Annotated in this window: 45 protein-coding genes (1 of these 45 running past the window's edge); 15 read left to right on the plus strand and 30 right to left on the minus strand. The window is 73.8% G+C overall.

Annotated elements, in window-relative coordinates:
• Positions 1–193 precede the first annotated feature (193 nt).
• From ACFWZH_RS27175 to ACFWZH_RS27200, 6 genes are all read right to left on the minus strand, one after another.
• A complete protein-coding gene (locus ACFWZH_RS27175) occupies positions 194–895 on the minus strand; it encodes a TetR/AcrR family transcriptional regulator (protein ID WP_384436507.1) in 702 nt (233 codons plus the stop codon).
• A 57-nt stretch (positions 896–952) separates the two neighbouring features.
• Entirely contained in the window at positions 953–2,050 is a 1,098-nt protein-coding gene (locus tag ACFWZH_RS27180) for a PDR/VanB family oxidoreductase (RefSeq protein ID WP_384436510.1), read from the minus strand.
• Between the two features lies 1 nt (position 2,051).
• Positions 2,052–2,966: a metal-dependent hydrolase gene (locus ACFWZH_RS27185; RefSeq protein WP_384436513.1), complete on the minus strand. Its 915-nt coding sequence runs from the start codon at positions 2,964–2,966 to the stop codon at positions 2,052–2,054.
• 102 nt (positions 2,967–3,068) lie between these two features.
• Positions 3,069–5,039, minus strand: a complete 1,971-nt coding sequence (locus ACFWZH_RS27190) for a hypothetical protein (protein WP_384436516.1) — start codon at positions 5,037–5,039, stop codon at positions 3,069–3,071.
• Positions 5,040–5,179: 140 nt separating this feature from the next.
• Positions 5,180–5,410 carry a DUF397 domain-containing protein gene (locus tag ACFWZH_RS27195; RefSeq protein WP_384436519.1) on the minus strand — a complete coding sequence of 77 codons (231 nt, stop codon included), beginning with the start codon at positions 5,408–5,410 and terminating at the stop codon, positions 5,180–5,182.
• 48 nt (positions 5,411–5,458) lie between these two features.
• Positions 5,459–8,611 carry an alpha-N-acetylglucosaminidase TIM-barrel domain-containing protein gene (locus tag ACFWZH_RS27200; protein ID WP_384436522.1) on the minus strand — a complete coding sequence of 1,051 codons (3,153 nt, stop codon included), beginning with the start codon at positions 8,609–8,611 and terminating at the stop codon, positions 5,459–5,461.
• Positions 8,612–9,209: 598 nt separating this feature from the next.
• Between ACFWZH_RS27200 and ACFWZH_RS27205 the strand changes: the two genes are divergently transcribed.
• The 3 genes from ACFWZH_RS27205 to ACFWZH_RS27215 are packed head-to-tail and all read left to right on the plus strand — an operon-like array spanning position 9,210 to position 11,519.
• Positions 9,210–9,998, plus strand: coding sequence for a GNAT family N-acetyltransferase (locus tag ACFWZH_RS27205; RefSeq protein ID WP_384436527.1), 789 nt, complete (start codon positions 9,210–9,212; stop codon positions 9,996–9,998).
• Positions 9,995–10,885 carry a lysophospholipid acyltransferase family protein gene (locus ACFWZH_RS27210; protein WP_384436530.1) on the plus strand — a complete coding sequence of 297 codons (891 nt, stop codon included), beginning with the start codon at positions 9,995–9,997 and terminating at the stop codon, positions 10,883–10,885. Before ACFWZH_RS27205 ends, ACFWZH_RS27210 begins: the two co-directional genes overlap by 4 nt.
• The gene (locus tag ACFWZH_RS27215; RefSeq protein ID WP_384436533.1) at positions 10,878–11,519 is read left to right on the plus strand and encodes a DedA family protein; all 642 of its coding nucleotides are present in this window, start codon (positions 10,878–10,880) and stop codon (positions 11,517–11,519) included. Before ACFWZH_RS27210 ends, ACFWZH_RS27215 begins: the two co-directional genes overlap by 8 nt.
• On the opposite strand, the gene ACFWZH_RS27220 is transcribed toward ACFWZH_RS27215, so the two are convergent.
• From ACFWZH_RS27220 to ACFWZH_RS27245, 6 genes are all read right to left on the minus strand, one after another.
• Positions 11,516–12,121 carry a winged helix-turn-helix domain-containing protein gene (locus ACFWZH_RS27220; protein WP_384436535.1) on the minus strand — a complete coding sequence of 202 codons (606 nt, stop codon included), beginning with the start codon at positions 12,119–12,121 and terminating at the stop codon, positions 11,516–11,518. The genes ACFWZH_RS27215 and ACFWZH_RS27220 overlap by 4 nt on opposite strands.
• A gap of 468 nt (positions 12,122–12,589) precedes the next feature.
• The gene (locus tag ACFWZH_RS27225; RefSeq protein ID WP_384436538.1) at positions 12,590–13,189 is read right to left on the minus strand and encodes a rhomboid-like protein; all 600 of its coding nucleotides are present in this window, start codon (positions 13,187–13,189) and stop codon (positions 12,590–12,592) included.
• A 1-nt stretch (position 13,190) separates the two neighbouring features.
• Entirely contained in the window at positions 13,191–14,135 is a 945-nt protein-coding gene (locus ACFWZH_RS27230) for a DUF6891 domain-containing protein (protein WP_384436541.1), read from the minus strand.
• Between the two features lie 149 nt (positions 14,136–14,284).
• Complete coding sequence (gene glnII, locus ACFWZH_RS27235) at positions 14,285–15,334, minus strand: glutamine synthetase (protein ID WP_384436544.1); 1,050 nt, start codon at positions 15,332–15,334, stop codon at positions 14,285–14,287.
• 206 nt (positions 15,335–15,540) lie between these two features.
• Positions 15,541–16,683, minus strand: a complete 1,143-nt coding sequence (locus ACFWZH_RS27240) for a hypothetical protein (protein WP_384436547.1) — start codon at positions 16,681–16,683, stop codon at positions 15,541–15,543.
• Complete coding sequence (locus ACFWZH_RS27245; protein ID WP_384436549.1) at positions 16,680–18,137, minus strand: hypothetical protein; 1,458 nt, start codon at positions 18,135–18,137, stop codon at positions 16,680–16,682. The genes ACFWZH_RS27240 and ACFWZH_RS27245 overlap by 4 nt, the downstream gene beginning before the upstream one ends.
• Before the next feature lie 213 nt (positions 18,138–18,350).
• On the opposite strand from ACFWZH_RS27245, the gene ACFWZH_RS27250 reads away from it, so the two are divergent.
• From ACFWZH_RS27250 to ACFWZH_RS27260, 3 genes are all read left to right on the plus strand, one after another.
• Positions 18,351–19,259, plus strand: coding sequence for a Gfo/Idh/MocA family protein (locus ACFWZH_RS27250; protein ID WP_384436552.1), 909 nt, complete (start codon positions 18,351–18,353; stop codon positions 19,257–19,259).
• Between the two features lie 95 nt (positions 19,260–19,354).
• Entirely contained in the window at positions 19,355–20,944 is a 1,590-nt protein-coding gene (locus ACFWZH_RS27255; protein WP_384436555.1) for an AMP-binding protein, read from the plus strand.
• 138 nt (positions 20,945–21,082) lie between these two features.
• Positions 21,083–21,355 carry a hypothetical protein gene (locus tag ACFWZH_RS27260; RefSeq protein ID WP_384436558.1) on the plus strand — a complete coding sequence of 91 codons (273 nt, stop codon included), beginning with the start codon at positions 21,083–21,085 and terminating at the stop codon, positions 21,353–21,355.
• A 106-nt stretch (positions 21,356–21,461) separates the two neighbouring features.
• Here ACFWZH_RS27260 and ACFWZH_RS27265 read toward each other — a convergent pair whose 3' ends face one another.
• Positions 21,462–22,016, minus strand: coding sequence for a PadR family transcriptional regulator (locus ACFWZH_RS27265; protein WP_384436561.1), 555 nt, complete (start codon positions 22,014–22,016; stop codon positions 21,462–21,464).
• Positions 22,017–22,091: 75 nt separating this feature from the next.
• Positions 22,092–24,116 carry an FAD-dependent oxidoreductase gene (locus tag ACFWZH_RS27270; RefSeq protein WP_384436564.1) on the minus strand — a complete coding sequence of 675 codons (2,025 nt, stop codon included), beginning with the start codon at positions 24,114–24,116 and terminating at the stop codon, positions 22,092–22,094.
• A 238-nt stretch (positions 24,117–24,354) separates the two neighbouring features.
• Here ACFWZH_RS27270 and ACFWZH_RS27275 point away from each other — a divergent pair, with 238 nt between their 5' ends.
• Entirely contained in the window at positions 24,355–26,532 is a 2,178-nt protein-coding gene (locus ACFWZH_RS27275) for an ATP-binding protein (protein WP_384436567.1), read from the plus strand.
• On the opposite strand, the gene ACFWZH_RS27280 is transcribed toward ACFWZH_RS27275, so the two are convergent.
• Positions 26,451–27,095: a transcriptional regulator gene (locus ACFWZH_RS27280; protein ID WP_384436570.1), complete on the minus strand. Its 645-nt coding sequence runs from the start codon at positions 27,093–27,095 to the stop codon at positions 26,451–26,453. The genes ACFWZH_RS27275 and ACFWZH_RS27280 overlap by 82 nt on opposite strands.
• Positions 27,092–28,363 (minus strand): hypothetical protein, encoded by a 1,272-nt coding sequence (locus ACFWZH_RS27285; RefSeq protein ID WP_384436573.1) that lies wholly within the window; start codon positions 28,361–28,363, stop codon positions 27,092–27,094. Before ACFWZH_RS27285 ends, ACFWZH_RS27280 begins: the two co-directional genes overlap by 4 nt.
• A gap of 270 nt (positions 28,364–28,633) precedes the next feature.
• Between ACFWZH_RS27285 and ACFWZH_RS27290 the strand changes: the two genes are divergently transcribed.
• Positions 28,634–31,843 (plus strand): BTAD domain-containing putative transcriptional regulator, encoded by a 3,210-nt coding sequence (locus ACFWZH_RS27290; RefSeq protein ID WP_384436575.1) that lies wholly within the window; start codon positions 28,634–28,636, stop codon positions 31,841–31,843.
• Between the two features lie 22 nt (positions 31,844–31,865).
• On the opposite strand, the gene ACFWZH_RS27295 is transcribed toward ACFWZH_RS27290, so the two are convergent.
• Positions 31,866–32,015: a hypothetical protein gene (locus ACFWZH_RS27295; protein WP_384436578.1), complete on the minus strand. Its 150-nt coding sequence runs from the start codon at positions 32,013–32,015 to the stop codon at positions 31,866–31,868.
• Between the two features lie 423 nt (positions 32,016–32,438).
• Here ACFWZH_RS27295 and ACFWZH_RS27300 point away from each other — a divergent pair, with 423 nt between their 5' ends.
• Together ACFWZH_RS27300 and ACFWZH_RS27305 are read left to right on the plus strand one after the other, a co-directional pair.
• Entirely contained in the window at positions 32,439–33,314 is an 876-nt protein-coding gene (locus tag ACFWZH_RS27300; RefSeq protein ID WP_384436581.1) for an arpA protein, read from the plus strand.
• A gap of 225 nt (positions 33,315–33,539) precedes the next feature.
• Positions 33,540–35,342, plus strand: a complete 1,803-nt coding sequence (locus ACFWZH_RS27305; protein WP_384436708.1) for a choline/carnitine O-acyltransferase — start codon at positions 33,540–33,542, stop codon at positions 35,340–35,342.
• 95 nt (positions 35,343–35,437) lie between these two features.
• On the opposite strand, the gene ACFWZH_RS27310 is transcribed toward ACFWZH_RS27305, so the two are convergent.
• A complete protein-coding gene (locus ACFWZH_RS27310; RefSeq protein WP_384436584.1) occupies positions 35,438–36,304 on the minus strand; it encodes an Fpg/Nei family DNA glycosylase in 867 nt (288 codons plus the stop codon).
• A 236-nt stretch (positions 36,305–36,540) separates the two neighbouring features.
• On the opposite strand from ACFWZH_RS27310, the gene ACFWZH_RS27315 reads away from it, so the two are divergent.
• On the plus strand, positions 36,541–37,980 hold the full coding sequence (locus ACFWZH_RS27315; RefSeq protein ID WP_384436587.1) for an oxygenase MpaB family protein: 1,440 nt from the start codon (positions 36,541–36,543) through the stop codon (positions 37,978–37,980).
• 120 nt (positions 37,981–38,100) lie between these two features.
• On the opposite strand, the gene glnA is transcribed toward ACFWZH_RS27315, so the two are convergent.
• On the minus strand, positions 38,101–39,510 hold the full coding sequence (gene glnA / locus ACFWZH_RS27320) for a type I glutamate--ammonia ligase (RefSeq protein WP_384436590.1): 1,410 nt from the start codon (positions 39,508–39,510) through the stop codon (positions 38,101–38,103).
• Positions 39,511–39,803: 293 nt separating this feature from the next.
• On the opposite strand from glnA, the gene ACFWZH_RS27325 reads away from it, so the two are divergent.
• Positions 39,804–40,271: an RDD family protein gene (locus tag ACFWZH_RS27325; protein WP_384436593.1), complete on the plus strand. Its 468-nt coding sequence runs from the start codon at positions 39,804–39,806 to the stop codon at positions 40,269–40,271.
• A gap of 113 nt (positions 40,272–40,384) precedes the next feature.
• Here ACFWZH_RS27325 and ACFWZH_RS27330 read toward each other — a convergent pair whose 3' ends face one another.
• The 4 genes from ACFWZH_RS27330 to lipB form a co-directional block, all read right to left on the minus strand.
• Positions 40,385–41,104 carry a DUF4191 domain-containing protein gene (locus ACFWZH_RS27330; protein ID WP_384436596.1) on the minus strand — a complete coding sequence of 240 codons (720 nt, stop codon included), beginning with the start codon at positions 41,102–41,104 and terminating at the stop codon, positions 40,385–40,387.
• 10 nt (positions 41,105–41,114) lie between these two features.
• Positions 41,115–41,333, minus strand: a complete 219-nt coding sequence (locus ACFWZH_RS27335; RefSeq protein WP_384436599.1) for a hypothetical protein — start codon at positions 41,331–41,333, stop codon at positions 41,115–41,117.
• Between the two features lie 212 nt (positions 41,334–41,545).
• The gene (locus ACFWZH_RS27340; protein ID WP_384436602.1) at positions 41,546–42,511 is read right to left on the minus strand and encodes a lipoyl synthase; all 966 of its coding nucleotides are present in this window, start codon (positions 42,509–42,511) and stop codon (positions 41,546–41,548) included.
• Positions 42,512–42,653: 142 nt separating this feature from the next.
• Positions 42,654–43,469, minus strand: a complete 816-nt coding sequence (gene lipB / locus ACFWZH_RS27345) for a lipoyl(octanoyl) transferase LipB (RefSeq protein ID WP_384436605.1) — start codon at positions 43,467–43,469, stop codon at positions 42,654–42,656.
• A gap of 296 nt (positions 43,470–43,765) precedes the next feature.
• Here lipB and ACFWZH_RS27350 point away from each other — a divergent pair, with 296 nt between their 5' ends.
• On the plus strand, positions 43,766–45,223 hold the full coding sequence (locus tag ACFWZH_RS27350; RefSeq protein ID WP_384436608.1) for a regulator: 1,458 nt from the start codon (positions 43,766–43,768) through the stop codon (positions 45,221–45,223).
• Positions 45,224–45,256: 33 nt separating this feature from the next.
• Here the strand turns inward: ACFWZH_RS27350 and ACFWZH_RS27355 are convergent, their stop codons facing one another.
• From ACFWZH_RS27355 to ACFWZH_RS27365, 3 genes are all read right to left on the minus strand, one after another.
• Complete coding sequence (locus ACFWZH_RS27355; RefSeq protein WP_384436611.1) at positions 45,257–46,558, minus strand: NAD(P)/FAD-dependent oxidoreductase; 1,302 nt, start codon at positions 46,556–46,558, stop codon at positions 45,257–45,259.
• A 194-nt stretch (positions 46,559–46,752) separates the two neighbouring features.
• Positions 46,753–47,637: a TIGR01777 family oxidoreductase gene (locus tag ACFWZH_RS27360; RefSeq protein ID WP_384436614.1), complete on the minus strand. Its 885-nt coding sequence runs from the start codon at positions 47,635–47,637 to the stop codon at positions 46,753–46,755.
• Positions 47,638–47,721: 84 nt separating this feature from the next.
• Positions 47,722–48,240: a DUF4240 domain-containing protein gene (locus ACFWZH_RS27365; protein WP_384436617.1), complete on the minus strand. Its 519-nt coding sequence runs from the start codon at positions 48,238–48,240 to the stop codon at positions 47,722–47,724.
• Between the two features lie 262 nt (positions 48,241–48,502).
• On the opposite strand from ACFWZH_RS27365, the gene ACFWZH_RS27370 reads away from it, so the two are divergent.
• Entirely contained in the window at positions 48,503–50,413 is a 1,911-nt protein-coding gene (locus ACFWZH_RS27370) for a hypothetical protein (protein ID WP_384436619.1), read from the plus strand.
• Between the two features lie 133 nt (positions 50,414–50,546).
• Positions 50,547–51,503 (plus strand): SDR family oxidoreductase, encoded by a 957-nt coding sequence (locus tag ACFWZH_RS27375; protein ID WP_384436622.1) that lies wholly within the window; start codon positions 50,547–50,549, stop codon positions 51,501–51,503.
• Between the two features lie 218 nt (positions 51,504–51,721).
• On the opposite strand, the gene ACFWZH_RS27380 is transcribed toward ACFWZH_RS27375, so the two are convergent.
• From ACFWZH_RS27380 to ACFWZH_RS27395, 4 genes are all read right to left on the minus strand, one after another.
• On the minus strand, positions 51,722–52,780 hold the full coding sequence (locus ACFWZH_RS27380) for a helix-turn-helix transcriptional regulator (protein WP_384436625.1): 1,059 nt from the start codon (positions 52,778–52,780) through the stop codon (positions 51,722–51,724).
• A gap of 200 nt (positions 52,781–52,980) precedes the next feature.
• Entirely contained in the window at positions 52,981–55,668 is a 2,688-nt protein-coding gene (gene aceE / locus ACFWZH_RS27385) for a pyruvate dehydrogenase (acetyl-transferring), homodimeric type (protein WP_384436628.1), read from the minus strand.
• A gap of 274 nt (positions 55,669–55,942) precedes the next feature.
• Entirely contained in the window at positions 55,943–56,566 is a 624-nt protein-coding gene (locus ACFWZH_RS27390; protein ID WP_384436631.1) for a GntR family transcriptional regulator, read from the minus strand.
• An 11-nt stretch (positions 56,567–56,577) separates the two neighbouring features.
• Positions 56,578–57,671, minus strand: partial view of a tetratricopeptide repeat protein gene (locus ACFWZH_RS27395; protein WP_384436634.1) — the 3' end only. It continues 3,829 nt past the right edge of the window; only the last 1,094 of its 4,923 coding nucleotides appear in the window; its start codon lies beyond the right edge, outside the window; it ends in the stop codon at positions 56,578–56,580.

The raw sequence follows: 57,671 nt of genomic DNA on the forward strand, positions 1-57,671 counted from the left end.
GGGGCGGACCGCAGGACGGAGTCCGGAGGGGCGCACCCGCTGCCGAAAACGCCCCGCGCAGCGGCACCCAGCCCGCCGCAGGCGCAACGGCGAAAAACCACCACGGCGAGAAAGCCAGAAAAGTCGGCCGCAGCAAAGCGCAGCGAAAGGGCGACAAACCCCCACGGCGGGCCAGCCGACAACGTGGCGAGGTTCAACCAAGCGCAGGTGCAGGTAGTGCCATCAGCCGGCCCACCAGATCCGCGAACATCCCGTCCGCCGGTTCGTCGGCCAGCATGCGGCGCACCACCTGCGCCATCCGCTCGTCGTACGCCGCGCTCACCGCCGCCAGCGCCGCGAAATCGTGGACGAGCTGCCGCTCCAGCTCGGGCCGCGGGATGCTGCGCCGGTCCAGCCACAGCAGCGCGGTGGTCTCGGCCAGCGAGATCCACGAGCGCACCACCAACTCCAGCCGCGGGGTGGGGTCGGGGACCTCGAGATGGGCGACGATCTGCTCGTACGCGGCCTGCCGCACACCGTCCATCATCGCGCTCGCCCGTGTCGAGCCGACCGCCGGACCGCCGCGCATCAGCGCCGAGAAGCCGGGGCCGTGCACCTCGACGAAGTCGAAGAAACGCTCCATCACGCGCAACAGGCGAGCACCGAGCGGGCCTTCGTGCGCTTCGACGAACCGGGACGTCAGCTCCTCGGCGGCCCGTCGCAGCGCGGCCTCGTACAGCTGCCGCTTACCCGGGAAGTAGTGGTAGACCAGCGGCCGCGAGATGCCCGCGGCCTCGGCGATCTCGTCGATCGAGACGTCCTCGGGGGAGCGGTGGCTGAACAGATCGAGGGCGACCGCGATCAGCTGATCACGCCGCTCCTCGACGCCCATCCTGCGTCGCGCCCCGGTCGTCATGCGGACCAGCCTAACCATCCGGGGCGCGGCGCGGAATCGCGCGAGGACGCGAAGTCGTCACAGATCGAGGACCAGACGTCCGCCCCGCGCGCGAGAGACGCAGACGAGCAGCGAGTCCGCGCGCTCGGCGTCGGTCAGCAGCTCGTCGCGGTGGTCGACCTCACCGGACAGCACCCGCTGTTGGCAGGTGCCGCAGAAGCCCTGCTCGCAGGAGTACGGGAGGTCGGGCAGCGCCTGGTCGCGGATCGCCCGCAGCACGCTGGTGTCCGCGGCGACGGTGACCGTACGGCCGGTGCGGCGCAGTTCCACCTCGAACGGGGCGTTCTCGCCGGAGGGCGCGTCGGCGGCCGGGGCGAACCGCTCGGTGTGCAGGGAAAGTCCCTCGGACACGGTCGGCAGCAGCGCCTCGACCGCTGCCATCAGCGGCTCCGGCCCGCAGCAGTAGACGGCCGCGTGCGGCGGCGCACCGGCGAGCACCGCCGCCAGGTCCGGCCGCCCGTCCTCGTCCTCGGCGACCACCGTCACCCGGTCGGCGCCGGCCCCCGCCAGCTTCTCGATCTCCGCCAGGAACGGCATCGAGGCCCGCGACCGGCCGCCGTACACCAGCTGCCAGGGCACGCCCTCGCGCTCGGCCTGCCGGACCATCGGCAGGATCGGCGTGATGCCGATGCCGCCCGCGATGAAGACATAGGCGTGGCTGTCGTGGAGCGGGAAGCGGTTGTGCGGCCCGCGTGCCCGCACCACCGTCCCCTCGTGCAGCACCTCGTGCACCTCGCGCGAGCCGCCCCGGCCGTCCTCGATCAGCCGGGTGGCGATGGTGTACGCGTCGGGCGTCGCGGGGTCCCCGCACAGCGAGTACTGGCGTACCGGGCCCGACGGCAGCACCAGGTCCAGATGCGCCCCGGGCTCCCACGCCGGCAGGCCCGTGCCCGCCAGCCGCAGCCGTACGACCCCCTCGGCCTCCGCGGTCCGCTCCACCACGGTCAGTTGCCGTACGCCCGTGCCCTGCCCGGCGCCGTCGCGGCCCCGCCCCGAGACGGGCTCCTCCAGCGCGGGCATCGGCCACAGCGGCGACGCCTTGACCCGCCGGCGCAGCGCCCTCCGGGCGACCAGCAGTGCCGCGCCGGCCATCAGGAACGTCCGTATTCGGGGCATCTCAGGCACCTCCGGCGGTGCGGGCCTCGGCCGCGGTCGCGGCGGGGGACCCGGCGAGGTAGGCGACGGCCTGCGTGGTGCTGCCGTGCTGCGAGGGGTGGTAGGTGCGGCTGAGGTACTGCGGGATGGAGCGCGCCATGGCTCCCGTGGTCGGCAGTACGCCCTGCCGGCCGGCGCGGAAGAACTCCCGGAAGCTGGCCCTGCCGTCGACCAGCGAGGGGTCGTTCTCCATGAAGAAGCGGGTGCCGCGCTGCCACAGGAACACCAGCGCGGTGAACGCCGTGGCCCAGGTGCGCACCCGCCGCCGGTAGCCGCCGTCCAGGTGCATGAAGAGGTCGAACGCCACCGACCGGTGCTCGACCTCCTCCGCGCCGTGCCAGCGCAGCAGGTCGAGCATCATCGGATCGGCGCCCTTGGCGTCCAGTGCCTCGGCGTTGAGGACCCAGTCGCCCAGGAACGCGGTGTAGTGCTCGATGGCGGCGATCGTCGCGACCCGCTCCAGCAGCCACCACTTGCGGGCCCGGCCCGGCGGCAGGGTCCGGTCGCCGAGCAGCTTCTCGAAGAGCCAGTCCACCTGCGCCGTGTACGGGGTCGGGTCCAGCCCCCGCTCCTTCAGATGCGGCAGCACCTCGTCGTGGGCCTGTGCGTGCATGGCCTCCTGCCCGATGAAGCCGATGACGTCCGCGCGCAGTCGCTCGTCGCGGATGTAGGGCAGGACCTGCTTGTAGACCCGCACGAACCAGCGCTCGCCGGCCGGCAGCAGCAGATGCAGCACATTGATCGTGTGGGTGCTGGCCGGATCGCCGGGTATCCAGTGCAGCGGGGTGTCGGCCCAGTCGAAGGCGACGTTGCGGGGCTTCAGCGGGATGTGCTCGGACGCGACCGCCTGGGGCCGCAGCGAGGCCGTATTAGACATGGCGTCAATGTACTGACGGGTAAGGAATGCCGATACCCCTCGGACGGCGAAAGCTCGACCAATTTCCCGGCGGCGCCCCGCGTCGCGCCCCTCCCGGGACCGTCAGCCCAGCGCTCCGATCTTCCTGCCGCTCACCAACCGGCCCGAGAGCTCCGCCCGGTCGCCCTCCTTCGCGGGCAGCGACAGCAGCCGGCCGGACGCCTGGCCCCGCACCCCGCCGCTCACACTGACCGACGCGACCTGATCGCTGCCCGCCGCCAGCAGCCACCGTCGGCCGTCCGCGCCCTTCCACAGCACCCCGGCCAGGGCGCGGGGCGCCCGCGGACCGCAGGCCGTACCGCCCTCGACGCGGGCCGCCACCACGCCCGGTGCGTACGGTCGGCCGCCCGGCGCCGGAGTCTGGATCTGGGCCGTCGTCCGGCTGCCCGGGCCGCGCCAGGTCTCGGCGCGGGTGCACAGCCAGGCCGCCTCGCCCGCACCACCGGGGAGCGGCTGCCGGGCGAACTCCCAGGAGTTCACCGCACGCACGCCCTGGCCGCGGACCGCGGTCAGCTGGCAGGCCGTCCGCGCCCAGGCCGTCCTGGCCTGCGGGGCGGCCACCTCGCCCGGCTTGCGCGGAGTGCCGTACGTTAGCCGGGCCGGGGTCAGCTCGCCGAGATCGGTCAGAAGCCGGCCGCCCATGCGCAGCGCCGGCCAGGTCGTGCACGACTCGACGGGCCGCGGCGCGGGCACGGGGGCGGTCACCCCGTGTGCGTCGATGCGGGTGGCCTCGCCCGCCGCGTCCGGCTTCAGCAGATCGACCAGCCGGGCCCGCTTCACCCAAGGGGCCGTCAGATAGCGGACGTTGCCCTCGGTGCGGTTGACCACCAGGGCGCTCGCCGAGTCGGCCGCCGCGCCGTCCGTACGGGCGAAGTCCAGCGCCGCGCCCTCGCCCTCGGACTGCCCCTCGCCGTCCGCCGCCTCCGCGTAGCGCACCACGCGCAGCCCGTCGTGGAAGAGCACCACCACCGCGTGGTCCACCACTCCGGCGAACAGCAGCTGGGCGGGCCCCGCGGCCGGGCCGGCCGGGGTGCCGGGCGTCGCCGAGACCGGCACCCCGGCTCCCGGCCTGGCCCATACGGCCAGTGCGCGGCGCAGCAGCGCCTTGTCGTGCACGCGGTCCCCGCGGGCCGGCCAGGCGGCGAAGTCCTGGCGGGCTGCGGTCTGCCAGGCGGACGCCGAGGCCGCCGTCAACTTGCCCGGGTCCAGGGCCGCTTCGGACGCGGCATTGCGCGCGTACTCGGGGGCGGCGGCGCCGTCCGGGCCCCAGCCGTCGCCCGGCAGCCCCAGCAGCGCCCCGCACACCAGCACCGCCGCGCCCGCCGCCAGCACCGCGCGGCCGTGCTGCCGCCGCCGGATCAGATCCGTCGGCCGGGCCTGCAGCGCGCACGCGTCGAACTCCGGTGACTCCAGCAGCGACCGGTCCCGGCTGCCGGCCGGCGTCTCGGCCTCCTCCGCCTCGTCCAGCGCGTCCCGCGGGTCCGCGACCCCGGCGGCCTCCAGCACCCGGCGGGCCTCGGGCGCGCTCAGCCGCTCCAGGTCCCGCAGCACGAACGCCGCCCGGCCCGGCCCGGACAGCGCCGACAGGGCCTGGTCCAGGGCGAGTTCGTCCGCTCCGCCGGAACGGGGGAACAGGCTCAGGCCCCAGACCTGGGGGAGCAGGGGAGGCGGGGTGGGCAGGCGCCGGACGCGCCCGGCGGCGATCGCGGCGCGCAGGACCCGCAGCCGTACGAAGGCGTAGCCGGGATCGATCGCCGCCTCCGTGCCGGCCCGCTGGGTGGGCAGGCCGAGGCCGCGGATGGAGGAGCGCTGGCGCGGCAGGGCGCGCTGGACCACGCCGTGCGCGGCCAGCACCCGGCGGCTGCGGCTGCGACCGGGCGGCAGGACCAGGTAGGCCAGCCGGACCAGCCGGGGGTAGTGCTCGACCAGCGCCGCCTCGGCCTGCTCGACGTCGATGACATCACCGAGGTCGGCGAGGCCGCTGGGGTCGGAGCGGTCCGGACGGGGGGAGGGCGCCTGCAGCTGCTGCTTCACGTTCGGTGAAACGAGTGAATCCTGCGATGGTCACCGGTGTGACCGGGCGCCCGGACGGCCGCCGAGCGGGCGCCGGACACAGCCGCGGCCACCGCGGTGGACCGACCGCGGTGGCCGCATGACCGCCGTACCGGCCGCCGCTACTGCTGCAGGTCGAACTCGCCGTCCCGCGCGCCGAGTACGAAGGCCCGCCACTCCGCCTCGGTGTAGCGCAGTACCACATCGGGGTCCATGGAGTTGCGCATGGCCACCGCACCGCGCTCCAGGAAGGCGATCTCCACCGCCTCTTCGGCGCTGCCCGGGGGGCGCTGCCAGGTGGCGTCGGTGATGTCGAGGGCGTAGAGCCACTCCTTCTCAGCTGCGGCACTCATACCGTGTTCCCCTCGCTCGTGGACCGTTGCGGTCAGCGTACGCAATGGTCAGGTCAGCTTCCACCGGCGGAACTCGGCCGTACCGCGTTCTGCCGACGCGGAGTTGGCGGCGGACTGGTGCAGTCCGGTGTCCTGGTGCGCGGCCGCTCCGGGGACGGTGACGGTGGCGATCTCGCGCCAGGTCGCACCGTCGTCGGTGGAGCAGGACCCGGTGTACGTACCCGCGCGCGGGCCGCGGTCCGCGGCGCGCCGCAGCCGCAGCAGCACGGGCGCGGTGACGCCGGTCAGCCGCCGGTAGGTGTCCAGGGCGCCGTCGCCGTCGGCGTCGTAGGACAGCACCACGCCGTTGGAGGGGGTCACCGAGAGGTTGAGGAAGCCGAGCCCGTCCGTTGAGCCCGGGGCGGGCGTGGGGGCGAGGCGGTTGCGGACGATCAGGCCGGCGCGGGCCCAGGGGCCGGTCGCGTCCTGCCTCGTCACCTCGACCGTCACCGACCCGCCGGCGGCCAGCGCGCCCGGCCGGAAGACCGCGCCGAACTCGGCGGTGCCTCTCCACAGGTCCGCGCCCGCGCCGTCGATCGCGAAGCGGTCGGCCAGCTGGCCGAAGACCGCGGCGTTCGTCGTCACCGTCTCCAGGCCCGCATCGAGCGGTCCGGCGACGAAGAGCGTGCCGTGCCGCTCGGCCCGCACCCGCGGCTCGCCCCGGGGGCCGTACGCGACGCCCAGGCCGTACGGCAACGGCCGCAGCGGAGCGGTCGGCGGACCGGCCGGAGCCGTGACCCGCCAGCGGGCCCGACCGGTGCCGCCGGGCGGGATCGACGGCAGGGACACCGGGCCCGAGGCGGTGGCGTCGAGACCGTCCAGCGCGAAGTCGACCCGGCCGGTCGCCCGCAGCCCGTTGACGTTGCGCAGCGCCGCGGTGACCGTGGCGCGGCCGCCCGGCGGCAGCGCGGAGGGGACGGCGGTGAGCGTGACCGTGCCCTGGTACGGGGCCTTGGCCAGGACGTCGTGGACCCGGCGCGCGGTGCGGTGGGCATCGGCGGTGGGGCGCAGCGGATAGCTCTTGCGCTCGCGGGTCCAGGGCTCCTCGACGGCGTACCAGTCGAAGGTCCTGGGCGGCCGGTCCGCGGCCAGCGCGTCCGCCAACTCGTCCAAGTACGCCTGCCACTGCGGGAGATGGACGTCGGCGATCAGGCCGTGCCAGTCGCGGTTGGCGTAGTTGGCGAGCCTGCCGCCGTCGGCAGTGGGCCGGTCCGCCCAGGTGGTGATCAGCGCGCGGGCGCTGTGTACCAGCTGCGCCGCCTCCTCCTCGTCGGACGCCATCGCCTCGGCATCCGCCAGCCACGGCCCGAGCAGGAACCGCCGGTGCGCGCCGGTGACCTCCTCGCTCAGCCGCATCAGCCGCAGCCACAGCCCGGACAGCGCGCCGAAGGCCGCCCGGTCCTTGCGCCGGTAGGCGTCCTGGAGCTGCCCGATCAGCTGCCAGGACCGGTTGGCCAGGGCCTGGCGGGCGGCGTCGGTCAGGTCGTGGCGGTAGGCGTCGCTGCCGCGCAGCGCGGGGCGGACGCGCAGCAGCGCGGCGAACGCGGCGTCGAACGCGGCCGGATCGAAGGCGGGGGAGTGGGTGGCGTAGGTGGTGCCGGAGCGGGCGGCCAGGCTGGGGCGGGCGGCGAAGATCGAGTCGTGCGGACGGCCGTCCTGGCTGGCGATCTCGTACGCGCTGGTGCGCAGCGCGGCGAACGCGGCGCGGGCCCGGTCGTCGCGGGCGCCGTAGCGCAGGTCGGCATAGCCGTCGAACCAGGCCGCCCGGTCCACCGGGCGCTCCCGCCACGCCAGTTCGCTGAACAGCTCGAAGGCCGCCGGATCGCGTTCGGCGGCCTCCGGCATGTACGCGGTGCCGACGAGCCGGCTGCCCGGCTTGTCGCGCCAGGCGGTGAAGCGCTCGGCCCAGATGTGCGTCTTCGCGCCGAGGGTGGTGCGGCCCCCGAAGTTGGGGATGGAGCCGAAGGCGTATGGCACCCCGCCCCAGTCCCGCTCGCGGTCGGTGACGGTGTCCAGGTCGCTCAGGCCGTCCACGATCAGCATCCGGTCGTGGTCGACGGCGTCCAGCAGGTCCCGCCGCGGGTTGTCCTGCCAGCCCAGGATCACCCAGGTGGCGTCGGGGCGGGCCGTGCGCAGGGCCGTCTCGACGGCGCGCGCGGCGTCCGCCACCGGTACGTCCCCGGGGTCGCCGCCCTCGTGCAGCAGATCCATCTTGAAGTGGTCGGCCGGACCGAGGAGTTGCTCCTGGTGGCGGTAGAAGGCGGCGGCCACCGCGGCGAAGACCGGGCTGCGCGGATCGAGCCAGTCGGGTCGGGCCAGGCCCGACCAGGTGCCCTGCGGCACGGTGCGGGCGCCGGGATTCCGTTCGGCGAAACCGCCGGGGACGGTGCCGAAGTAGCCGGGCAGCACCGGACGCATGCCCAGCTCACGCAGCCGGTCGCAGATCCGTCTCCCCAGTTCGGCTCTCCTGCCCAGGAGCCGGTGGCTGATCGGTCCGCCGTAGCCGCTCATGTTCTGCAGCAGCCACCACGGCTGGTGGGAGGGCGCCGGCAGCCAGCCGCGGGCCTCGGCGTCGGAGTAGCCGAAGTCGGTCAGCAGCCGGTGGTAGACGGCCTCGGCACCAGGGGTGACCAGCACCTCGTTCACCCCGTGCAGCGCCAGCACGTCGATCAGCCGCTCCCAGCGCGGCCAGTCCGCGTACGGGGCGGTGTAGCCGTCGTGGGTGTCGTTGAGGGCGAAACGGTGCGGCAGCGAGGTGGCACGCTCGACGGGGGCGTCCGGGGCGGGCAGCACATCCGGCAGCTCCAGCTGGTCCCCGGCCCAGGACAGATGGGCCCGGCAGGTGTACTTGAGATACCAGTTGACGCCGGTCAGCAGCACCGCGGGCGTCGTCCCGGCGACGGTGATCCGACCGGCCCGTCCGGTCACCCGAAAGCGGTCGGTGCCGCCGTCGGTGCCGCCGTCGGCGACGAGCGGCACCGGCTCGAACTGGTCGGCGTGGCCGGGCAGCAGCCGCGCCAGTGCGGCCCGCACCGGCGCGACGTCGTAGGCGGCCGCCGGTACCCGCCTGGCGCCCCGCCCCGGCGCGGCCACTCCGAGCACCGCCCCCGCGCCGATCGCCCCGGCGGTCCCCAGCAGTGCGCGTCGTGAGGGTCGTTGCACTTTGGCCTGCTTCCCACGTTGTCGGCTGTCCCGCCGTGGGGATTGCGCCTGCGGCGGGCGTGGTGTGTACGGGTGCGGTGCCGCTCCTCCGGACTCCGTCCTGCGGCGCGGCCCCTCCCGTGAGGGGGTGGGAAGAGGCCGGTAGGGGCGAGCGTAGTCCGTTCACCTCGCGCGGATGAAGACGTACGTGCAGACCCACCGGTCTTCTCCCACCCCCAACGGGAGGGGGCGGGCCGGAGGGGCTGGGTGTCCGGACGTAAAGCGCAGCAGTCCGGACACCCAGCCCCGCAGGCCTGTCACCGGCAGCCGAACAGCCCCGCGCAGCGGCAACAGCCCGCCGCAGGCGAACCAACAACAACCCCCACGGTGGGACAGCCGAAAACGTGGGAAGCAGCCAAGCGCAGCGGAAGGGCGGGACAGCCGACAACGTGGGAAGCAGGCAGAACGCAGTGTTACGCGGAGGCTCACCCCCTAGCTCCCTGCGCTTCACGTGCCCGGCTGTCGGGCCGGGGAACAGTCTGGCGCGTAGAGAAGGGCCAGGTCATGACCGTGGCCCGCCGGTCTATCGCAGCCTCCCCACTCCCCATGGAGGGCTCCCATGAGCATGGCAACGACCGCGTCCAGCACCCCCGGCACCGCTCCCGGACCCGCGGCGGTACCCGCCGCATCCGTCCCCGACTACACCGCGCAGATCGCCGACACCACCGAACAGATCCGCGCCGCGCAGCGGCTGCGCCACCAGGTCTTCGCCGGTGAGATGGGCGCGACCCTGCACTCCCCGCTGGCCGGCCACGACATCGACGCCGTCGACGAGCTCGCCGACCACCTCATCGTCACCCGCACCGCCACCGGCGAGGTCGTCGGCACCTACCGCCTGCTGCCGCCCGGCCGCAGCCCGCGGCTGTACTCCGACGGCGAGTTCGACCTCGGGGCCCTGGAGGAGCTGCGTCCCTCCCTCATCGAGGCCGGCCGTTCCTGCGTCCACCCCGACCACCGCAGCGGTGCGGTGATGACCCAGATGTGGGCCGCCCTGGCCCGCTACACCCTGCTCTCCGGCCACCGCTACCTGGCCGGCTGCGCCTCCGTCCCGCTCGCCGACGGCGGCACCGCCGCCGCCCACGCCTGGGGGCTGGGCCGCACCCGCCATGCCGCGCCGCCCGAACTGCGGGTCACCCCGCACCACCCCTGGCACTCCACCGTCCCGGTGCCCGACCGCCCCAGCCTGGCCCAGCTGCCCCCGCTGCTGCGCGGCTACCTCCGCATCGGTGCCTTCATCTGCGGCGCGCCCGCCCACGACCCGGAGTTCGACGTCGCCGACTTCTTCGTCGTCCTGGACATGGAGCGGCTCGGCGAGCGCTACCGGCGCTACTTCCTGGGGGAGCGGTGAACGGTCCCTGGGACGTCTGGTCCGACTGCACACCGGACTGTGCGGCGCACACCCTGCCGCGGATATCGGCGACCGGCGTCGCCCGGCGCTCGGCGGTGTTCGCGCACCGGGTGCGCCGGGCGCTCACGGACGGCGAGCGGATGGCCGATCCGGTGCGGCTGCGGGCCCACGCCGGCGCGCTGCTCGACGCGCTGGGCATCCGCCTCGTCAGCCCGGGGGAGGGCCCCGGCACCCTCACCTCCGGGGGCGGTGGCCCCGGCACCCTCCTCGTCGTCAACCACATCTCCTGGCTCGACATCCCCGCCCTGCTCGCCGTCGAGCCGGTCACCCTGCTCGCCAAGCGCGAGGTCGGCGGCTGGCCGGTGGTCGGCGGGCTGGCCCGCAGAGCCGGTACGCACTTCATCGACCGTACGAGCCCCCGCGGGCTGCCCGGCGCGATAAGGGACCTGACCGAGATGCTCGCCGCAGGACGGTCGGTGGCGGTCTTCCCGCAGGCCACCACCTGGTGCACCGCCGATCAGGGCACCTTCCGCAGGGCCACCTTCCAGGCCGCGCTCGACGCGGGCGCCCCGGTCCGGCCGGTGACCGTCGAGTACACCCAGCGGGAACGGCCCAGCACGGTCGCCGCGTTCTGCGGCGAGGACACCTTTCTCGGCTCGCTGCGCCGGGTCCTCGGCGCCCGCGCGCTGACGATCCGTGTCACCGCGCATCCGGTGCTGACGACGGCGGGCCCGGATGCGGGCCTGGACCGGCGGGAGTTGGCGGCGCGCGCGGCACGGGCGGTGCTGGGCGGCCGGTCGCCGGTGGCCGCGCCGGTAGGAGGCGCGGTGGTGCGGCACACGCCGGTGGCGGCCGCGGACGTCCGGGACGCCCCGGCCCATGTTTGACCAGCTCGACCAGCTCACCGAGCCGCTCCAGGGCCTGTTGGACTCGCCCTGGCTGTGGCTGGTCGTGCTGCTGGTGTCCGCTCTCGACGCACTGCTGCCGTTCATGCCGAGCGAGACCACGGTCCTGCTGGTCGCCGTGCTCATCGGCCCCGATCTGCCGCTGCTCGCCCTGTTGGCGGGTGTCGCGGCGGCCGGGGCGCTGGCGGGCGACTGCCTGGGCTACGCGGTGGGGCGGTACGCCGGTCCACGTGCCACCGCCCGGCTGCTCCGTGGCGAACGCGGCCGCGCACGGCACGCCAGGGCCCGCGCGATGGTCGAGCGGCACGCGGCCCTGCTCGTCGTCGCCGGCCGCTTCGTGCCCGGTGGCCGTGTGGTCTCCGCGCTGTCCACCGGCAGCGTTCACTTCCCGCTGCGCCGCTTCGTGCTGCTGGACGCGGTGGGCGCGGGCGTCTGGGCGCTGTGCAGCGCGGCCCTCGGCGGTCTGGGCGGCGCGGCGGTCACCGACTCCCCGACCAAGGCGATGCTGCTGGCCTCCGGAATCGGACTGCTGGTGGCGGGCGGTGTGGGGTGTCTGCACCGGCGCGGCTCGGGCGCCCTCCCGCTCCCGAAAGAGCGGGCGGGCGCCGGCTGCTAGGCGCTCGGCACGTACTTGTAGCCGACCCGGCGCACCGTCACGATCGACGCCCGGTGCCGGGCGCCCAACTTGCGGCGCAGCCGGGCGACATGGACGTCGACGGTGCGGCCGTCGCCGACGTGGCCGTACCCCCACACCGTGGTCACCAGCTGGTCGCGGGTGTGCACCCGGTGCGGGTGGGCGACCAGATGCGCCAGCAGCTCGAATTCGAGGTACGTCAGATCCAGCGGCCGGCCCTGGACGTACGCGGTGCGCTGCTCGGGGTCGATCCGCACGATCTCGTCTCCGGTCGGCGCGGCCGGGGGTTCGACGGCCGGCTGCGCGGCGGCCTGTTCGGCGGGCACCAGGACCAGGTACCCGACCATCGGGGGCTGGCCGGGCAGCGCGGGCACGCTGTGCTGGGGCGCCGGGATCCAGGTCGCGCCGGAGTTCAGCAGCTCGGCGACCGACTGGACACCGTGGTGCGGGGCGGTGGCGGGCGAGGCGAGGGCCTCGTCGGGCGTCACCGCGCGCAGTCGGTGGCGGTGGGGGTGCGGGGCGGTGGTGCGGGGGGAATCGGGAGCCGTCGCGGGGTTGGCGGTCAGGGTACGGACGTTCGTCATCGGGAGTCAGCTCTTTCGCGCAGAGGGGCGTCGGGGACGTCGTGCGCGCGGGCAGGGCTGGGGACGCCGGTCAAGAGGCGTCGATGAGGCGTGTGCGGGCCCGCGCTCAGTGTGCGCGGCAACACAGACGGTCGAAGGCGTGCGCCTGCCGGGACGGCCAGAAGGGCTCGAGGTCGCTGCGACCCGTCGCGCTGTCTGTAAGGCTGGCCATGACCTCATTGAACCAGACAGTCGGTGATCTGTCCCTCGTCCGGGTGCCGCTGTGACGTAATTCCGCCGCGTCCGGCCCGCCCGGGTGGCGGGACCGGGGGCGATGCGGCGCCGACTCGGCTTCTTCGCCATGGAGTTGGGGAGGACGGGGGTGCGGGGCCGATGGCCGAAATCCGATGGGAGGGGGTTTGACGGACGGTCCCGTGTGCGCGGGCGACGCGTTGCGGCTCGGTGGGGTCGGCCGCCCCGCGTCCTGGCTCAGATGGTGACGGATCGTCCCGTACGTGCCCGTATGCCGTACCCCACCGCCACGCCGAGCGCTAGCGCCGCCAGATGCCCGGCGTCGGTGAACGTCCGGCCGCGTCGCAGTACGGGGCGGATGCCCAGGGCCAGCAGCCCGGCGGTCGCCGCGGTCCGGGCGCCGCGGTGCGGGACGCTCGCGGCCAGGGCGCCCAGCGTGGCGTTGAAGCCGTAGCTGGCCCCGACGTCGACGGCCTGCGCGGTGGCGTCCGGCGGGGTCGTGCGCACCCGGCCGCGCAGCCCCGCGTAGACCAGCAGGCTGGCGCCCGTGTGTCCGGCCGCGAACACGGCCGCCGCGCCCCCCGGGCCCCAGCGGGTCTCGGCGGTCCCCAGGGTGGCGAGCAGCGCGGCGGCGTACGGGACCGGAAGCGGTTCCTCGACGAGGCCCGCGCTGGTGGCCAGCGTCTCCCAGCGGCCGGCGCGCAGATTGGCCACATTGGTGGAGTGGCGGCGCAGCAACCGGGTGCGCCGCCCTTCGGGCAGCCGCGCGGTGGCGTGTGCGCCGAGCTGAACGGCGCCGACGTAGAGCGGCGCGAGCCAGGGCATGCGGAGGGCCATCTCAGGCCCCCACCGGCAGCCGCTTGCGCCAGACCAGCGGGGCGACCTCGATGACCCGGTCCGGATCGCCCTCCCAGCGCACCGGCAGACCCGCTTCGGCGAGCGCCGCGGCCACCGTCCGCCCGATCTCGGCGCGTTCGTCCGCCGGGGCCGTGTCCGCCGGGGCCTCGCCCGATGCCGTCCCGGAGTCCGCGTAGGCGCCGTACCGGACCGCCAGCCCATGGCCCGCCGCGGCCGCCTCGGTGTCCTGGTGGTGGAAGAAGACGAAGCCCCGGTCGCCCTCGGCGCGTTCGGCGGCTATCTCGCCGATACCGCAGCGGCTGCAGCAGGTGAAGTCCATCCGGGCCGTCAGTCCCTGGGCCCCCAGCGCGGCGAAGGCCTGCGCGATCCGGTCCGCGTCGGTGACCTCGGGCCATGCGGCCTGCTCGGCCAGCCGCTCCTCCCACAGGCCCGCGACGATCCGCCGTGCCTCCTCCAGCGAGACCGGGGTGTCCTCGGCGTCGAAGGCGTCGCAGACGCTCTGCGCGACCTCGTGGAAGGGCCGGAAGCCGGACCGGATGCCCTTGCGGGCCTGCTCCTCGGCGGCCGCTCGGGTCTTTGGGGCCAGTCCGGGGGTGGAGTACAGGTCCGCGGGCTGCCAGTCCAGCGCCGTACGCCACGACTCCCCGTCGCGCGCCCAGTCCACGAAGACCTCGGCGACCCGCCGGGCGTCGCCGGTCCGGGCGGTGAAGTGCCGCTCGGGCCCGCCGTCGCGGTGCTCCACCTGGAAGGGCCCGTCGCCGTCCCGCCAGGTCTGCACATACACCTGGTCCTCGGCCGGCAGCCGCTCGGCGACCACGAAGTGGTCGCCGTCGCCGCCGATCCGCCGCAGCAGCCCTGCCAGCTCGGCTGCCGTGGGGCGTGAACCGTCCGCCCCGGTCTCGGTCTTGACGCTGATCGCAAGCATGTCCCCAGCCTGCCAGCCGCCACTGACAACCGGCCCTGGCCCGGCGCGGGGAGCGGCGCCGGGCATGCGAAAGGGCCGGGCCCCTCGGCCCGGCCCCTTCCCGCGCGTGCGTTCCGCCTGCCTCGACTCTGCCCGCGCGGCCTGCTCGCTCAGATCTGCTCGCGTCGCGCCAGTTCCGTGCAGCAGGTGTCCACGATCAGCCGGGTGACCACGTACGGGTCGACGTTGGCGTTCGGCCGCCGGTCCTCGATGTAGCCCTTCTTCTCCACCTCGACCTGCCACGGGATGCGCACCGAGGCACCGCGGTCGGAGGCGCCGTAGCTGTACTGGTCCCACGGGGCGGTCTCGTGCGCGCCGGTCAGCCGGTCCTCGATGCCGGTGCCGTACTGGCGCACGTGCTCCAGCGGCTTGTCGCCCTCGCCCAGCGCCTCACAGGCGGTGATGATCGCGTCGTAGCCCTCGCGCATCGCGCGGGTGGAGAAGTTGGTGTGCGCACCCGCGCCGTTCCAGTCGCCCTTGGCCGGCTTGGCCTCCAGCGACGCGGTGACGCCGAACTCCTCGGCCACCCGGTGCAGCAGCCAGCGCGCCACCCACATGTGGTCCGAGACCTCCAGCGGCGCCAGGGCGCCGACCTGGAACTCCCACTGGCCGGGCATGACCTCGGCGTTGATGCCGGACAGGCCGAGGCCGGCCGCCAGGCACAGGTCGAGGTGCTTCTCGACGATCTCGCGGCCGAAGATCTCGCCCGCGCCCACACCGCAGTAGTAGCCGCCCTGAGGCGCGGGGAAGCCGCCCTCGGGGAAGCCGAGCGGACGGTCGCCCTTGAGGAAGGTGTACTCCTGCTCGATGCCGAAGATCGGCTCCTGGTCGGCGAACTTCTCCGCCACCGGGCGCAGCAGCGCACGGGTGTTGGAGGGGTGCGGGGTCAGGTCCGTGTGGAGCACCTCGCACAGCACCAGCAGGTGGTCGCCGCCGCGGATCGGGTCCGGGCAGCTGAACACCGGCTCCAGGACGAGGTCCGAGGAGTGGCCCTCGGCCTGGTTGGTGCTGGACCCGTCGAAGCCCCAACGCGGCAGCTCGGACCGTCCCCCAGTGCCCAAGGCCTGGGCGGTGCCCCCATCCAGGATCTTGGTCTTGGAGCGGAGCTTGGCGGTCGGCTGGGTGCCGTCGATCCAGATGTACTCGGCCTTGATGGTCACGGGGTCCTCTTATACGGGTAGGTGCGGGTACGCGTGCGGGCGTACTGCCGCACACTCGCAACAGGCCGTTTCCCGTCCGTTGCCCATATGTGAACCGCAGGTTACTCAACCGGACATCCCGCGATTCCGCGGTTTAACGTCCGGCTTTGTTCTGGATTGTGCATATCGATATGCCCTGCTTTGTCGCCCGAGATGTGGTGCAAAGCTCAACCGAAGTGCTTCAGCAGGCCCTGGAACCCCAGATGGTCGACGCGCCGCACCAGCTCCTGGCCGCTGATCCCCAGCGCCTGTGCCGTACGCCCCACATGCCACTCGTGCGCGGCGAGCCGGTGCAGCACATGGCCGCGCCGGACCTGCTTGTCGGAGAGCCGGAACGTCTTGAGGTAGGCGACCCGCCCCTTCCCGTCCGTGATCAGCTCGCCGATGTGCTGGGGGCGGTGCAGCGCGAACGGCGGCAGGAAGCGCGACAGGCGAAAGCGCCCCATTCGGTACACCCGCCGGACGTCGTAGGACTCGTCGAGCAGTTCGCCCGCCATCAGGTCGGCATGCTGCGCCTCCCACTCCTGGGCGCGGCGCTCGGCGACGGAGCGCAGCTCCCCGAGTGAGGTGACGTACTCCGCCGCGATCCGGGCGGTGAACTCCGGCACCGGTCCGCCGTAGAGGGCGTACTGGTACATCAGCTCGCCGTAGAGGTCCTGCAGCAGCGACGGGTGCAGCGCCCGGTAGTCGTCCGGGTGCGGCACCACGAAGGCCGCGGCCGGCGCGTCGGCGACGTACACCAGCACACCGCACTGCCCCGGATGGATCTCGAAGACCCGCAGCGCGTCGTCCAGGCCGGGCACCCGCTCGCCCCGGTAGGCCCGCTCCGCACGCGGCGAGAGACCCTCGCGCACCGCCCGCCGGGTCCACTCCTCCCACACGATCGACGGGCCGCCGAAGTGCAGCGCCAGATAGCCGTCGAGCGCCAGATGGAGCGGCAGGAAGCGCAGCCCGCCCGAAGACCCGCCGGGCGAGGGCCCCTTGCCGTGCGCCCTGCCCCGCTTCTGCACGAGCCTGCGCGGAAAGTGCAGCGGCGCGCAGGCCACCGGGCCGCGCCCGTCGCTCAGCTGCGAGCCGTACGCGGCGGCGGGCGATCCGTCGGAGGTCCAGTCCGCCACGAACCCGTGCGGGATGTACGAGGTGTAGGAGGTGTTCCGGTCGGCCGACACGGTCGTCGGGCCGTCCTCGTACAGCTCGCGGTGCAGCCGGAGATCGACGATCGGCTCGGCGCGCACCAACGGCACGAGCCGGACCGCGCCCCACACCTGGGCCGGCCGGGCGCGCAGCCCGCTCAGATCCAGGCCGCTCATGCCGAAGCCTCCTTCCGTCCCGGCTCTTCGCCCAGGAACCGCCGCACCCGGTCGTCCATATGGGCCCGTAGTTCGGCGAGTCCCGTACGGCCCTCGGCGAACCGCGCCAGCTGAACCAGCGCCGGCAGGTCCTCCGCGTCGCGCACCCCGGCCGTCGGCACCGAGGCGGACAGCCGGCGTACGGCGAAGTCCTCGGCGTCGTAGACGGGGTTGAGGTGCACCACAGAGGTGCGGTGCTCCGGATCGAGCCGGGCGCGCCACACCCGGAGCACCTCACCGGCCAGGCCGGGCGGCGCGTTGTCCCACCCGTCGGAGACGATCACCAGCCGCTCCGGCGCGTCCTCCAGCGCGTCCAGCAGCCGCATCCCCAGGGGCGTCGGCCCGTAGGGGAAGGCCAGCAGCGCGTCCCGCCGCCCGGAGGTCCACTGCGGCAGATACGTCCGCGCCAGCGCCTCCAGGAGGAAGTGGCAGGCCAGCGCGGTCGCCAGCGGACGGTACCGCTTCTGCCGCGAGCCGGTGGTGGAGAAGCTGTCGTCCAATACGGCCGCCACCCGGCCCCAGGTCCCGGCCTGCGCACCTGCCGTACGCCGGGCCGCCGCCCGCAGCGCACCGGTCAGCTCGGCGCGCCGCGCCGCCCGGTCGGCCAGCGGCAGCCCGAGGACGTAAGAGGCCAGCCGGGTCAGCGGCAGCCCGCCGAGGTCGAGGTCCGTCCGGGCGCCGCGCGCACGGGCCGACTCCTGCGTGCGCAGCCGCTCCAGCCGGGTCATGCGCGGTGCGATGCGCTCCAGGAAGGCGCGGCGGTCGATGCCGTGCGCCGCCGCGAAGCCCTCGGCGACGGTGAACGGCAGCTCGTACACCGCGCCCTGCTCGTAGTGCGCCCGTCGCCAGGCGTCCAGCAGCGGGGTGGTGAAGTGCTTGCGGCGGTCCGGCGCGAAGAGGAAGTCGCCCAGCTCGCCGCCGGTGCCCGCCGGGCCGTCCAGCGGCAGATGGGCGTGGCGCGCCGCGCACTTGAGGCCGGACCGGTACTTCACGGCGTCCAGGGCCGCATCCGGGCGCGCCGCGAGCCAGTCGCGCATGATCGCGCGGGTGCGGCGGTTGTTGACCTTGGCGGTGCGCAGTGCGCGGAACAGGCGGTACACACGCGGTGCGGGCAGCCGCGCCAGCCGGGCCGCGATCAGCCGCCCCTCCGTGCGCCGCTCCTCGGCGCTCGCCTCGCCCGCGGTCCGCAGCAGATCCCGCACGATCAGCGCCGCGTTGTGGTCGTTGATGTCCAGCGCGAGCGAAGCGGCGTACAGGGGGCGGTAGTTGATGCGTACGTACGTGTGCAGGAAGTCCAGCGACAGCTGCTGCGCACCGGCGTCGGAGTGGAATTCGCGCTGCCCGGTGGAGGTGATCGCGGCATTGACGAACAGCAGCACGTCCTCGGCCGCCACCAGATCCGGACCGCTCGCCACCCCGTCCTCCCCCGTCCGTCGGATGCCGGCCGGGGAATGGGGGCACGAGCAGCGAATCGTTGCTTTGCAGAGCAGGTCCGGAAGTCGCACCGGAGTCCCGCGGCCGGCCCGTGCAACGTAACACCGCCCGGCCGTACGGGCATATGGATTACCCGCCGGGGTCACGGGCGCCGGCTGCGTGTGCCGCGCCGCACCCCGCGGGACACTGGCCCCATGACGACCATGCGCATCGGACTCCTCGGCACCGGCCCCTGGGCGCGCAGCGTCCACGCCCCCGCCCTCGCCGCGCACCCCGGCGTCGAGCTCACCGGTGTCTGGGGGCGCAGGACGGAGGCCGCGGCCGCGCTGGCCCAGGCCCACGGCTCCCGCCCCTACGAGACCCCCGGCGAGCTGTTCGCCGCCTGCGACGCGGTGTCGATCGCCCTGCCGCCGTCCGTCCAGGCCCCGTTGGCGGTGCGCGCCGCCGAGGCCGGCTGCCACCTGCTGCTGGACAAGCCGGTCGCCACCTGCGTGCCCGAGGCCCGGGCCGTCGCCGACGCCGCCGACCGCGCCGGCGTCGCCTCGGTGGTCTTCTTCACCGCGCGCTTCGGCGAGGAGGAGGGCGAGTGGATCGCCGCCCAGGCGGCCGCCGGCGGCTGGTTCACCGCGCACGCCGACTGGCTCGCCCCGGTCTTCGTCGAGGACACCACCAGCCCGTACGCCCGCTCGCCGTGGCGCCGCGAGAAGGGCGGCCTGTGGGACATCGGCCCGCATGCGCTCTCCGTGCTCCTCGCGGTCCTCGGCGACGTGGAGGCGGTCACCGCCTCCCGGGGCCAGGCCGACACGGTGCTGCTGGCGATGCGTCACAGCAGCGGCGCGGCCAGCTCGGCGACGGTCGGCCTGACCGCCCCGGCCGCCGCGGCCGGCGTCGAGGTCACCCTCCGCGGCACCGCCGGCGTCGCCACCCTGCCGCGCCGCCGGCACGGCCCCGACGCGGCCTACCACCGGGCCGTCGACGCCCTGCTCGCCGCCGCCGGCACCGGCCTGCCGAACGCCTGCGACGTCCACTTCGGGCTGCGGGTCACCGAGATCCTGGCCGCGGCGGAGGGGACACTGGCCCCGCTCATGCCTCTCGGGTCATGACCATATGGCGGAATTGGTCATGGAGCGGACGAGTGATCGCGCTTAGCGTCGGGGGTGTCCGACGCACCGCCGCCGCACCGAGGAGCACCCCCGCCATGCCGCCCGCCACCGCGTTCACCAGCTACGTCGACACCATCCTCGCCGCCCTCGCCCAGGACCCCGCCCGGACCGTGCTGACCGGCCCGGAGAGGGCGCCCGGCGCCACCGGCACACCGGGCGGCGACACTCGCCCCGAGGTCACCGCCGGCGCCTTACACGCCACCGTCCACCGGATGGCGGCCGTGCTGGCCGACCACGGCATCGGCCGCGGCCGCACCGTCTCCGTCCTCAGCGGCAACCGCGCCGAGGCGCTCGCCGCCCGCTACGCCGTCAACCTCCTCGGCGCCCGCGTGGTCCTCCTCTACGACGGCATGGCCGCCGAGACGCTGGCCCGTGTCGTGGCGAGCGTCGAGACCGCCCTGATCCTGGTCGACCCGGCGCTGCACGACACCGCACGCGACCTCCTCGCGCACACCGAGGGCCCGCTGCCCGAGGTCATGACCTTCGGCCCGGCGCCGTCGCCCCTCGGCCCCGACCTGACGGCCGCCTGCGCCGCCCTGCCGGCCACCCCCGCCGTCCCGAGCGCCGCCCGTCCGGAGGACGACTGGTGCATCCGGCACACCGGGGGAACGACCGGCATCCCCAAGGGAGTCCGGATGGCGCACGCCCCGTACGCCCGGATGATCGCCCAGCAGTCGGCGGGCACCGGCGAGCGGCCCCGGTTCCTCGCCTGCACCTCGCTGGCCCATCTGGCGGGGGTGCTGAGCGATGTGACGCTCGCCTCCGGCGGCAGCGTCGTACTGCACCGCGCCTTCGACCCGGCCGCCGTCCTCGCCGCCGTCGCCCACGACCGCATCAGCCACCTGTGGCTGCTGCCCCCGCTGCTGTACCGCCTCCTGGACGAGCCGGCCCTCGCCACGACCGACCTCGGCTCGCTGACCGGCATCATCTACGGCGGCTGCATGGCCTCACCCTCCCGGCTGATGGAGGCCGCCAAGGCCTTCGGTCCGGTGCTGTACGGGATGTACGGCATGTCCGAGGCGATGTCGATCACCACGGCGCTGCCCGCGGACCACACCCCGACCGGCCCCGGCGGCCGGATCACCGTCGGCCGGGCACTGCCCGGTGTCGAGCTGGCGATCCGTGACGCCGACGGGCGGGACCTGCCGGCGGGGGAGCAGGGCGAGGTCCACGTACGCTCCGCCGGCGTGATGTCCGGCTACTGGAAGCAGCCCGAGCTGACCGCGCGGGCGCTGACCGGCGACGGCTGGCTGCGGACCGGCGATGTGGGCTGTCTGGACGACGACGGCCGGCTCTACCTCGTCGACCGGGTCAAGGACGTGATCATCGTCGTCGGCGGCCATGTCCACCCGGCGGAGGTCGAGGACCTGCTGCACGCCCATCCGGCGGTCGCCCACTGTGCCGTCTACGGGGTGCGCACGGCCGACGAGGCGGAGGTGGTGCACGCCGCGGTCGTCCCCGCCCCGGGCCACCGCGTGGACGCCGCCGCCCTGCGCGCCTTCGTCACCGAGCACAAGGGCGCGCTCTACGCCCCCGCCGTCGTCCGGGTGGTGGACGAGATCCCGCTCACCCCCGTCGGCAAGCCCGACAAGGCCCTGCTGCGGGCCGCCGTCACCACGCCCTGAACCGGTCCGCCCCGGCGGCCCGCGAAAGCCCCTGGCCAGAGGCCCCAAATCGCCCCTGGCCAGGGGCTTTTGTCAGTGGTGGCCAGTAGAATGGGAACCAGTCAGTGAGGGTTTTTTCCACGCTCCAGGAGGTCGCCGATGGCCGCTGCCACACTCATGACGAAGCCTCTCCCGGCCCACCCGCTGCCCAAGAAGCCGCTGCCCGCCGGATGGCCGCGCGAGCGGTACGAATCCCACAACCGCCGCCTGAAGGCCATGCGTCTGGCCATAGCCCTGCTCGACACCGGCGTCTACCGCCCCGAGCAGGCCCACAACCGCAAGATCCGCAGCACCGCCGCGGAGATCGGGGTGCACAGCCCCTCCGACACGACCTGCCGCCTGGTCCGCGCCCTGATCTACGACAACTGCTGATCCATCCGGTGCGCGCCCTGGGCGCCCTGGGTCACGGCATCTGCTGATCCACGGCGTCCGTTGAGGCACGACATCCGCTGACGGGGTCCGGCGGGCGGTTCGGGGTTCACTCCCCGGGCCGCTCGCCCGGCGTCATGTCCGCGACCTCCGCCAGCGCCTCCTCCAGCCACTGCACCCAGAAGGTCTCCAGCCCGATCCCGGCCCGCAGTACCAGCCGCCGCAGCCGGTCCTCCGGCTCCGTCGCGGCGTCGAAGTCGCGCCCCTCGATCTCCTCGTACTCCGCCAACTGCCGCCGGTGCAACGCGAGATGGCGGTGCAGCTCGGCATCGAGGCCGGCGTCCCCCACCACCGCTGCCGCCCGCAGCCGCACCAGCAGCGCGTTGCGGACGGGCTTTTCGTCCTGCTCGCCGGACGCCCATGTGGCCAGCTCCGCGCGCCCCGCGGGCAGCACCTCGAACTCCTTCTTCTGCCCCCGGGACGGCTGCTCGGACGGCAGCGCCCGGATGAACCCGGCCTGCTCCAGTTTGCCCAGCTCGCGGTAGATCTGCTGATGCGTGGCCGGCCAGAAGTAGCCGATCGACCGGTCGAACCGGCGGGTCAGCTCCAGCCCCGACGACGGCTTCTCAAGCAGGGCGGTGAGGATCGCGTGCGGGAGGGACATGGGGGAATCCTAGGGTCTGGCCGCATCCTGGGGCGGGCCTTGGGAACCGGGCCCGCCCCAGGACGCGGCGGTAGGTCACAGCGCCGCCGCCAGCTCCGTCCCCTGCTTGATCGCGCGCTTGGCGTCCAGTTCGGCGGCGACGTCCGCCCCGCCGATCAGATGCACCGCCCGGCCCTGCGCCCGCAGCTCCTCGTACAGCTCCCGGCACGGCTCCTGCCCGGTGCACAGCACGACCGTGTCCACGGCGAGCGTGGCGGACGCACCGTCGACCGTGAGGTGCAGCCCCTCGTCGTCGATCCGCTCGTACGTCGCCCCGGCGGTCATCGTCACGCCCCGGTGCCGCAGCTCCGTACGGTGGATCCAGCCCGTGGTCTTGCCCAGGCCGGCGCCGACCTTGGAGGCCTTGCGCTGGAGCAGGTGCACCTGGCGGGGCGCCTTGGTCCGCTCGGGCGCCCGCAGCCCGCCGCGCTCGCCGTAGGTCGTGTCCACGCCCCAGGCGCGGAAGTACGTCTCCGGGTCCTGGCTCGCCCCCTCCCCGGTGTCGGTCAGGAACTCCGCGACGTCGAAGCCGATGCCGCCCGCGCCGATGATCGCGACCCGCTCGCCCACCGGGGCGCCGTCGCGCAGCACGTCGAGGTAGCTGACGACGCTCGGGTGGTCGATCCCCTCGATCTCCGGGACGCGCGGGGTGACACCCGTGGCGACCACCACCTCGTCGTAGGCGTCGAGGTCGCCGGCCGCGACGGGGGAGTTCAGCCGCACCTTGACGCCCCGCAGCGCGAGCTGCGTACGGAAGTAGCGCAGCGTCTCGTCGAACTCCTCCTTGCCCGGTACCCGCTTGGCGATGTTCAGCTGTCCGCCGATCTCCGGCGCGGCGTCGAACAGCGTGACGTCATGGCCGCGTTCGGCGGCGGACACGGCGCAGGCCAGCCCCGCCGGACCGGCGCCGACCACCGCGAGCCGCTTGCTCCGCCGGGTCGGCGCGAGCACCAGCTCGGTCTCGTGGCAGGCCCGCGGGTTGACCAGGCAGGACGTGATCTGTCCGCTGAAGGTGTGGTCGAGGCAGGCCTGGTTGCAGCCGATGCAGGTGTTGATCTCCTCGGCCCGGCCCTCCTTCGCCTTGCCGACGAAGTCCGGATCGGCGAGGAACGGCCGGGCCAGCGAGACCATGTCGGCCCGTCCGTCGGCGAGCAGCTCCTCGGCCACCTCGGGGGTGTTGATCCGGTTGCTGGTCACCAGCGGAACCGAGACCGAGCCCATCAGCCGCTTGGTCACCCAGGTGTAGGCGCCGCGCGGCACCGACGTCGCGATGGTCGGGATGCGGGCCTCGTGCCACCCGATCCCGGTGTTGATGATCGTCGCGCCCGCGGCCTCGATCTCCTTGGCGAGCGCGACCACCTCTTCCAGCGTCGAGCCGCCCGGGACCAGGTCCAGCATCGACAGCCGGTAGATCAGGATGAAGTCCGTCCCGACGCGCTCCCGGATGCGGCGCACGATCTCCAGCGGGAAGCGCACCCGGTTCTCGTACGAGCCGCCCCACCGGTCCGTGCGGTGGTTGGTGGCCCCGGCGATGAACTCGTTGATCAAATACCCTTCCGAGCCCATGACCTCGACGCCGTCGTACCCGGCGGACTGGGCCAGCTCCGCCGCCCGGACGTAGTCCTCGACGGTCTGCTCGACCTCGTCGTCGGTGAGCGCGTGCGGGGTGAAGGGGCTGATCGGCGCCTGGATCGCGCTCGGGGCGACCAGGTCGGCGTGGTAGGCGTACCGCCCGAAGTGCAGGATCTGCATCGCGATCCGCCCGCCCGCGGCGTGCACCGCCTCGGTCACGGTCCGATGCTGTGCCGCCTCCTCCTGCGTGGTCAGCTTGGCCCCGCCCTCGTACGGCCGCCCCGCGTCGTTCGGCGCGATCCCGCCGGTCACCATCAGGCCGACGCCGCCCCGGGCGCGGGCGGCGTAGAAGGCGGCCATCCGCGCGAACCCGTTCTCGGCCTCCTCCAGGCCGATGTGCATCGACCCCATGAGCACCCGGTTGGGGAGCGTGGTGAACCCGAGGTCGAGCGGGCTCATCAGGTGCGGATACGGGGTCGTGGGGCTCATGGGGGCCTCCTTGTGCGGTGGACGGTACGCACCGTTGTAGACCAGCCGTCGTGGTTATGCAACAAGTTGCAAAAACTGTGAGCGAGGCGACTGGGCGCCGACGCCCCGCCGTGTCCGGCTGCATAAAGCGGCGGTGCCCGCCGTCCGGCGCCCTGGTTGCCCCCAGCCGGTGCGGAAATACTGCTCCTGGGGGAACCGGCCGGTCACCGGCCGGCGGGGTGACGGCGGAGGGGGACGCGTGCGCGGGCATGACCGGGAGAGGGAGAGCCACAACGAGGTGAACGGGGTCGTCCACGGCCCCAGCGTGCAGGCCGGAACCGTCCACGGCGGCATCCATATCCGCGCCGCCGCGCCGGCCGTACCGCAGGTGCTCTGGCAGCTTCCGCCGGCCGTCGCGCTCACCGACCGCACGGCCGAACTGACGCTCCTGGAGCGCCACCGCGCACAGGCCGTGCGGGAGGGGCACTCCTGCCTGGCCGCGGTCAGCGGACTGGGCGGGGTCGGCAAGACCGCCCTGGCGCTCGCCTGGCTGCACACCCTGCGCGCGGACTTTCCCGGCGGCCAGCTCTACGCCGACCTCGGTGCGCAGTCGCCGCACGGCCCGGCCGAGCCGGCGGAGGTGCTCAGCCGCTTCCTGCGCGCGCTGGGCGTGCCCCCGCAGGCGGTGCCGTCCGGCATCGCGGAACGCGCCGCGCTCTACCGCTCGTTGACCGCCGAGCTGCGCATAGTGGTGCTCCTCGACGACGCCGCGACCGCCGCCCAGGTGCGCCCGCTGCTGCCGGGCGGGCCGAGCGTCACCCTGGTCACCAGCCGGCAGCGGCTGTCCGGGCTGACCCTCGAAGGCTGCCACCAGGTCCATCTGCAGCCGCTCGGCCTGGAGGCGGCGGTCGAGCTGCTGGCGGACACCCTGGCCGACGACCGGGTGGCCGACCACCCGGACGAGGCCCGCACCCTGGCGGGCCTGTGCGCCGGTCTGCCGTTGGCGATACGGGTCGTCGGCGCCCGGCTCGCGGCCCGGCCGCAGCGGCCGATCACCACGATGGTCCGGGCGCTGACCGAGGAGCGGCGGCGGCTGGACGAGCTGGCCATCGACGGCGATCTCAGCGTGCGCGGTGTGCTGGACCTGTCGTACCAGAGCCTGCCGAGCGCGGCGGCCCGGCTCTACCGGCTGCTCGGCCTGCACCCGGGAAGGGAGTTCGGCAGCGCCGTGGCGCAGGCGTTACTGGCCGGGTCGGGCGGCCTGGAACCGGCCCCGGCCCCGGGCCCGGAGCGGGCCGACGCCCTGGAGCTGCTGGACGTGCTGCACGACGGGAATCTGCTGATCGACGTCGGCGAGGACCGCTACCGCTTCCACGACCTCGTGCGCTTGCACGCCGCCGCCAAGGCCGCCGAGGAGGCGACCCCGGCGCAGCGGACCGCGGCGTTACGGCGCATCGCGGACCACTACCTGGCCACCGCCGCACGCGTCGAGCAGATCACCGACCCGCGGCGGGACGGCCTGCCGCGCACCTTCGGCCCGGACCCCGTGGTCACCGAGGAGCTGGGGGAGGGCGCCGAGGCGGCGCTGGACTGGCTGGAGCGCGAACTGGACAACCTGACGGCCGTGATCCACCGCGCGCGGACCGCGGGCCTGGGATCGGTCAGCTGGCAGCTCGCCGACGCCATGTGGCCGCTCTTCCCCCGGCGCAAGCACTACGACCACTGGCGCGCCGTCCACGCCGCGGGGCTCGCCGCGGCACGGGAGGCGGGGGACACCGCGGCCGAGTGCCGGATGCTCACGTCCGGGGGCCTGGGGGAGCTGGGCAGCGGCGGCTTCGACCGCGCGCTGGAGATGTTCGAGCAGGCGGCGCGGACCTTCGCCGCCCGCGGTGACGCACTGGGCGGGGCCCGGACGCTGAACTACCGCGGACTGGCCCATCAACGGGCCGGCCGGCTCGCGCAGGCGGCCGACCTGTTCGCCCGGGCCGCCGTCGAGCTGCCCGCCTGCGGAGACATCCGGGCCGGCGGGCTGGCCCGGCTGAACGCGGCCGATGTCGCCCTCGCCACCGGCCGGCTCGACCGGGCGGCCGCCGACGCCGACGCGGCGCGTACGACGCTGCTGGCGGCGGACGATCCGTACAACGCCGCGCGGGCGACCCTGCTGCTCGGCAGGGTCGCCCTCCGCCGCCGCGCGCCCGAGCAGGCGGAGCGTCATCTGGCCGAGGCGCTGGCCGTGCTGCGCGGCGTCGCCGCCGACTACGAGGCGGCCCGGGCCCTGGAGTCCCTGGCCGAGGCCGCCGAGCAGCTCCGACGACCGGACTTGGCCCGAAGGCGCTACCAAGAGGCGCTGGACCTCTACCTGTCCGTCGACCGCCCCGGGCCCGCCGCCGCGGTGCGCGAGCGGCTGGCGATGCTGGGCGACACCGCCCCGGACTGACCCCACGGCACCGGGCGCCGGATCACGCGCACCGTGGCCGAGGCCAGGCCCGCCACCGAGAGCCCCGCCACCAGCCAGGCGTGCGCCAGCGAGGCCCAGGTCTCCCAGCAGATCCCGGCCGCGCGTCCGGCTCCCAGCGACAGCAGCGCACCGCCGGAGCCGTACGGCCCGCCGAGCCGCAGTCCGCACCGCTCGCCGTCGCGGTACACGGCCACCACCGCGGCGCCCGGATGGCGCCCCGCCACGTCCCCGGCCGCCGCGGCGTCCGCGCCCGGCACGGCCAGTACGTCGGCCAGCCGCGGCCAGGGCCGTGGCGCCGGGGTGCGTACGCGCAGATGACGGTCCACGACCGGCCGCCCGGAGCCCGGCAGCAGCAGACCGACCCGCACACGGTGCACGGCTCCCTGGGCCGCGCGGACGCACCCCGCGTCGGCGGCGGGCGCGGAAACGGAGACGTCCACGGAGAGGGTGACGGCGACGGTGTCGGCTCCGGTACCGGTAGCGGTGCACGCCCGGGAGCCCGCGAGCCCCGGCCCGGTCAGCGCCAGCCGCAGCGTGCTCATGACGCCACCACCCCGCCCGGCGCGCCGCCGTACCGCACCGTGACCGGCAGCGCCGCCGGCTCCTGCCACAGCCGGGCGGCCGGTGCCCGCAGCCGGAGCTTGCGGTAGATCAGCGCCCGCATCCGCCGTGCGAAGCGCCCCGGCTCCGAGGTGATCCGGGCCGCGATGCGCGCATAGCGGTCGGCGCGGTGGGTGGCCGCGCCCCGGCGCAGCTGCCTGCGCAGCGGCCGGTCGGCGCGGAGCCGGGGGGCCAGGGAGTGCAGCTCGGCCATCGGCGAGCCGGGCGCCAGCTCCACCGCCGCCGCCCCCGCCGTGAGGATCCGCGCGCCGGTCATCGTCCCGTACAGCGACACCGAACCGTGGTCGCCGACGATGCAGTCGGCGGCGACGAGCGGACCGCACCAGTCGGCGTACTGGCTGATCAGGCTGACGCCGCGGCGCCCCAGCCCGGCGAACCAGCTGCGGATCTGCCATTCGCCGTGGGCGTTCCAGACGTTCGGGTGCAGCAGGACCGCGATCCGGAACTCGTCCCCGGGAAGATCGGCGACCAGCCGCTCCAGCAGCTCCCACTCCTGCCCCAGCAGGGAGTCGGGCCCCCAGGTGGAGCAGATGAGCACCAGCTCCTGGCGGGCGCCGGTGCCGAGCGCCTCCCGGTACAGGGCGCGGGAGGGCAGGCTCGCGGTGATGCGGTCGAAGCAGGGGTCCCCGACGACCTCCGCGGCGGCCAGCGCCTCCGGGCACTCCCGCCCCAGCCGGCCGAGCTCCTCCTCATGGGCGAGCACGATCGCCGCGGGCACCACCACACCGTCCCTGACCAGGCGCTGACGGCTCAGCCCGTACACCCCGCGGTCGGCCGCGACCGCCGGGAGCCCGCGGCGGTCGGCGGGCGCGGAGACCAACTTGTTGTACCCGGCGCCGTGCGGGAGCACGATCACCGGGGCGTGCAGCTCGTGCAGACCGCCGTGGCTGGCGGCCAGCGCGAGGTCGAACCGGGTCTGGACGGCCTGGCCCCAGGGCAGCACCAGGGCCCCGGTGTCCTCCAGGAAGGCGTCCACCCCATGGCTGAAGACGTCGGGCGCCGCGGTGAAGACCACCTGCACCCGGGGATCGCCGTCGAAGAGCTGCACCGCCTCCAGCAGCCGCTGCCCGGCGGTGACGGTGTGCACCACCGCCAGCACGCTCCTGCGCACCCGGCGGGTGGCCCAGCGGTCGACATCCAGGCGCAGCGGCACATGGCGCCGGTCGATGTCCCCCCATGTCACACTCACGTGAACTCCCCCGTTCCCTCTCTGAGTTGATCGGGTCCTGGTGAGGTGACTGCCCGCGGATCCTTGCAGCCGGGGTTGCAAAAACCTTGCAGGCGAACTGCAAGCCGCCGCTGACAGCTGCACGGGGCATGTGCGCCCCTCGCGCGACAGTGCGCCCCGGCCCGCACCCTCCGGCTGATCCGGCCCGGCCGCAACAGTGAATCGGATGCACCGTGCACCTGCGCGGGAACTGCCGGGGCGGCAGGAAGCAGGAGAACCATCCGGGGGGCGATGGTGGAACTTCTGACGCTGGGACCTCTGGAGCTGTGGCACCAGGGCCGTCAGCACACACTCGGTTCACCCAAGGAGCGCTGTGTGCTGGCCACCCTGCTGTACGCGCAGGGGGACCCGGTCGCCGTCGACACCCTCGTCGCCCACGTCTGGGAGGACGACGCCCTCCCCGGCACCCCCGTGGAGACACTGCACAGCTATCTGTCGCGACTGCGCTCCCGACTGCGCCGCGCCGTCGGCGACCTGGCGCGCGTGGAGCGCCCCTCCCCGCGCCGCTACCGACTGCGCGTCCACCACGCCGACGACGTGGACCTCACCCGGCTCCAGCGGCTCCGCAGGGACGCCCGTGCCGCGGCCCGGCGCGGCGAGCGGGAACTCGCCGTCGGGCTGCTGCACACCGCCGAGGCCCTGTGGCGCGGGGAGCCGTTCGCGGAGTTCGCCGGCGACTGGGCGCTCGCCGCCCGTGCCCGGCTGACAGAGGACCACCGGCGGGTGCGCGAGGAACGCATCCGGCTGGAACTGGAGTTGGGCCGGCACGCCGACCTCATCGGCGAGCTGCACGAGATCGTCTCCCGCAGCCCGCTCGCCCAGCAGGCCGTCGCCGCCCTGATGCTGGCCCTGTACCGCTGCGGCCGGGAGGGCGAGGCACTGGCCCTCTACCGCGGCACCAGCCGCCGGCTGCGCGAGGAGCTGGGCATCGATCCCGGAGCGGAACTGCGGGAGCTGCAGCGCCGGATCCTCGCGCAGGACCCCACCCTCCTCTTAGCCGGCCCGGCCGCGCCCCCCGGGCCCGCCCCGGCACCCGCCGAGGAGCCGGACGGCCCGGGGAGCCCCGCGGCCGCCAGGGGAGGGGGGAGCACCCTCCCGCGCGACACCAGGGACTTCACCGGGCGCGGCAGCGAACTGCGCCTGCTGCTCGGCGGCCCGTCCCAGGACGCCCATGACACGGCCCTGCCCCTGACCGTCGTCCACGGCATGCCGGGTGTCGGCAAGTCGACACTGATCGTCCACGCCGCGCACCGGATGCGCCCGGACTACCCCGACGGGGGGTTCTATCTGGACCTGCGCGCCTACAGCGACCAGCCGCCGTACGAACCGGCCGAGGCGCTGGCGTCCCTGCTGCGCAGCGCCGGTGTGGCCGAGCCGCTGCCCGACACCCTCGACGAGCGGGCCGCCCGCTGGCGGGAGTGGACCGCGCACCGCCGGGTGCTCGTCGTCCTCGACAACGCCCGGGACGCGGAGCAGGTGCTCCCGCTCCTCCCGGGCACCGCGACCTGCTGCGCGATCGTCGCCAGCCGCAACCGCCTCACCGAGCTGGACGGCGCGACCCCCCTCCACCTGGACGTGCTGCCGGTCTCGGAGGCCTGTGCGCTCTTCGCCCGGATCGTGGGCGGCACCCGCGCCTCCGACACCGCCGCGCTGCGCCGCGTCGTACAACTGTGCGGCTGCCACCCGCTGACGGTCCAGCTCCTCGCCAGCCGCTTCCGGCACCGGGACACCTGGGACCTGGAGTACGTCGCCCACCGCCTGGCCCACGCGACCGACCGCCTGGACGAGTTCGACGAGCGGGTGGCGGCCGTCTTCCGGCTCAGCTACGCCGATCTCGACGCCCCCGCACAGCGGCTCTTCCGGCATCTGGCGCTGCACCCCGGCCCCGACCTCACCCTCGCGGCGGCGACCGCGCTGTGCGCCGCGCACCCGGCCGAGGTCCGCCAGGCGGCCGACCAGCTGCTGGACCGCCATCTGCTCGACGAACCCGTCCGGGACCGCTACCAACTGCACGACCTGGCGCGGGCGTTCGGCCGCCGGCTGGCCTGCCGCGAGGACTCCGGGCCGGCCCGCCGCGACGCGCTGCGCCGCCTCATGGCGTACTACCTGACCACCGCGGACCGCGCCGACCGCCTCGCCCACCCGCGCCGCCGCCGGCGCCCCATCGGACCCGAGCAGACCTCGCCGTACGCATCGGACTTCACCGACACCGCCGCCGGCGCCCCCGCCGACGCGGCGTCGGTGTGGCTCAGCGTGGAGTGCGCCAACCTCCTGGCCGTGGCCCGCACGGCGGCCGGCGAGTTCCCGGACTTCGCCGTCCTCTTCTTCCACGTACTGGCCTACTCCCTGCGACTGTGGGGAGCGCGGGACACCACCGCCGAACTCGCCGCCGCCGCGGAGCGCGCCCTGCGCTCCGGGGGCGACCGTCTGGCGCTCGCCCAGACCCTGGTGGAACGCGCGGGCGTGCTGGCCCAGGAGAACCACGGCGAGGCACTGCGCTGCGCGTCCGAGGCCCGGCGGCTCTTCGAGGAGCTGCACGACACCCACGGCCGCGCCGACGCCCTCTTCGAGACCGCCCGCGCCCATCTCGCCGCGGGCCGGGGTGAGAGGTGCTTACGGGAGATGGACCGGGCCCTGGACCTCTACCGCCGGGCGGGCGACCGCTACGGCGTGGCCGAGAGCCTCAACGTGCAGGGCGCCGCGCTCATCTTCGGCGCCGAGTACACCGAGGCGATGCGGCGCTTCGAGGAGATGCTGGCGATCCACCGGGACCTCGACGACGCCCACGGCCAGGCGAAGGCGCTCAACAACATCGGCGAGATCTACTTCGCGGAGGGCATGTACGACGAGGCACGCCGCCATTACGAGCAGTCCCTGGTCCAGGTCCGCCGCTTCGGCGGGCGACAGGAGTTCGCCATCCTCGACACCAACCTGGGCACGGTCTACCGGGTCACCGGACAGCCGGGCCCGGCCCGCGTCTGCTTCCGCCGGGCCCTGGCCAGCCACCGGGCCCGGGGCGACGCGGTCGGCGAGGTGAACGCCCTGACCAGCCTGGGCGCCGCCTGCGTGGAGTCCGGCCGCACGGACGAGGCCCTGGCGCACTTCCGCGCCGCCGAGGAGGTCTCGCGCCGCATCGACAGCCCCTACGAGCGGCACCGCGCCCTGATCGGCATCGCCGACACCCTGCGCTCCGCCGGGCAGCCGGGCCCCGCCCTGGAGACCTACCGCAACGGCCTGCACATCGCGCAGACCTTCAGCTTCCCCCTCGGCTCCGCCCACGCCCTGGCGGGCATCGCCCGCACCCTCCTGCGCGTACAGGACATCAACGCGGCCCGCCCGTACGCCGAACGCGCGCTGGCCCTCTACCGCAAGCTCGGCGCGACCACGGAGGCCGCGGACCTCGACCGGCTGCTGACCCTCCCGACCGCCATCGGGTCCTGACCGGGAACCGCCCTCCGCAGCCTCACCACATCACCTGCTTGCCGGTGACCGCGCCGCCCGCCAACTGCTGACGGGGGGCCGGTGCCGCCTGTTCCACGGCGGTCGCCGCGATGAGCGCGGCCAGGAGGGACAGCGCCGCGAGGGTGGCGAAGGAGAAGCTCAGCTTGCTCAAGGTGTTTATGCAACTTCCGCTGTGTCGCTGACAATTGCCATGCCCGCTGCTAAGCGGGTGCGCCTGAAGGTACACGTGGGACGCCCACATGGCGGAACCCCTTCACTCGAAAGTGGAGGTGTGGATCTTGTGGAGATGCCTGGCCGACGGTCGCCGGCGGCCCCGCGAAGCCGCGGCGAAGGGCTCCCGCGGTCTTCGAGGGCGCCTCACGGCCCTTCGTCAGGTCCCCTGGCCGCGGCGCGTCGCCACCCCGCCACGGCTATGCGGCACCCGATCGTGTGACTTGTCACAGACAGCACCGCAGGTGATATGGCAGTTTCGACTGCGCTCAACTGAGCTTCTTGGCACGGCAGTTACCGCACGAGCCGACCGAACGGCCGTACATCCGGCCGAGGTTGGCCGGTGAGCACGCGAGAGGAACCCATGAGCACCTTGCACGCCACGACCCCGACGCTGGACCAGGTGGTCGACACCGCGCGCTACCCGCTGTCGGAACCGGAGAGCGACGAGGGGCGGGCCCTGGTGTCCCGTGCCCGGCGCGACCTGGAGACCCTCGGCTGCACCGTGCTGCCGGACTTCATCCACCCGTCGCTGCGCGAGGTGCTGCGCGAGGAGTGCTCCGCCCTCGCCCCCCGGGCGCACTTCGACGTGGAAACGGTCAACGTCTACAACATCGCCGTCGACACCGACCTGCCGGCCGACCACCCGGGCCGGACGGCCTTCGAGCGGGGCAACGCCTTCGTGGCCCGGGACCGCATCCCCGCGGGCTCGCTCATCAGCCGGCTCTACTCCGACCCGGCGTTCCAGCAGTTCGTCGCCCGCTGCTTCCGGCTGCCGCAGCTGCACGAGCTGGCCGACCCGCTCTCCGGGCTCGTCCTCAACGTCGTCGAGCCCGGCAAGGAGCACCCCTGGCACTTCGACACCAACGAGTTCACCGTCAGCATGCTCACCCAGGACGCGCAGTCCGGCGGCGTCTTCGAGTACTGCCCGAACATCAGGTCCGCGCAGGACGAGCACTTCGACGACGTACGGGACGTCCTGCACGGCCGCGGCGAGCGGCTGATACACCGCCTCCCCCTCCGGCCCGGCGACCTGCAGCTGTTCAAGGGCCGCTACGCGCTGCACCGGGTCAGCCCCGTCCACGGCGAGGTCGCCCGCCACTCGGCGATCTTCGCCTACAGCGAGCGCCCCGGTGTCATCGGCAGCGTGGCCCGCACCCGGCAGCTCTTCGGCCGGGTGTGCCCCGAGCACCTGGCGGCCGAGGACCGGGCGGTGCGCAGCGACCGCCTGCTGGATTAGCGCCGGCCAAAAGCAGTTCAAACGCCTCCGGTTCGCCTCCCCCGAGGAGCAGGCTCTGTCAGGTCCCTCGGGGCGCACCCCGCAACACGCCCCGGTCCCCGCCCCCGCACCCACCGACAACCCGAATCGAGACCGTACGTGACCAACAGTCAGGGCGCCGCACCCACCCCGACCACGCCCACCGCTCCGCCCGCCCCCGCCACCGGCTCCACACCCACCTTCGCGCTGGAGGACAGCCTCCCGCGGGTGCCGCTGCCCTCCCTGGAGGAGAGCTGCGAGCGGTTTCTCGCCTGGTGCGCGCCGCTGCTGACCGCCGACGAGCTGGCGGCCACCGAGGCCGAAGTGGCCGCCTACCTGCGCCCCGGCGGCCCCGGCCGGGTGCTCCAGGCGGCGCTGGAGGAGTACGACGCCACCGAGGGCGTCCACAGCTGGCTCGACACCTTCTGGCCGTACCGCTATCTGGGCCGCCGGGACCGCATCGCGCTCAACGCCAACTTCTTCTTCCTCTTCCAGGACGCCGCGCCGGCCCAGCCGCCGGCGGATCCGCAGGTGGAGCGGGCCGCCGGCCTGATCGCCGCCGCCCTGCACTACAAGCACCGGCTCGACCAGGAGCTCATCCCTCCCGTGGTCCAGCGCGGTGTGCCGCAGACCATGGAGCAGAACAAGTACCTGTTCTCCACCACCCGCATCCCCGGCGCGGAGCAGGACACCGTCCGCGCCCCGTACACCCCGCAGTGGCCGGGCCCGTCCGACGCCCGCCACATCGTGGTCTTCTTCCGGGGCGGCATGGTCAAGCTGGACGTACTCGGCGCGGACGGAACACCGTACGGCCTGGACGACCTGCGGGCGGGACTGCGCGCCGTACTCGACGACGGCGAGCCGGCCGGCGCCGACGCCCCGGTCGGCCACCTCACCACCATGGCCCGCGCCGAGTGGGCCGCCGCCCGCGCGTCCCTGCTCGCGCACCACCCCCGCAACGCCGACGCCCTCGACGACGTCGAGACCGCCCTCTTCTGCGTCTGCCTGGAGGACTTCGCCCCCGCCGACACCCAGCAGACCTGCGACGAACTGCTCTACGGCGACCGCGGCAACCGCTGGTTCGACAAGGCCGTCTCCTTCGTCGTCTTCGCCGACGGCCGAGCGGGCATCAACGTCGAACACTGCGAGCTGGACGGCACCACCATCCTCAGCTTCGTCGACGCCCTGCTGGCCACCCCGGCCGAGGAGCACTCCCGGGCTTCCGGCGCCCGCTCCCAGGGCGTGCCCGCCCGCCGGCCGATCACCTTCCACCTGGACGACGCCCTGCGCGCCCAGGTGCGCTCCGCCGCCGAGGCGTTCGCGCAGTACGGCGCGGACACCGCCACCCGCACCGTCTCCTTCGACGACTTCGGCGCCCGGACCGCCAAATCCCTCGGCGTCTCCCCGGACGCCTTCGTCCAGCTCGCCTACCAACTCGCCCACCAGCGCGCCAAGGGACGCCTGGGCGCCACCTACGAGTCGATCGCCACCCGGCAGTGGCGCCGCGGCCGCACCGAGGCGATGCGCGTCGTCACCCCCGAGATCGTCGAATTCGTGGCCGCCATGGAGGACCCGGCGACGGATCCCGACGCCCGCCGCGCCGCACTGCACACCGCGGCCCGAGCACACGTCACCCGCGCCAAGGAGTGCCAGGCCGGCGACGCACCCGAACAGCACCTGTGGGAGCTGGAACTCATCCAGCGCCGCCGCGGTCCGGAACTCGGCCTCGCCGAGCAGCCCGCCCTCTACCGCACCCCCGGCTGGCTGACCCTGCGCGACGACTACCTCAGCACCAGCTCCGCCCCCTCCACCCACATCCAGTACTTCGGCTTCGGCTCCACCAGCAGCCGCTGCATCGGCGTCGCCTACGTCCTGCTCCCCGAACGCTTCCACCTCTACCTGAGCACGCCCCTGCCGGTCGCCGACCAGATGCACCGCTTCGCCGACCACCTCCGCCAGGCCATCGACGAACTGCGCGACCTGCTGGCATCCGACCGGTCCGGGAACTGACCGCCGCACCCCACACCCCACACCCCGCACCCCGCACGGAGCCGACGGGCCGCCGCCACCCCGCACCGGGACCGGCGGCGGCCCCGCCGGCCCGGTCACTTCAGCAGCCTGGACAGCCGCCGGTCCGCGAGGACCCTGCCCCCGGTCTGGCAGGTGGGGCAGTACTGCAGCGCCGAGTCGCTGAAGGACACCTCGCGGACCGTGTCGCCGCAGACCGGGCAGGGCTCTCCCGTCCGCCCGTGGACCCGAAGACCGCTCCGCTTCGCCTCCTTGAGTTCCCCCGGCGCCAGTCCGCGGCACCGCTCGACCGCGTCGGTGAGCGTCGCGCCGATCGCCTCGTACAGCCGGGCCACCTCCTCCTCATGGAGCCCGGAGGCCGGCTTGAACGGGGACATCCGCGCCGCGTGCAGGATCTCGTCGGAGTAGGCGTTCCCGACGCCGGCCAGCACGCTCTGATCACGCAGCACGCCCTTGATCTGGCGGCGTTCCCCGTTCAGCACGCCGGCGAACGACGCCAGGGTGAAGGCCCCGGAAAGGGGGTCGGGGCCGAGCCGCGCGATCCCGGGGACCTCCCGCGGATCGGTGACGACGTATACCGCGAGGTGCTTCTGGCTCCCGGCCTCGGTCACGTCGAAGCCCGCACCGGGAGGGTCGGCGAGCCGCACCCGAAGCGCCAGCGGTCCCTTGCCGGGGCGCGGCGCCGCCGTCGGCACCCGGTCGCTCCAGCGCACCCAGCCCGCCCTGGCCAGGTGGACGACCAGGTGGAGTTCCCCCGCCCGAAGGTCCAGGAACTTGCCGTGCCGCCCCGCACCGTCGAACGTCCGGCCCTCAAAGGCACCGAGGGGCGGATCGTAGGTCTTGAGCGCATGGACGGAGACCGGGTGGACACGGTCCACGGTCCGCCCGGCCAGGTGAGCGTCGAGGAACCGGCCGAGCGCCTCGACCTCCGGCAATTCGGGCATAGCGCCATTGTGCCCCGCCGGGAGCCGCCTGCCCGGACACCCACTCCACCGGCCCCGCGCGCCGCCGCCCCCCGACGTGCCGACCGCCGCGTCCCCGACCGCCCCGGTGCCGCTCCGCCCTGACGAGTGGTTTGGCGGCCGAAAGCGTCTCCGCGGGCCCACCCGGACGTTACTTGTACCGCGATGCGCCTATCCGATCATGCGCACGGACGCCTCACACCCCCCAGGAGACGCCAGTGACCCCTTCCGCCCACACCGCCCCCGAATCCCTGCTGCGCCGCACCCTCGCGGAGAAGCGCATCGCCCTGGTGGCATGGCGGCTGCTGGTGCTGCAGAACGCGGATCCGGCCGTCGCCGCCGGCGCCGCGCGGTTCTCGACCTACCGGGCGCATCCCTGGCGGCGGATGGAGCACACCATGGACAGCGGCGAGCGGCTGTTCTTCTCCGACCGCGAGGGCCTGCGCCGGGAGATCGCCCGGCTGGAGCGTACGCACCGCCGCATCGAGGGCACCGACGACCAGGGCCGGCCGTTCACGGCGCTGGACCCGGCCGTGCGGGTATGGGTGCTGGTGACGCTGTACGAGTCGATGACGGCGATGCGCGAGCTGTCCGGCGACCCCATGAGCCCCGCCGAACTCGACGGGCTGTACGCCGAGTTCCGCGCCGTGTGCGCCGAGTTCGGCCTGCCGGACGAGCTGTTCCCGAAGACCGCCGCGGACGTGCCCGCCTACATGGACCGCGTCATCCGCGAACGCCTGGAGTACAGCGACGCCGTGCACGACCTGCTGTTCACGATGCTGCGCCAGGCCCCGGCGCCCCGCCGTCTGGGACGCCTCGGGCCGGCCTGGCCGCTGCTGCGCCGCCTCATCGCCCGCTTCCTGGCCGCCCTGACCCTCGCCGACCTGCCCCCCGCCTTCCGTGAGCGCTTCGACCTGCCCCGCACCCGCAGCGCCGCCGCGCTGTCCTGGGCACTCCACCGCGGCATGCGCCAGGCCATGACGCGCCTGCCCGACCGGCTGCGCTACCGCATCCCCCCGACCGGCGTCCCCGCCGCCCGACCGGCCGCCGCCCGAACCGGCGACGGCGGCGCGGACACCCCGGCGACCGGCCGGGTGCCGCGGCCCCGGCGCAACCGCGGCGGCTCGCCGCGGGCGCGCGCGGAGGCGTTCTTCCGGCAGGTCCTGGACCAGACCGGCGACGGGTACCTCACCTCCGCCGACCTGCAGGCCATGGCGCACAACGTCTGCTGGCAGCTCGAACTCGACGAGGCGGCCGAGGGCGAGGTGTACGCCGGCTTCGACACCTGGTGGCAGCACATCCGCGCCACCATGGACACCGACGGCGACGGCCGCGTCAGCCGCGCCGAGTTCACCGCCGCCATGGTCGCCGGCGCCGACCGCGACCCCGACTACCTGCACAAGGGCCTGCACACGGCGCTACGGGCCCTCTTCCGCGCCGCGGACACCGACGGCAGCGGCCATGTGGGAGCCGACGAGTACCGCGTCCTCTTCGGCGGCTCCCGCGTCCACCCCGCCGAACTCAACCACGGCTTCCGCCAACTCGACGCCGACGGCGACGGCCGGATCACCGAGGACGAGTTCCTGCGCGCCTTCACCGACTACTTCACCGCCCGCACCGACACCACCGCCGGCGCCCAGCTCCTGGGCCGGCCCTGACACCACCGCACCCACCCCCACGAAAACGGCCGCCGGCCGCGCCTTCCCAGCGGGAAGAACGCGGCCGACGGCCTACAACCGGCCCAGGCGAGCGAAGTGCGGCTCTGGCCTGTGGGGTTCTTAGATGTCGAAGTACAGCTCGAACTCGTGCGGGTGCGGACGCAGCTGGATCGGGGCGATCTCGTTGGTGCGCTTGTAGTCGATCCAGGTCTCGATCAGGTCGGAGGTGAAGACGCCGCCCTGCTGGAGGTACTCGTTGTCGGCCTCGAGGGCGTCGAGGACCGCCGGGAGGGAGGTGGGGACCTGGGGGACGCCCGCGTGCTCTTCGGGGGCGAGCTCGTAGAGGTCCTTGTCGATCGGCTCGGCCGGCTCGATCTTGTTCTTGACGCCGTCCAGGCCCGCGAGGAGCAGGGCGGAAAAGGCGAGGTATGGGTTCGAGGACGGGTCCGGCGCGCGGAACTCGACGCGCTTGGCCTTCGGGTTCGAGCCCGTGATCGGGATGCGCATGGCCGCGGAGCGGTTGCGCTGGGAGTAGACCAGGTTGACCGGGGCCTCGAAGCCGGGGACCAGGCGGTGGTAGGAGTTCACCGTCGGGTTGGTGAAGGCCAGCAGCGACGGGGCGTGCTTGAGGATGCCGCCGATGTAGTAGCGGGCGGTGTCCGAGAGGCCCGCGTAGCCCTGCTCGTCGTAGAAGAGGGGCGCGCCGCCCTGCCACAGGGACTGGTGGACGTGCATGCCGGAGCCGTTGTCACCGAAGATCGGCTTGGGCATGAAGGTCGCGGTCTTGCCGTTGCGCCAGGCGACGTTCTTCACGATGTACTTGAAGAGCATCAGGTCGTCGGCGGCGGCGAGCAGCGTGTTGAACTTGTAGTTGATCTCGGCCTGGCCGGCGGTGCCGACCTCGTGGTGCTGGCGCTCGACCTGCAGGCCGGCGGCGTCCAGCTCCAGGGAGATCTCGGCGCGCAGGTCGGCGAAGTGGTCGACCGGCGGGGCCGGGAAGTAGCCGCCCTTGTAGCGGACCTTGTAGCCGCGGTTGTCCTCGACCGCGCCGGTGTTCCAGGCGCCGGCCTCGGAGTCGATGTGGTAGAAGCCCTCGTTCGAGGTGGTGTTGAAGCGCACCGAGTCGAAGACGTAGAACTCGGCCTCGGGGCCGAAGTACGCGGTGTCCGCGATGCCGGTGGAGGCGAGGTAGGCCTCGGCCTTCTTGGCGATGTTGCGCGGGTCGCGGCTGTACTGCTCGCCCGTGATCGGGTCGTGGATGAAGAAGTTGATGTTGACGGTCTTGTCGCGGCGGAACGGGTCCACGCGGGCCGTCGACAGGTCGGCGCGCAGCGCCATGTCGGACTCGTGGATGGCCTGGAAGCCGCGGATCGAGGAGCCGTCGAAGGCGAGTTCCTCGGCCGGGTCGAACGCCTTCGCCGGGATCGTGAAGTGCTGCATCACACCGGGCAGGTCGCAGAAACGGACATCGATGAACTTGACGTCCTCGTCCGCGATGAACTTCTTGGCCTCGTCGGCGTTCTGGAACATCCAACTCCTCCTAGCCCGGTCACCGGTCGGCGGACGCGGGATTGCTACTCGGAACGCGACCATCTGCAGAGGCGCGCTCGCCCGACCATAGGCAGGCGGGATTTCCCAAGCATGACCCATTTGTTTCGCCGAGGTTAACCGCCGCGCGGTGGGTCATATCCCCTAGTGTGCGGCAAAACGGCGTAATGCGGGTGTGGCGGTGTCGGCCGCCTTCCGTACTCCCCGCGGCCCCTCCACCGGCCGGTGCCCGCCCTCCGCGAAGCGAACGTATGCGGTCGCAGTACCGTGGACGGGTGGACAACAGGCAAGCAATCGGATCGTGGATCTCCGGGCCCCGCGCGGCAGCCGAGGACATGGGTGTCGAGTTCGGATACCGCGGGCAGCGGCTCGGGCTGCCGGAGCAGGGACCGGGGTCCCTCGCGCGCCCCGGGCGCCGCTTCGCCGCGCTCTTCATCGACTGGGCGCTGTGCATGCTCATCGCCTACGGACTGCTCAGCGGCGGCAAGGCGCAGTCGGCCAGCAACTGGGCCCTGGTGGTCTTCGCCGTGCTCAGTGTGCTGACGGTCGGCACGGTCGGCTTCACGCCGGGCAAGCGGCTGCTGGGCCTGCGGGTGGTCGCCGAGGGCGGTGGCCGGATCTCGCTGCCGTGGGTGGTGCTGCGCACGGCCCTGCTGGTCGTGGTCATCCCGGCGGTGGTGTGGGACCGGGACGGGCGGGGGCTGCACGACCGTCTCGCGCGCGCCGTACAGGTCCGGATCTAGCGGCCTCGAAGCCCCCGGAAGGGAGAGGCGCCCCAGACGCGGGAGAAAACGGGTGGGCCCGGGACCACGAAGGTCCCGGGCCCACCCGTTTCGATGTATACGAGTCGCGCGGTTCAGCGCGTCTTTCCGCCGCCCCGGGGCATCCGCATGCCCTTCGGCATCGGGCCCTTCGGCACCGGCATGTTGCTCATCAGGTCGCCGAGCGCACGCAGCCGGTCGTTGACGGCCGTGACCTGGGCGCCCGGCAGGACGCGCGGGAGCTTCAGCAGGGTCGTACGGAGCTTCTTCAGCGGCACCTGGCCCTCGCCGTCGCCCACCACGATGTCGTGGACCGGGGCGTCCGCGACGGTGCGCGCCATCCGCTTCTTCTCGGCGGCCAGCAGGCCGCGAAGACGGTTCGGGTTGCCCTCGCCGACCAGCACGATGCCGGCCTTGCCGACGGCGCGGTGCACCACGTCCTGGCTGCGGTTCATCGCCACCGCGGGGGTGACCGTCCAGCCGCGCCCGACGTTCTCCAGCACGGCCGCCGCCGCACCGGGCTGGCCCTCCATCTGCCCGAAGGCAGCTCGCTCGGCGCGCCGTCCGAAGACGATCGCCATCGCGAGGAAGGCCAGTACGAAGCCCAGGATGCCCGCGTAGATGGGGTGGCCGATCAGGAAGCCGATGGCAAGGAGAACGCCGAATACGACGATGCCTACACCAGCGACGACAAGACCGACCTTGGAGTCGACCCGACGGGTCATCTTGTAGGTCAGGGCGATCTGCTTGAGCCGCCCGGTGTTCTCAGCGCCGGCAGCGCCGGCAGCGCCCTCAGCGTTTACCTTCCTCGCCATACAGCGCAGTCTACGTGGCGTGCGGGCGACGGGTCGCCGCGGCCTCCAGTACGTACTCGGCCTCGTACCGGTCCTTGGCGCGGCGGCGGTCCTCCAGGACCGACGTCCAGGCGTTGCGGCGGGCGGTGCGCTGCCCGCCGCGCATCAGCACGGCCTCGACGGCACGCAGTGCACCGGTGACGGAAGGACGGGGGAGGGCTGGTGTGGCGCGGAGCGGCGCGGCCTGCATGGTGGGTGACTCCTTCTGGCGTTCGCAGGAGCAGGAGAGGGTGCGTGAACGGTGCGTGCATCCATCGTCACGGAAAGGTGTTACCAACGGATGACCTGCCGGTCAAACACCAATGAAACGTTGACGCGGCCCGCCACGCCCCCCGTCCTGGGGGAGTGCGGGCCGCGTCCTCAAGCATGTGCCACGTTTCACAAGACGGCGCGCCGGGGAACTCAAACCGCCTGACTGGACGCCTCGACCTCGCGCCGTTCGATGGCCTGCTGGTAGAGGCGGCCGGCGCGGTAGGAGGAGCGGACCAGCGGGCCGGACATCACGCCGGAGAAGCCGATCTCCTCGGCCTCCTCCTTCAGCTCCACGAACTCGGCCGGCTTCACCCAGCGCTCGACGGGGTGGTGGCGCGGGGTGGGACGCAGGTACTGGGTGATGGTGATCAGCTCGGTGCCCGCCGCGTGCAGCTCGCGCAGCGCCTCGCTGACCTCTTCGCGGGTCTCGCCCATGCCCAGGATGAGGTTGGACTTGGTGACCAGGCCGGCCTCGCGGGCCTTGGTGATGACCTCGAGGGAGCGCTCGTACCGGAAGCCGGGACGGATCCGCTTGAAGATCCGCGGCACCGTCTCGACGTTGTGCCCGAGCACCTCGGGGCGGGACGAGAAGACCTCGGCCAGCTGGTCGGGGTCGGCGTTGAAGTCGGGGATGAGCAGCTCGACCTTGGTGTAGCCCTCGGCGCGCTCCGCCGTCATCGCGTGGATCTGGCGCACCGTCTCGGCGTACAGCCAGGCGCCGCCGTCCTCAAGGTCGTCGCGGGCGACGCCGGTGATCGTGGCGTAGTTCAGGTCCATCGTGACGACGGACTCGCCGACCCGGCGCGGCTCGTCGCGGTCGAGGGCCTGCGGCTTGCCGGTGTCGATCTGGCAGAAGTCGCAGCGCCGGGTGCACTGGTCGCCGCCGATGAGGAACGTGGCCTCGCGGTCCTCCCAGCACTCGTAGATGTTCGGACAGCCCGCTTCCTGGCAGACGGTGTGCAGGCCCTCGCTCTTCACGAGCTTTTGCAGGGCGTTGTACTCCGGACCCATTTTCGCCCGCGTCTTGATCCACTCGGGCTTGCGCTCGATGGGGGTCTGGCTGTTCCGGACCTCCAGGCGCAACATCTTGCGTCCGTCGGGTGCGACTGCGGACACGTCCGGCTCCCTACGACTTCGTTTCCTTGGCGTACACCAGGGTACGCCCGTCAATTCGCACGTCTTTACGTGCGGGGCAACCCCATGGGGCGGGGCCGCATTCCCGGTGGTCGCCGGGGGTTCCTCGCCGGTGGCCGTACGGTCAGACCACCCGCGGCAGCAGCTCGGCGCCCTCCAGGACGTCCCGCAGGTGCTTCTCGACGACGGGCAGCACCTCGGCGATGGTGATCTCGCGGCCCAGCTCGCCCGCGAGCGAGGCGACACCCGCGTCCCGGATGCCGCACGGCACGATCTTGTCGAACGAGGTGTTGTCCGGGTTCACGTTCAGCGCGAAGCCGTGCATCGTGACGCCCTTGGCGACGCGGATGCCGATCGCGGCGAGCTTGCGGTCCTCGCGGCGCTGGCCGGCGTTGGACGGCGCGTACTCGGGGCCGTTCAGCCGCGGGTCGAACAGTTCGTCCGTCACCCGCGGATCGAAGTCCAGCTGCAGTCCGCCGAGCCCCGCCCGCTCCTCCACGGCGTCGCCCAGCACCCACACCCCGCTGCGGCCCTCGACCCGGCTGGCCTCGACGCCGAACTCGGCGCAGGTGCGGATCAGGGCGTCCTCCAGCCGGCGGACGTGGGCGACCACGTCGACCGGGCGCGGGAGCTTCTGGATGGGGTAGCCCACCAGCTGGCCGGGCCCGTGCCAGGTGATCTTCCCGCCGCGGTCCACGTCGATGACCGGGGTCCCGTCCAGGGGGCGCTCGTCGTCGGTGGTGCGCCGGCCGGCGGTGTACACCGGCGGATGCTCCAGCAGCAGACAGGTGTCGGGCACCTCGTCGGCGAACCGGGCGGCGTGCACCCGGCGCTGTTCCTGCCAGGCGGACTCGTAGTCCACGGCGTCCGCTCCGAAGCCCAGATGCACAAAGCGCAGCCCCTCGGGTGCGGGGGTCTCCCCCCGAGAGATCGCAGTCACGGCAGCTCCTCTTCGAACCTTTGTTGCACTCTTGCTGCAACGCTGATGCACTTCCGATGGTTTCGCGCCCATGCCACTGTACGGCGACCGAATCCGGACCCTTCAGGCGGCCGGTGTACCTGCCACCCTTCGGACCCCGTCCCTGCTCACACGATCGGATGAACGCGTGGCGCAGGCGGCGAGAAAGGCTCCGAAGGCCGTTACATTCACGCCGTTCCACAAGGGCGATGAGCATGCCGGACAGGGTCCGCCGAACCCGGCTGCCCGGCCCGGAAGGCAGGAGACCGGTAAAGCCGATGACGGACCGACCCCCGCACCACACACCCAACCGCCAGCTCGCCGCGCTCATCGCCGAGGCGGGGTTTTCCAATGCCGGACTGGCCAGACGGGTTGATCAGCTCGGCATCGAGCACGGCCTCGACCTCCGGTACGACAAGACCTCGGTGACGCGCTGGCTGCGCGGCCAGCAGCCGCGCGGCACCACCCCGGCACTGATCGCCGAGGTGTTCACCCGCCGGCTGGGGCGCCGGCTGTCCGCCCAGGACCTCGGGCTGGACGCCTGCGCGCCGGTGTACGCCGGGCTGGAATTCGCCTCCACCCCCAGCGAGGCGGTGGACATCGTCAGCGGCCTGTGGCGCAAGGACTCCGGCAGCCACGCCGAGCTCCGCAAGATCGCCTTCACCCCGGCCGGGCTCGTGGTGCCGAGCCGGGACTGGCTGATCGGCCGCCCCGACGACCGCGTCGCCCGCGGCGAGCCCGCCGGAGAGGGATCGGGCCGGGTGCCCGTCCAGGGCAGCCGGGCCTCGGTGCCGCGCCAGCGCCGTACCGACCGCGTCGACCGCACCGAGGGCGCGCGGGTCACCTCCGGCGACATCGCCGCGCTGCGCTCGGTCGGCGAGCTGTTCCGGGCGCTGGACCACGCCTACGGCGGCGGCCACGCCCGACAGGCCCTGGTGCGCTATCTGGAGCACGAGACCGAGCCGATGCTGCGCGGCACCTACGGCGAGACCACCGGCCGCCGGCTGTTCGCGGCCGCCGCCGACCTGACCAGGCTGGCGGGCTGGACCTCGTACGACATCGCCGCGCACGGCCTGGCGCAGCGGTACTTCGTGCAGGCACTGCGGTTGGCGCAGGCCGCCGGCGACCGGGCGTACGGCTCCTACGTCCTGGTGACGATGAGCCGGCAGGCCGTCTATCTGGGGCACGGCAGGGAGGCCGTCCAGCTGGCGCGCGTCGCCCAGCAGGGCATCGGCTCCAGCGCGCCGCCCGCCGTCCAGGCGCTGCTGCACTCCGCGGAGGCGCGCGGCCATGGCGTCATGGGCGAGGTGCGGGCCTGCACGGCGGCGCTGGCCCGCGCGGAGCGGGCGCTGGAGACCGCCCGCCCCGGCGACGAAACCCCGTACTGGGCCCGCTTCTTCGACGAGGCGCAGCTCGCCGACGAGCTGGCGCACTGCCATCGCGATCTCCAGCAGTACCGCGCGGCCTCCCAGCACGCCGAGCGCTCCCTGCAGCTGCGCGCCGCCGGGTTCGCCCGCAGCCGGCTGTTCTGCCGGGTGGTGCTGGCGACCGCGCGGCTGGGCCTGGGCGAGCTGGAGCAGGCCTGCACGCTGGGCGCCGAGGCGGCGCTCCAGGCCTCCGAGATGCGGTCCGTACGGGCCCACGAGTATGTCAGGGAGTTCGAGCGCCGCCTGGAGCCGTACCGGGACGCGGCGGCGGTGCGCGGGTACCGGGAACGGGTGGCGGCGCTCGGGTGAGCCGGGCGGTGCGCGGCGGTCCGGTCGAGCCGGTCAGGCCGCCGCGCGCAGCGTGTCCGGCTCCGTCGTGAGCGTCGGCAGCCCGAAGTCCTGGAGGACGGCGCGGGCGGCACGGCGGCCCGAGTTCAGCGCGCCCTGGAGCGTGCTGGTGTCGCGGTGGTCGCCGCACACATAGAGGCCGGACAGCACGCGCACGGTGCGCTCCGGGTCGTAGGGGGCCGTCATCGCCGGTACCGCGTACGGGTCCTGATGGGCGGTCAGCAGCCGCCAGTCGTCGGTCCGCGCCCCGTGGACGCGCTCCAGCTGGGGCCGGACCGTCTTGTCGAGGACGGACAGCGGCAGCGCCGCCGCGGCGCCGAGCACGGTCGTGGTGATCAGGGACCGGCCGGGCGGCGTACGGGACGGATCGATCGCGCCGGCGAGGTAGGTGTAACCGACCGGGCCGTCCGTCGGCAGGATCAGCGCCGTGTCGCGGGACGGCGCGGCGCGGCCCGCCGATACCGCCCCCGCGGTGTGGTGCAGGACGGCCACCGGATGGAAGGCGGGCACCCGCAGGCCCGGCAGCAGTTCGGCCGCGTCCCGCGCGCCGGTCGCCACCAGCACCGCCCGGCAGGGGATACGGCCGTGCTCGGCGGTGTGGACGCCCGTGGTGGAGACGGAGGTGACCCGCACCGACGTACGGACCGTGCCGGGCGGCAGCCCGGCGGCGAGCAGGTCGGGCACGGCGCAGGCGCCGCCGGCCGGCAGCCACAGCCGTCCGTGCGCGAAGGCGCGCAGCGCGGCGGCGGCCCCACGGCTGGAGCCGCGCAGCTGCGGATCGCACAGCAGGGCGCCCAGCAGGGGCCGCAGGAACGCGTCATGGGTGCGGGGCGGGAAGGCGGGACGGCCCGCGAGGGCGTCGCGGATCGGGCGGTCCGGGGGCGGGGCGGCGGGGGTGGTGCGGTCGGTGCGGTGCTCGGTGTGCTGCGGAGGACATCGGTCGGCGCGCAAGAGGGCGCGCGCCGCGGAAAGTGCGCCCCTTGTGCTCCGGGGTGCGCTGATGCGTTGCTTGCGCTGGCCGTTGTGGACGCTCAGGCCGGACGCGAACGGACGCAGCGTCAGATCGCCGAGGCCCGGGGTGCGGCGCAGCTCGGCGCCGGAGACGGCCAGCGGGCGGCCGCAGCGGTCCAGCCGGAAGCCGTCGAGCCGGTCGGTGGCCGACCGGCCGCCGATCCGTTCCGTGGCCTCCAGCACGGTGACCGACACTCCCGCGCCGGTCAGATGGCGGGCGGCGGCAAGACCGGCCGGCCCGGCTCCCACGATGACGACGTCCACGGTCGATGCGATGCGCGGCACATGCCCTCCCGGAGGTCGGTCCCAGCGGCGGCGCACCGATGTCATGCCCAGTGCCGCCGCGCGGGATGCCGATGGTGTGTGCGAGGACGGTAGGGAGGCGCCGGCCCGTACGGCAGGGGGCGTCCGGGGCGCGTCGGAGCGCCCTTGGCCACGGCTCCCGCGGGACCCGGGCGTCTACCCCGCCTGGACGCCTCCTAGGCGGCCCGCACCGCTTCCAGGATGCGCGGATGATCGAAGGCGAACCCGGATTCCAGCAGCCGCCGCGGCACCACCCGCTGGCTGCCGAGCACGTCCTCGGCGAAGTCCCCCAGGGCGATCCGCAGCACCGGCGCCGGGACGGTGAACAGCGTCGGCCGGTTCAGCGCGCGGCCCATCACGGCGGTCACCTCGCGGTTGGTGACCGGTTCCGGGGCGGTGAGGTTGACCGGCCCGCTCAGCTCCTCGGTGTCGATGAGGTGGCGCAGCGCCCGGATGTGGTCGTGCAGGGAGATGAAGCTCCAGTACTGGCTGCCGTCGCCGAGCCGCCCGCCCAGGCCGAGCCGGAAGATCGGGAAGAGCCGGCCCCAGGCGCCGCCGGAACGGGCCACGACCAGACCGGTGCGGGCGAAGACGGTGCGGATGCCCGCGTCCTGCGCCGGCTTCGCGGCGTCCTCCCAGGCCACGCAGACCTCCGGCAGGAACCCCGCGCCGGCCGGTGCGCTCTCGTCCGTACGCCGGTCGCCGGTGTCGCCGTAGTAGCCGATCGCGCTGCCGCACACGAAGACCCGGGGCGGGGTGTCCATCGAGGCGAGCGCCTGGGCGAGGGTGCGGGTGCCCAGTACCCGGCTGTCGCGGATCTCCTGCTTGTACGCCGCCGTCCAGCGGTGGTCGCCGACACCGGCGCCGGCGAGATGGACGACCGCCTCACAGCCGGTCAGCCCGGCGGTGTCGACCTGCCCGCCCGCGGGGTTCCAGCGCACCTCGTCGGCGGCCGTGGGCTCGCGCCGTACGAGTCGGACGACTTCATGGCCGTCCGTGCGCAGGGAGTGTACGAGCGCCGTGCCGATGAGCCCGGTCGAGCCGGTGATCGCGATCCGCATGGGGCCATACTGCCCGCAGCGCGCCGCCGGCGACGACATCTGCGGTCCGTCCGCCGCGCTGAGGGGCCCGGCGCCGGCCGCGCCCTACGGCTTGAAGCGGTCCCACAGCAGGGGGAAGCGCTCCGCCAGGCTCTGGTCGTCGTCGAAGTCGAGGTAGCCGCCGAGCGGTTCGCGGGGCGGCGGCGGAAGCTCCAGGTCCGGCATCACCCCGCCGGTCATCCGCTCGTACGCCTCGTCGGCCGCGTACCCCAGCTCCTCGGCGTCGCCGTCCACCGCCTCGTCGAAGTCGTCCAGCAGCTCGGCGAGCTGGTCCGGGTCGTGCACCGCGCCCTCGAAGACCTCCCGGCCCTGGCCGATCAGCCAGCAGCGGAAGTAGTCGAAGGCGTCGTCGCTGGCGCCGCCGAGCAGAATCGAGGCCGCGGCCCACAGGTCCCACGTGTACGCCCGGTTGTAGCGGGACTCGAAGTGGCGGGCGAAGTCCACGACGGTGTCCGGGTCGAGCCCGAGCAGCCGCTCGACCAGTGCGTCGGCCTGCTCCTCCGGGTCGCCCTCCGCTGCCGCGCGGGAGTGGTCGACCAGCTCCCAGAACTCCGTCTCTTCCATCACCGCTCCAGCATCCGCCTTGGCGCCGTGCCACGCATGCGGACTACCCCAGATGCGACGGTGTCGTTATCCGGATCGGTGAACGGCCGCACGCCGCGCTGACGGCCGTCCGGACCGGTGCCCGTCCGCCCCTCTTCGCGCCCCGCACGGGCGAACCGCCGTGTGACCGTCCCAAGAATCACTCGTTGGAAGGCGTGCAACGACCAAAACGGCATAGACGGCACATCCGCCACTTCGCGAAGGGCTGTTTCACGCCATGCCCATGGACGAACGCACCCGGGCCGACGTCGAACGGGCCGAGGCGGCCATCGTCGAGCACTACCCCCGACTCGTCCGCCTCGCCTACCTCGTGCTGCCCCCCTCGATGGGCCGCCACCGCCGGGTCCTGACCGCCCACGGACTGGTCCAGCGGGCCCTGCCGCGGGCCGGCCGCCGCCGCCCGGCCCGCGGGCTGCCGGCCCAGCGCGGCCCGGCGCCCGAGTCCGGCTACGACCTCGTACGGCTGCGGATCCTGCGGCTGGCCCTGGCACAGGAGGGCCGGCCCGGCCGGGGGCTGCCGGCCGTGCCCGTCGTCTGGGGGCTGCGGCTCTTCCCGCGGGCCGGCGGCGCCGACGAACTCGCCCTGGACCAGGCGCTGTCCGCCGTCCCGGCGCCGGTGCGGGCCGCCATCGGGCTGGGGCACCTGGAGGGCCTGGACGAGGACACGGCGCGGGCCGTACTGGAGCGGGCCGGGGTCGAGGACGCGGAGGCGGCGCAGCGGGCGGCCGGGCTGCTGGAGCGGGAGACCGGGGCCGATGCCGCCGCCCTGCTGAACTCCGGGGAGTTCGACCCGTGCACGGTGCAGACCCGGCCGACGGACCTGCTGCGCCGCCGCCAGCGGGTGCGGGCCTCGCTCGCGCTGGCGGCCGTGCTGGCGCTCGGCGCGGGGGTGGCGGCGGTGGTGCCGGGCGGCGACGGCGACCGCTCCGGCCGCGCCCCGACCGAGGCCCAGCAGGCGCTGGACCCGGCCCGGCTGCTGCGCACCCCCAACGAACAGTGGGCCGGCACCTCCCGGGTGGACTTCACCGCCTGGCCCGCCCGCGGCCGGGAGACCGGTGACAAGGAGCTGCTGGCGCGGGCGCTGGGGGTCTGGGCGGCCCCGCCCGAGGACGCCCGGATCACGGCGACCGCCGGCACCTCCGCCCGCCCGCCCGGCCGTCCACCGCAGCTGCTCTACGCGGGCCTGATCGACAACGTCATGGTCGTGGTCTTCCACGACGGCGAGCGGCTGGTCCGCTACGCCGAGCCCGAGGACGCCACCCCCACCCTGCACTTCGCGCGCGTCGACGACGCGGATCCGATCACCAGCGCCGGGCTGGTGATCGGCCGCGGGAACGGCTGGATGCGCTACCTCCTCGCCCCCTGGATCTCCGATGTCGCCGTCCGCGACCTGCTGGTGCCCGGAGCCCCGCCGCACGGGCTGCATGTCGCCCCCGACGGGGTCACCGACCGGATCGCCACGCCGCCCGGGGCGGGCGCCGGATGCGGACGCTGGCCGGTGGCGCAATTCCGCCCCTCGACGCGGCTGGGAGCGGCCCTGCCGGCCTTCCTCCTCGCCGACCTCGACGATCTCGTGCCCGTCCATCTGACGTATACGCCGCCGCCCGCCGTCGGGCGGAGCACCGTCGAGGGGCCGCGCGAGGCGACCGACCCGCCGGCGCTGCAGAACTGGGCCCGTACGGCCTGCCGGCTGGGCTCCCTGCGCGGCGCCGGGGTGCGCTCCGTCGACAACTGGGCGTTCGCCGAGCAGCCCCTTCCCGAGGGCGCCGGCAGGGCGACCTGGGTCTGCACCCGCGCCGACACCTGGCGCGGCCCCGGCACCGTGGCCGTCCAGTTCCTGCCGCCCGCTCCGCGCCCCACCGACCCGGGGCGGATCGCCGGACGCGCCGTCGACACCGCGGCCTGCAGCCGCTTCGGACCGCATGTCGTCGCGGACGTCCACTGGCAGGCGAAGTCGGGCACGTGGTACCTGCTCGCGGCCGGCAGCCGCGAGGTGGTCGGCCTCGACGCCACGGGCGGCGTACGGGCCACCGGCAGGGCCGGCGCCCTCGCCGCACCGGCGGGGCGGGACGCGCGGGCCGAGGTCGTCGGGCGGCTGCGGGACGGGCGGAGCGTACGCGCGCTACAGCCGTAGGGGCCGCCGGACGGCACGTCGTGCGGGGGATCCGAATCCCGACAGTAGGTGTCGGGATTCGCTGTCAGGGTCGCGCTGTGCGGTGGCGGGACCGAGCCACCGCATCCGGCACCCGACAGCGAGGAGCGAGAACGTGACGGGCCATGAGGAACGAGCAGGGCGTGCGGACCGGGCCGTGGCGGCCGACCTGACCGGCCGGGTGGCGCTGGTCGCCGGGGCGACCCGCGGCGCGGGCCGGGCGATGGCGGTGGAGCTGGGCCGGGCCGGTGCCCTGGTGTATGTGACCGGGCGGACGACCCGGGAGCGCGTCAGCGAGGTCGGCCGCCCCACGGAGACGATCGAGCAGACCGCCGAGCTGGTGACCGCGGCCGGCGGCACGGGGATCGCGGTACCGACCGACCACCTGGAGCCGTCGCAGGTCGAGGCGCTGGTGACGCGCATCGGCCAGGAGCAGGGGCGGCTGGACGTGCTGGTCAACAGCCTGTGGGGCGGCGACCGGCTGATCGAGTTCGACACCAGGCTCTGGGACCTCGATCTGGACAAGGGCCTGCGGATGTTCCGCCTCGGCATCGACACCCACGTCATCACCAGCCATTACGCGCTGCCGCTGCTGATCGGGCGGCCCGGTGGGCTGGTCGTCGAGATCACCGACGGCACCGAGGCCTTCAACCGCACCTACCGCGACAACCTCTGCTTCGACCTCACCAAGTGCGCCCCGCACCGCATCGCCTTCGGCCTCGCCGCCGAGCTGAAGGAGTACGGCGGCACGGCCGTCTCGCTCACCCCCGGCTTCCTGCGGTCCGAGGAGATGCTGGACCACTTCGGGGTGACGGAGGAGACCTGGCGCGACGCGGTCGCCCAGGAGCCGCACTTCGCCATCGCCGAATCGCCGGCGCTGATCGCCCGCGGTGTACGGGCGCTGGCCGCCGACCCGGACAAGCAGCGCTGGAGCGGTCGGTCGCTCTCCAGCGGCCAACTGGCGAAGGAGTACGACTTCACCGACACGGACGGCTCCCGGCCGGACTGCTCCGGCTACTTCGAGGACGTGGTCCTGGGCGGGAAGGACGGCAGCGCGGCGGACTACCGCTAGGGCGTGTCCGATGGGTCATGGCCGGGTCCGCGGCGTCTGGCACGGCACCTCGCGGCGTTGCCGAAACGTCCCAATAGCTCCGCTATCGGGACGCTCCGGCGCCTTGCGATGCAGCTCGGCATCCAAAGGAGCACATGAGGAGCCGAGACGGAGTTCGCGCAGCGAACGCAGTGCACCAGACACCGCGGCCTATCCGACCCTGACCCATCGGACACGCCCTAGCCGGCGCGCTGCCCGCCGGACTCCGCACCGCCCGGTCCGCCCGGCTCGGTGTACAGCGCCGCCGTCCGGCGGGCGGCCGCCGCCAGGCGCTCGCGCAGCCCGGAGGGCGCCAGTACCTCGCCCTCCGGGCCGAGCGCCAGCAGCTGGGCGTAGGCGACCTCGTCGGACTCCACGGGCAGGGTGACGGTCAGCCGCCCCTGCGGATCGGGACCGCCGGCCGCCCGCGCCGTGTCGATCGCCTCGCGGGCCGCCGCGCGTTCGGTGACGTACGGCAGTTGCCGCACACCGCGCGCGGAGAGCCGCAGCACCACCTCCTCGCGCAGGATCGAGCGCGCGAACTGCGCGGCCCGCTCCGCCCAGAACGCGGGCAGGTCGAAGGAGGCGTCGCGGGTGAACCGGGCCGCGCCGCTGCCGCCGCTCCCGTCACCGCCGTCGTCCCCGGCGGGCTCGACGGCGGTGAACCGGTCCACCCGATACACCCGGAAGTCCCCCTGGGACCGTGCCGCCAGATACCAGACCCCCGCCTTCAGCACGAGGCCGTACGGCTCCAACTCCCGCTCCACCGTGGTGTCCCTGCGGAGGTAGCGGGCGCGGACGCGGCGGTCGTCCCAGACCGCGTCGGCGAAACCGGGCAGCAGGGCGGGGGTCTCGGGCTCCTGGTACCAGGCGGGTGCGTCGAGGTGGAAGCGCTGGGCGGCGCCCGTCGCGGCGTCCCGCAGCTCGGGCAGCAGCGCGGCGGAGACCTTCAGACGGGCGGCGGACGCGGCGTCCGCGAGGCCCATCTCCCGCAGGGCGGAGGGCACTCCGGACAGGAAGAGGGCCTCCGCCTCGCTGCGGCCCAGGCCCGTGAGGCGGGTGCGGTAGCCGCCGATGAGGCGGTAGCCGCCGGCCCGGCCCCGATCCGCGTAGACGGGCACCCCGGCCTCGGAGAGGGAGAGGACATCGCGCACGACCGTACGCTCGGAGACCTCCAGCTCCCGCGCCAGCTCCGCGCCCGTCATCGACGGCCGCGTCTGGAGCAGCAGCACCATCTTGATCAGCCGTGCAGCACGCATGCCCCCATGATGCCGGGGGGCACTGACAACGCCGGGCGGGGCGAGAACGGGCAGCCCGGTCGGGGTCGGGGGTGGGGAAGGCCCGGCCGTAATCAGGGCATGACCGGCCGGGCCAGTGGAATCCCGTGCGGAGGCTCCGGGCGCGGGAAGGTCGCCTCCGCACGGGAGATGGGGGGTGTCCTCCAGGGGCTCGGAGGGCCTCAGAAGCCGTAGCGCTCCCGGGCCTCCTTGACCGCGGAGGCCGGTACCTCGCCGCGGCGGGCGAGCTGGGCCAGTGCGGCGATCACGATCGACTCGGCGTCGACGCCGAAGTGGCGGCGGGCCGCGTCGCGGGTGTCGGACAGGCCGAAGCCGTCCGCGCCGAGCGAGGTGTAGTCCTGCTCGACCCACTGCGCGATCTGGTCCGGGACCTGGCGCATGTAGTCGCTGACGGCCAGCACCGGGCCCTCGGCACCGCTGAGCGCCTCGCGGACGTAGGGCGTGCGGTCCTCGCCGTTCAGGGTGGCCGCGTCGGCCTCCATGGCGTCGCGCCGCAGCTCGGTCCAGGAGGTCGCGGACCACACGTCGGCGGCCACGCCCCACTCCTCGGCGAGCATCCGCTGGGCACCCAGCGCCCAGTGGATCGCCGTGCCGGAGGCCAGCAGCTGGATCGCCGGGGCGCCCGCGGGTGCCGTGACCCCCGCCGTGGCCGCGGTGTTGAAGCGGTACAGGCCGCGGACGATGCCCTCGTCGACGCCTTCAGGCTTGGCCGGCTGGGGCATCGGCTCGTTGTAGACGGTCAGGTAGTAGAAGACGTTCGGGTCCTCGCCGGGGGCGCTCTCCCCGTACATCCTGCGCAGACCGTCCTTGACGATCGCCGCGACCTCGTACGCGAACGCCGGGTCGTACGTCAGCGCCGCCGGGTTCGTCGCCGCGATCATCGGCGAGTGGCCGTCCGCGTGCTGCAGGCCCTCACCGGTCAGCGTCGTACGGCCGGCCGTGGCGCCGACGAGGAAGCCCTTGCCGAGCTGGTCGCCGAGCTGCCACATCTGGTCGGCGGTGCGCTGCCAGCCGAACATCGAGTAGAAGATGTAGAAGGGGATCATCGTCTCGCCGTGCGTGGAGTACGCGGTGGCGGCGGCGATGAAGTCCGCCATCGAACCGGCCTCGGTGATCCCCTCGTTGAGGATCTGGCCGTCCTTGGCTTCCTTGTAGTACATCAGCTGGTCGCGGTCGACGGGCTCGTACGTCTGGCCCTTGGGGGAGTAGATGCCCAGGGACGGGAAGAGCGACTCCATGCCGAAGGTGCGCGCCTCGTCGGGGACGATCGGCACCCAGCGCCTGCCGGTCTCCTTGTCGCGGATGAGGTCCTTGACCAGGCGGACGAAGGCCATGGTGGTGGCCACGGACTGGTTGCCGGAGCCCTTGTCGAAGGCGGCGAAGGCCTTGTCGGCCGGGGCGGGCAGCGGCGCGAGGGGGTGGACGCGGCGGGCCGGGGCCGGGCCGCCGAGTGCCGCGCGGCGCTCCTGGAGGTAGCGGACCTCGGGGGAGTCGGCGCCGGGGTGGCCGTAGGGCACCTGGCCGTCGGTGAAGTCGCTGTCGGAGATGGGGAGTTCGAGCAGGTCCCGCATGACCTTGAACTCGTCCACGGTCAGCTTCTTCATCTGGTGGTTGGCGTTCTTGGACTCGAAGCCCTTGCCGAGGGTGAAGCCCTTGACCGTCTGCGCGAGGATCACGGTCGGGGCGCCCTTGTGCTCCACGGCGGCCCGGTACGCCGCGTACACCTTGCGTGCCTCGTGGCCGCCGCGCGAGAAGTGGAAGCACTCCAGGATCTTGTCGTCGCCCAGCAGCCTGCCCATCTCGGCGAGGGCGGGCTCGGCGCCGAAGAAGTGGTCGCGTATGTAGGCCGCGTCGCGGGTCGCGTAGGTCTGGAACTGGGCGTCGGGCACCTCGCGCAGACGGCGGGCCAGCGCGCCGGTGGTGTCGAGCCGGAAGAGCTCGTCCCAGGCGGTGCCCCACAGGGTCTTGACGACGTTCCAGCCGGCGCCGCGGAACTGAGCCTCCAGCTCCTGCACGATCTTGAAGTTGGCGCGGACCGGGCCGTCCAGGCGCTGCAGGTTGCAGTTGATGACGAAGGTGAGGTTGTCCAGGCCCTCGCGGCTCGCCAGTGCGAGTGCCGCCGTCGACTCGGGCTCGTCCATCTCGCCGTCGCCCAGGAACGCCCAGACGTGGGAGTCGGAGACGTCCTTGATGCCGCGGTTGGTCAGGTAGCGGTTGAAGCGCGCCTGGTAGATGGCGGAGAGCGGGCCCAGACCCATGGAGACGGTCGGGAACTCCCACAGCCAGGGCAGCCGCCGCGGGTGGGGGTAGGACGGGATGCCCTTGCCGCCGGCCTCGCGGCGGAAGTTGTCGAGGTGCTCCTCGGTGAGGCGGCCGTCGAGGAAGGCGCGGGCGTAGATGCCCGGCGCGGCGTGGCCCTGGATGTAGAGCTGGTCGCCGCTGCCGTCGCCTTCCTTGCCGCGGAAGAAGTGGTTGAAGCCGGTCTCGTAGAGCCAGGCCGCGGAGGCGAAGGTGGCGATGTGTCCGCCGACTCCGTACTTGGAGCCGCGGGAGACCATCGCGGCCGCGTTCCAGCGGTTCCAGGCGGCGATCCGGGCCTCCATCGCCTCGTCACCCGGAATGGCGGGTTCGGCGGCGGTGGGGATGGTGTTGAGGTAGTCGCTCTCCAGGAGCTGGGGCAGTGCCAGCCCCGAGTTCTCCAGGGTGCGGCGCATCAGATAGGCGGCGCGGTGCGGACCGGCCGCCTCGGTGACGGCGTCCAGGGACTGGCGCCACTCGGCCGTCTCCTCGGGGTCACGGTCCGGGAACTGGTCGAGCTGGCTGTACGGCAGGCGCACGGGTTCGGGCATGGGTGGCCCCTTTCCGGACGGGAGGCTCGGGGGTGTCGTCGAGTCCGGGCCGCGCGCCCGGAGGCGTGTACGGCGGGATCTCGACGACACCGATGTGCGAGTTCGGCAGTTTCGGCAGGCAGGGTGTCGCGCCCCGGCAGAAGACGATACGCCTCTGATCGATGATCGATCAACGCTCAACGAGCGAATCGCTGCAGGTCGGCACGGGGTGCCGCATTTTGGGGCACGCCGTGCCAGCAAGAAAGGGGGGCCGCGGAGCCCGGTCCGAAGGCCCTCAGACCCTCGGAGCGCAGCTCAGCACATGGCTCTTGAGCAGGGTCCCGATCTTCGGGTCGCGGCGCCGGAACGCGTCCACGATCTCCTGATGATCCTGTGCGTGCGCCCGCGGTTCGGGGCTGAACCAGCGGATCGACAGCGTCGTCCAGACCTCGATGCCCAGCGACTCCCAGGTGTGCAGCAGCACGGCGTTGCCGGCCGCCCGCACGATCTCCCGATGGAAGGCCACCGTGTGCCGCACCTGCGCCTCGCCGTCACCGGCCCGGTCCGCCTCGCGCAGCGCCGCCACCTCCCGCTCCAGCGCCGCGGTGTCCTCGGCCAGCCGCCCGGCCGCCAGCTCCGCGGCCACCTGCTCCAGCCCGGCCCGCACCGGGTAGCTCTCCTTGAGGTCGGCCGCGGTCAGATTCCGCACCCGTACGCCCTTGTTCGGCGCCGACTCGATCAGCTGCAGCGACTCCAGCTCCCGCAGCGCCTCCCGTACGGGCGTCTGGCTGACCTCCAGCTCCACCGCGATCCGCCGCTCCACGATCCGCTCACCCGGCTGCCAGCGGCCGCTGACGATCCCCTCGAGGATGTGCTCGCGGATCTGCTCGCGCAGCGAATGGACGACGGGCGGGGTCATGACGTGCTCCTTCAAGGGCCGAGCGGTCGGACGTCATTATCCAGGTCACGGGCGAGGACCGACGTGAGCAGACCGCGCAGGGGGACCGCGTGGCCGGGCTGCCGCGTCATGATCTCGACGAGGTCCTCGATCGCGCGGTCCCTGACGGCCTCGTCCGGCGCGGAGGGCATCGCCGCGGCGGGCGCTGCCGTGCCGGCGAGGATGTCCGCGACGGCGAGGTGGACCCGCGCCGTGTAGTGATCTCCCAGGAAAGCACGTTCAAGGACGGCGCAGTGCCGCAGGGTCACGGCATCCAGCGCGACACCGGCCTGCCGGGCCCGCCGCGCGAGGTCCGGTGGTCCCTCCAGACAGCGCTGTGCGGCGTCGATGCCGTCGTGCCGGGCGAGGTGCAGCACGGCGTCGTGGACCTCGGTGCGGGGCTCGTCGAGGACCCAGGCGCCCAGCCGGTCGGAGAGCACGAACGGCAGGAACGCGGCGTCCGCGCCGGTCGCGGGCATCCCCCGCACAAGGCGCAGCAGGTGTCCGGCGTCCTGCTCGGCCCACTCGACCATCGCCACCTCCGCCAGGGCGGCGGTGACTTCCGGGGTCGCCAGGCGCTCCTCGTGCTGCTCCCAGAAGCGACGGGCCGCGGTCCAGTCGGGGCAGCCGAGCCAGTCGTAGACGAGCGAGAAGGCCCAGGAGGGCAGGGCCAGCCAGGCCGGCGGGGCGCTCCCCGTGGCGTCGACCCAGGCGGCGCGGACCCGGTCGTGGTCGTCGTCCGGAGGGTGGCGCAAGGAACCCCGCGCGTCGAAGGTGACCTCGTCGCGCACCTCGGGGGCCTCGGTCAGCAACCGGATCAGCTCGTCGGTCCCGGTGCCGACGGCGTCCTCGTACAGCAGCAGCATGGTGCGCTCGTACCGCAGCCGGCGGACGACGGCCGGGTGGTCCGACAGCACGTCGACGGCGGTGTCGTAGAAGGGCCGGACCGCGGTGATCTGCTCGATCTCGGACAGGTAGTCGGTCAACTCGGCCAGCGCGGTCAGCACATTGTCGAGGTGGGGGCCGGGGGTGCTCCGCGCGAGTTCGAGGAAGCCCTCGACGGCTTCCCGGGCCGAGGCCGCCGCGG

The sequence above is a fragment of the Streptomyces sp. NPDC059008 genome, from assembly GCF_042749045.1.
Classification (GTDB): domain Bacteria; phylum Actinomycetota; class Actinomycetes; order Streptomycetales; family Streptomycetaceae; genus Streptomyces.

What these genes read in the sequence shown, in the direction of transcription:
- ACFWZH_RS27175 (WP_384436507.1), bottom strand. Translation starts at nt 895, where the DNA reads ATGACGACCGGGGCGCGACGCAGGATGGGCGTCGAGGAGCGGCGTGAT.
- ACFWZH_RS27180 (WP_384436510.1), bottom strand. Translation starts at nt 2,050, where the DNA reads ATGCCCCGAATACGGACGTTCCTGATGGCCGGCGCGGCACTGCTGGTC.
- ACFWZH_RS27185 (WP_384436513.1), bottom strand. Translation starts at nt 2,966, where the DNA reads ATGTCTAATACGGCCTCGCTGCGGCCCCAGGCGGTCGCGTCCGAGCAC.
- ACFWZH_RS27195 (WP_384436519.1), bottom strand. Translation starts at nt 5,410, where the DNA reads ATGAGTGCCGCAGCTGAGAAGGAGTGGCTCTACGCCCTCGACATCACC.
- ACFWZH_RS27205 (WP_384436527.1), top strand. Translation starts at nt 9,210, where the DNA reads ATGAGCATGGCAACGACCGCGTCCAGCACCCCCGGCACCGCTCCCGGA.
- ACFWZH_RS27215 (WP_384436533.1), top strand. Translation starts at nt 10,878, where the DNA reads ATGTTTGACCAGCTCGACCAGCTCACCGAGCCGCTCCAGGGCCTGTTG.
- ACFWZH_RS27220 (WP_384436535.1), bottom strand. Translation starts at nt 12,121, where the DNA reads ATGACGAACGTCCGTACCCTGACCGCCAACCCCGCGACGGCTCCCGAT.
- ACFWZH_RS27225 (WP_384436538.1), bottom strand. Translation starts at nt 13,189, where the DNA reads ATGGCCCTCCGCATGCCCTGGCTCGCGCCGCTCTACGTCGGCGCCGTT.
- ACFWZH_RS27230 (WP_384436541.1), bottom strand. Translation starts at nt 14,135, where the DNA reads ATGCTTGCGATCAGCGTCAAGACCGAGACCGGGGCGGACGGTTCACGC.
- ACFWZH_RS27240 (WP_384436547.1), bottom strand. Translation starts at nt 16,683, where the DNA reads ATGAGCGGCCTGGATCTGAGCGGGCTGCGCGCCCGGCCGGCCCAGGTG.
- ACFWZH_RS27250 (WP_384436552.1), top strand. Translation starts at nt 18,351, where the DNA reads ATGACGACCATGCGCATCGGACTCCTCGGCACCGGCCCCTGGGCGCGC.
- ACFWZH_RS27255 (WP_384436555.1), top strand. Translation starts at nt 19,355, where the DNA reads ATGCCGCCCGCCACCGCGTTCACCAGCTACGTCGACACCATCCTCGCC.
- ACFWZH_RS27260 (WP_384436558.1), top strand. Translation starts at nt 21,083, where the DNA reads ATGGCCGCTGCCACACTCATGACGAAGCCTCTCCCGGCCCACCCGCTG.
- ACFWZH_RS27265 (WP_384436561.1), bottom strand. Translation starts at nt 22,016, where the DNA reads ATGTCCCTCCCGCACGCGATCCTCACCGCCCTGCTTGAGAAGCCGTCG.
- ACFWZH_RS27270 (WP_384436564.1), bottom strand. Translation starts at nt 24,116, where the DNA reads ATGAGCCCCACGACCCCGTATCCGCACCTGATGAGCCCGCTCGACCTC.
- ACFWZH_RS27280 (WP_384436570.1), bottom strand. Translation starts at nt 27,095, where the DNA reads ATGAGCACGCTGCGGCTGGCGCTGACCGGGCCGGGGCTCGCGGGCTCC.
- ACFWZH_RS27290 (WP_384436575.1), top strand. Translation starts at nt 28,634, where the DNA reads ATGGTGGAACTTCTGACGCTGGGACCTCTGGAGCTGTGGCACCAGGGC.
- ACFWZH_RS27300 (WP_384436581.1), top strand. Translation starts at nt 32,439, where the DNA reads ATGAGCACCTTGCACGCCACGACCCCGACGCTGGACCAGGTGGTCGAC.
- ACFWZH_RS27310 (WP_384436584.1), bottom strand. Translation starts at nt 36,304, where the DNA reads ATGCCCGAATTGCCGGAGGTCGAGGCGCTCGGCCGGTTCCTCGACGCT.
- glnA (WP_384436590.1), bottom strand. Translation starts at nt 39,510, where the DNA reads ATGTTCCAGAACGCCGACGAGGCCAAGAAGTTCATCGCGGACGAGGAC.
- ACFWZH_RS27330 (WP_384436596.1), bottom strand. Translation starts at nt 41,104, where the DNA reads ATGGCGAGGAAGGTAAACGCTGAGGGCGCTGCCGGCGCTGCCGGCGCT.
- ACFWZH_RS27335 (WP_384436599.1), bottom strand. Translation starts at nt 41,333, where the DNA reads ATGCAGGCCGCGCCGCTCCGCGCCACACCAGCCCTCCCCCGTCCTTCC.
- ACFWZH_RS27350 (WP_384436608.1), top strand. Translation starts at nt 43,766, where the DNA reads ATGACGGACCGACCCCCGCACCACACACCCAACCGCCAGCTCGCCGCG.
- ACFWZH_RS27360 (WP_384436614.1), bottom strand. Translation starts at nt 47,637, where the DNA reads ATGCGGATCGCGATCACCGGCTCGACCGGGCTCATCGGCACGGCGCTC.
- ACFWZH_RS27365 (WP_384436617.1), bottom strand. Translation starts at nt 48,240, where the DNA reads ATGGAAGAGACGGAGTTCTGGGAGCTGGTCGACCACTCCCGCGCGGCA.
- ACFWZH_RS27370 (WP_384436619.1), top strand. Translation starts at nt 48,503, where the DNA reads ATGGACGAACGCACCCGGGCCGACGTCGAACGGGCCGAGGCGGCCATC.
- ACFWZH_RS27380 (WP_384436625.1), bottom strand. Translation starts at nt 52,780, where the DNA reads ATGCGTGCTGCACGGCTGATCAAGATGGTGCTGCTGCTCCAGACGCGG.
- aceE (WP_384436628.1), bottom strand. Translation starts at nt 55,668, where the DNA reads ATGCCCGAACCCGTGCGCCTGCCGTACAGCCAGCTCGACCAGTTCCCG.
- ACFWZH_RS27390 (WP_384436631.1), bottom strand. Translation starts at nt 56,566, where the DNA reads ATGACCCCGCCCGTCGTCCATTCGCTGCGCGAGCAGATCCGCGAGCAC.